This is a genomic window from Agrobacterium sp. GD03872, assembly GCF_029840625.1.
Lineage (GTDB): Bacteria > Pseudomonadota > Alphaproteobacteria > Rhizobiales > Rhizobiaceae > Agrobacterium > Agrobacterium fabrum_A.
On record NZ_JAOCCY010000010.1, the window covers coordinates 57,040 to 111,166 of the forward strand.

Sequence of the window (54,127 nt, forward strand, 5' to 3'; positions counted from 1 at the left end):
ACCTGTCGATTTTGTTGGCGTGTCGCGCCAGCTTCTCGCGGCGGGCTCCGTCGATGACGCTCTTGCCATCATCCAGGCGGCCTACCCTGTCAATTTCGTAACCTATCACCTTGTCTCGACGATCGTGAGCGACATCGATGCGCCGTTCGTCCGCACGACCTATCCCCAGCCATGGGTTTCGAGATATCTGCTTCGAGGATACGTCCGGATCGATCCTGTTGTCCAGGAAGGCTTTCTCCGGCAGCTCCCCTTTGATTGGCGCGAATTGCAGGTTTCGCCAGAAGCGCTCACATTCCTGGAAGACGCGCGCAATCATGGTGTCGGATCCCGGGGGCTCTCGATCCCTATAACCGACAAGGTGGGGCGACGCGCGATCCTGTCCCTCAATGCAGAAACGTCGCCCGGCAATTGGGACGATATCGTTAGATCCTGCCTGATCGATTGGACGGAACTTGCACACCTGGTCCATAAAACGGCGATATTCGAGATCCATGGCGAAAACGATCCCGTTCCCGCGCTCACTGCCCGTGAGCGCGATTGCCTTTACTGGAGCGCGCTCGGCAAGGACTACAAGGATATCGCCCTCATTCTGGGTCTCTCGCACCACACCACTCGAAGCTACATCAAGTCGGCGCGATCCAAGCTCGGCTGCGCAACAGTTTCGGCGGCAGCTGCGCTCGCCCTCAAACTTCGACTTATCGTCATCTGAGAATGGCCCGCAGACAGTCAATACCCGCATATGTGCGTGCCCATCTGCGGAATTTCGTCAAATGCACGCACAGAGCATCTTCCAGCTGCAAATCAACTGCTGGAGATAGCCATGTTCATTCTGGTTCAAGCCCACCAATACGAGCGGTACCGATCTCTCATCGACCAGTCATTTCGCCTGCGCAAGCGCGTGTTTCACGATCAGCTCGGATGGGCCGTGGAAATTCAGGGGGACCGTGAGCGCGATGCCTATGACATGCAGCGGCCGGCCTATCTAATGTGGTGCAATGAGCGCGCCGACAGGCTCTATGGCACGCTCCGCCTGATGCCAACCACCGGTCCGACACTGCTCTATGACGTCTTCCGCGACACTTTCCCGAATGCCGACTTGATGGCGCCCGGCATTTACGAGGGAACACGCATGTGCATCGACGAAGAGGTGCTGGCGAAGGATTTTCCGAGCCTCGATCCGGGACATGCCTTTTGCATGCTGCTACTAGCGCTCTGCGAATGCGGTTTGACCCACGGCATTCACACGCTCGTTTCCAACTACGAACCACAGCTCGCGCGGATTTACCGCCGGGCCGGTCTTGCGGTCGAGGAGGTCGGACGAGCAAATGGCTACGGTCGCTTCCCGGTTTGCTGCGGGATTTTTGAGGTGAGCGAGGCAGTGCATGCTCGTATGCAAAAGAGATTGGGCATTAGCTCACCCCTTTATGCGAGCTACCGCGCCCCACAATTGACTGAGGCGAGTGACCGTCTCACCGCATAGACACGGAAAGCCTTGCCGCGGTTGCCGGCGACAAGGTTTGCCTCAACCAGAATAGTTTCCGGGAAACACCATGTCCTGATCGACCAGCACGTTGAAACGATAACCTGGCCGAATACGGATGGTCGGCTGGACATTCAGGTTCTTCGAGATCGTCTGTTCGGCAACGCGGCCAAATGTTTCCGCGAAATTTCGTCGTGCGGCGTCGGATGCGGTATCCTGTGTTGCGAGCGTCGAACTTTGAGGAACCGCCATGTCGATACCCGTGCCGATGAGGGCGACGAGCACGGCCGAGCCGAAGGTTCGAAGATAATGATTGTCGACCTTGTCGGCAAAGCCGCCATAGCCTTCCGAGTCCGTCCCGGCCATTCCGCCGATCTGCAAGGTTGATCCGTTCGGAAAGATGATGTCTGTCCATACGACCAGAACGCGGCTCTGTCCGAACGAAACCTTGCTGTCATAGCGGCCAAGCAGCTTGGTGCCTTGCGGGATCAGAAGATAGTGTCCCGTCGCGCTGTCATAAACACTTTGGCTCACCTGCGCCGTGATCCGGCCGGGCAAATCGGAGTTGATGCCAGTGATCATCGTTGCGGGAATGACGGAGCCGCGCTTCAGCTCAAAACGGGACTGCTGCGGAACCACGCGGTTGGGCAGGTAACCGAGCTCCTTAATATCTGCATTGAAGAAATCCTCCTTCGAGGACTGGCCGTTCGGATCGACATTTTGCCCCATCAAACCGGACTTCATCGCGGCCGCATAAAGATCCGATGCAGTGCTGTTGGACGTCGCGGTGCTCTGCCGGTCAGTCGCCCGACTGTCGTTCGAGACCTTTTCCAGTTCGGAGATGCTGACCTTTAGCGGCGAATCCAGCGCGGTGGCGCGCGCCTGCATGCTGGCCATCCGCTGGCGTTGCTGCTCGCGAAGCAGTTGTTCCTTCTGTTCCCGCCGCAGTCGCGCCAGCCATTCTTCCTCAGATTCCATACGCGGAGGCCGCTCGTCCCGAACCTGCTCCTGCTTCTGCAATTCGACAGGCTTAGTCTCGATCTTCGTCGGTGTGACGGGCGTCGGCTGGTATACCGGTTGATCTTCCCGGTCTCCGATAATTCCGTCCGTCACCCCTCGTTTCATCTGTTCGGCGAAGTTCGATGCCGGGACGTTTGAGCCGGCTTCGTCGGGGTTCTGGCTACCGAAATGCAAGCCGCGAGACGAAAGGCCATAAACAAGGACTGCAAGAAACAGAACCGCAAGACCGATTCCGAAATAAAGCGGCAAGCGGTTGAGCCGCTTCATTCCTTTGTCTTCTGCGGACTGGTTGGAATTTCCAAGCTGTAGCGACTGGACCATGATCGCCTCCTCTCAGTTGCGCTTCATCAGCGAGAGCGGGCTCGCAGGCGTGGCGCCGGCCGACGAGATCGTATAGGCGCGACCGAGTTCCAGCGTTTCTGTAGAAAGCCGAGCCAGCACCTGGCCGTCGATGTCGATCAATGCATAGGCGAGCTCGACCGATTTGGCTGCTTCCTTCGCCGGACCTTCCTTTTCGGTGCTGATGACGGTGTAGCCCCACCCTTTCAAAGCCGCCTCGAGAGCTGCCGCGAACTCCGTGGAGTCCTTGTGAAGTTTGATCGGCGTTGTTGTCGAGCCGGATTGTTCGGCGAAGCGGCCGGCCATGTCTCCGGCAATCGCACTGGCGGCTGGACCGGATATGGTGGGCGGAGCGGCGCTGGCGGTAAGTGCGTCGGTGCCGGTTTGGCATCCGGCAAGAAGGATCGCCAGCAATGGAAAGGCGTAGAACAGGCGCATCACTCAACCTCCCCGCCGAATGGTGATTTTTTGCTGACGCCAACCGACGCCGGAAACGAGGATCGCCTTGTCGATATTGTAGTCGACGATCATCATCTCGTTCTTCATGCGGTAATTGACAATGCGGTTCTCACCACCCGAAACCACGAAGAGCACCGGTGCATCCTGTCCGGATAAGGACCGAGGGAACTGGATATAGGTCTTCTGCCCGTCGGAGTAGACCCGCTTTGGTTTCCACGGCGCACTGCCGCTTAGAGAATAGGAGAAGGCTAGCTGTTCAGGCGGGACACCTCCGTCAACATTCGTCATCGTCTGGAGCCGCGCGTTGATGTCAGAAAGTTTGGTCGCCGCATCCTCGGGGTATTCGAAGCCGACACGGGCCATATACTGGCTCGGATGCGATTTGAGCTGGATGTGGTAGGTCCGGCGCGATGTCGTGACCACCATGGAGGTCACCAGTCCAGGCTCGGAAGGTTTGACGATCAAATGAATGGCTTGTCCGCCGGCGGCACCCGAGGTCGCCGGTTCGACCTTCCAGCGCACCGTGTCGCCGACGAGCACATCACGGACGATTTCGCTACCCTGCAGTTCGATATCGCAGACCTGGAGAGGCGAGCAGACCACCGATGGCTGTGTTTCCCCGAACAGGAATATGACCTTGCCATCCGCGCCCGTCGTGACGAGCCCGCGCTGACCGCGCCACTTGCTCGACAGATTGGTAGCCTTCACCTCATTATTGGACAGGCTTTGCCCGGCCGCTGAAGTGGCGAGTGCAGCCAAAACCGCAAGCGCCGACATGCAGCCAAACGCTGCCTTGTGAATTCCTTTGTTCATCGAAGTTCCCTGCCCTTACAATTGCGCCGTCCAGTCGAAATCCTTGACATAGAGTCCGATTGGATTGAGCCTGATGGTCGCCTCGTCCTGCGGCGCCGTGATCGCGACCGTCGCAATGCCGCGAAAGCGCCGCGTCGCCACTTCCTTGCCCTTGCGATCACGTTCATATTCGGTCCAGTCGATCTGGTATGTCTGGTTCGACAGCGCCACGATATTGTTGACCTCGATGGCGACGGTGGCATTGACTGCCTTTTCGAAGGGCGAGTTTCCACGAAACCAGGAATTGATCTTCTGGGTCGACGGATCGCTTGTTCGCAGAAGCGCATAGGTCCGGTCGATATATTGCTTCTGGACCACCGCATCCGGCGTGATTGAACGGAAGCTTGTGACGAATGCACCAAGCGTTGCCCGGATCACACGCGCATCGGCATATTCGATCTGCTGCGGAAAGCCCCCGGAAACCGTGTTCCCGAGCTTGTCGACTTCGATGATGTAAGGCACCAGCTTGACCTGGGTGCTGAGGTAGAGCGAATAGCCAAAGCCGATCACTGCCATGCCGAGGCTGAGAATTCCGATGGTCCGCCAGGCAGAGGCCGCCTTGACGTAAGATCCGTATCGTTCCGACCATTCCTGCCGGGCGGCAAGATAGGGGTTATCAGGGGCGCGGTTCGCTGCCATGCGTTTCTTCCTGTTCCAGGTTCGTTAGGTATTCTGCCGCTCTGGCGGCGGTCCGCCGGAAGTGCCCTGCCCGCGCGCCTGATCGAGCTTGGCGTTCGCAAGGCCGAGCGTCGATCCTGCGTAGGCGCCAGGCGAACCGATCGCCTTTTCCTTCATCGCGGATCCTATGGCTTGACCGGCAGCGCCGATGCCCGCGCCGACACCGTGCATTGCCGCTCCCGCGACCGATGACCCCGCCGCGCGCGCGGATTGAGCAGCCGCGAAGCCGGCCCCGATCGCGCCGCCGGCCAAGAAGGCACCGCCGGCCGCGAAAGATGCGGCCTGGCTGCCGTGGCGGATGACTTCCATGCCGCCAGAGACGGAAGCGCCTTGCACCACGCCCTGCATGATGTTCGGCACATACATCGCGAGAATGAAGACGACGACGGCGATGCCCGCGATGGCGAGCGCCGTTTGGTATTGATCGCCGACAGATGCATCGCCCGCGAGCCCGATCAGCACGTCCGATCCGATTTTTGCGATCATCACCAGCGCCATTAGTTTCATGCCGACGGAGAAGGCGTAGACGAGATAGCGGATGGCGAAGTCCTTGGTGAAGGACGAGCCGCCAAGACCGAGCATGATCATGCCGGCAAGCAGGCCAACATACATCTCGACGAGTACGGCAAGGAAGATCGCGGCGACCAGCGAGAAGGCGATAACGCTGACAATCATCGCGAGCGATGCCGACAGAGCCAGCGCATTGTCCTGGAAGACGCCGAAGGAAATTTTCTCCGACATGGCCGCAGCAACGGTCAGACCGGCATTGAAGACATTCGCCGGCGAGGCTGATCCGGACCCGCCTCCGATCTGGTACAGACTGTCGACGACGGCTTTGGCAAAGCTCGGCCCCTCGCTCAGCACGAAGGCAAAAAAGCCGATAAACATGATGCGGCGAACGAGCTCGGCAAACCATGCTTCGATCGAAGCGGCCTGAATGGCGAGCCAGACAGCCGCTATCCCGATTTCGATGCCGGCAAGGATCCAGAAAAGTGACCTTGCCGCATCCGTTACGGTTGTTTCCCAACCTTTTGCCGCCGACACGACCTGGTTTTCGACCGTCGTCAGAACGCTTCCGTCTGCAGCGGCGGCTGGATGAATGGCGAGCAGCAGGACGCCCAGCGCTATCGAGACGGTAGCCAGGCCTTTTGCCGAACCAATATCAGGGGACGCGATTACCATCGTGGGCGCATCTCCTGACCGTTCGTCATGTCGTATTTCTGCGGCGTTCCGAAAAACGCCTCGTGCTCCGCCGATTGGCGCTGGAAGAACCAGTAGGCTGTGGCAGCCATTATGAAGACAGCGATGAGGGCAATAATGATCGAACGCTTTACCATCTCGGCTTCATCTCCTGACCACCAGTCATCGACGGTGCGGTGCCACTGAAGAACTCCTTGCGACGCGCCTGTGCGAGGTCCTTGTCGGTCTGCTCGCTCTGCAGCCAAGTCCCCATCATCGTCATCTGTTGGGAGACAAGGCCTCGCAGCTTCTGCATCTGTGCGACCTGCTGAGCGGCGATCTCGTGGCCAACCTGGAGCGCCTTCATCTGGCCATCGGCCGATTCCGACATCGAGCGGAGAGAGCTCATCGTGCTTTCCTCGCTGTCGAACTGATCCGCCGTGAGGCTCGCAGCTTTGAGCGTGCTGGCGATCGTCTCACGGTTGGTGTCGGACCAGCTGGCGTAGTTCGATGAAAGATCCTGGCCGTTGGCCGCCGCCGTCTGGAGATCGGCATAGGACTGAAAGCGTTGCTTCAAAATATCGTCGGCATTGGCCATGGAAAACGAGATGCTCTGTCCCTGATCGACAATGCTGCGAAGCTGATCGAGGTCACTTTCGACCTGCCCCCAGATATGGGCAGGCAGCTGCGCAGTGTTTTGCAGCATGTTCTCGTAGATTTTCAGCTGGTTCTGGATCTGCTCTGCCAGCTGACCAATCTGGGTGAGCTGGTTATCGACCTGAATGCCCGAGCTCTTCATGAGATCGACGAGCTGTGCATTATTGGCAAGCTGCGTCCACTCGGTCGCAGCTCCGGTTGCCGTCCCGGCATTGGCCTGGACCGGCACGGTTATTGCCGTCAGGACGATAGAGAAGACCAGCGACCTTGCGCGGCCGGATTGCACTTGATTACGCATAGCGGCTGACACCCCTTTCCATGAGCCATTCGGATGGCCAGTTTTTGCCGTGAGTGGAAATGAGCACGCGAATGCGTGCGAGATCCGCCTTGCCGGAGGCGCCGACGAACGAAAGTGTGACCGGTCCGAGCCCCATATCGAAGAGGCGGCGGCCATCGGGCGAGGTCACATAATATTCCCGCTTCGGAATTGCGGCCGCGACGATATCAATCTGGCGAGGATTGAAGCCGATACGCTCATAGAATTCGCGTGTCCCGGATTCTCTTGCCGCGCCGTTTGGCAGGCAAATCTTGGTCGGGCAGGATTCTTTCAGAACATCGATAATCCCGGATCGCTCCGCGTCCGATATCGATTGTGTGGCAAGCACGACGGCGCAATTGGCCTTTCGGAGCACCTTGAGCCACTCGCGAATCTTGTCACGGAAAACAGGATGGCCAAGCATTAGCCATGCTTCGTCGAGAATGATGAGACTCGGAGCGCCCGTCAGGCGCTTCTCGATCCGGCGAAAGAGATAGGTCAGGACAGGCACCAGATTGCGCTCGCCCATGTTCATAAGCTGCTCGATCTCAAAGCACTGAAAGAGACCCAGGCTGAGCGCGTCCTCTTCGGCGTCCAGCAACTGACCCATTGGGCCGTCGACCGTGTAATGGTGCAGCGCATCCTTGATCTCGCGCATCTGCACACCACTGACAAAGTCCGACAACGACCGGCCCGGTGCCTCCGCCATCAGACCGATTTGCCGGGAAATGGCGTTTCGGTGATCTGGCGTGACCCTTACGCCCTGCAGGGAAACGAGCGTCTCTATCCACTCGGAAGCCCAGGCACGGTCGGTATCGGTGGAGAGATCAGAGAGCGGGCAAAACGAAAGTTTGGTCCCCTCCCCTTCCTCGCCGCCAATCTCGTAGTGATTGCCGTCGACGGCGAGCGTCAACGGAAACATGGAACTACCCTTGTCGAAGGCAAAGACTTGAGCCCCTTCATAGCGGCGGAACTGCGCCGCGATCAGGGCCAAAAGCGTGGACTTGCCCGATCCCGTCGGCCCGAAGATGAGCGTATGGCCGACATCGTCGACATGGAGATTGAGGCGGAAGGGTGTCGAACCCGACGCAACTTGCATCAATGGCGGCGCCTCAGGCGGATAAAACGGGCAAGGTGCCGTGGGGTTGCCGGACCATACGGAGTTCAAAGGAACGAGGTCGGCGAGGTTGCGCGTGTTGATCAGCGGCTCACGGATATTGCAATACCAGTTTCCTGGCAGACTGCCGAGGAAGGCATCAGTCGCGTTCAACGTTTCGATCCGCGCGCCGAAGCCTTCCGCCTGTATCAGCCGGCGAACGGATTCCGCTTTTTCCTCGAGGCTTGAGCGGCTTTCGTCGAAGAGAACGATGACGGGAGTATAGTATCCGTAGGATACCAATTGCGACGAAGCCTCTGCAATGGCGTCCTCGGTTTCGGCCACCATAGCCAAGGCGTCCTGATCGACCGAGCGGCTTTGCGTCTGAAACAGCTGGTCGAAGAACGGCCGCACCTTTTGCTGCCATTTCTTGCGCGTGCGTTCGAGACGCTGCTTGGCCTCTTCGGCATCCAGAAAGATGAAACGCGAAGACCAGCGATAGGTGAGTGGCATGAGATCGAGGCTGTTGAGGATGCCGGGCCAGCTTTCCGCCGGCAGACCGTCGATCGCCACGATCGCGAGAAAACGGTTGTCGACCTTCGGTGTCAGCCCATGTTCGAGCTGCGCCGTCACCAGCCAGTCGAGATACATCGGGATGTCCGGGAGCCGGATCGGATGGTTTTCGCCGGTGATGCAGAAGCGGATGAACTGAAAGAGTTCATCATATCGCACCACACTGTTTCCATCCCCCGCTGGCACTTCGCGCGTCAGCATCCTCTGGATCGATAGTGCATTCCCGAAATACTGCTCGATTTCGCGGATCGAGCGGCGAAACGTCTCCAGCACCGTATCGGCATAGGTCGCACTGCGGCTCTCGGTATCCGAGTAGATGTAACGCGTGAGTCCGGATTTCCGGCGTTCGGGCGGCCGATAGGTGAGCAACAGCGCGTGCCGGCTTTCGAAATGTCCCCTCTCCCGCTCGAAATGCTGCCTCCGCTCATCATCTATCAGTCGCGTGATCGTATCGGGAAAGTGACTTCGACCGCTGGAAGGATAGTCGATCGTCGGCACGCGAACGGCCTCGACCTGGAGCATCCATCCGGAACCGAGCCGCGAGAGGATCGTGTTGATCTGGCGTGAGAGTTCGTTTCGCTCGAAGTCGGTGGCGCTTTCTGAATCAGGACCGGCAAAATACCAGCCGGCCATGAGGCTTCCGTCTTTGAGCAAGACGATGCCGTTGTCTACGAGCCCGGCATAGGGCACGAGGTCGGCAAATGAAGGTGCGCCGGAGCGGAAGGAGCGAAGTGCGACCATAATCGTCTCCTTAGAACCGGCGCCAGGGCGACGAGGTTGGGAGATAGTGGTGGCGGTAGCGCATATGCCGCGCATAGACCTTCCGCATCAACGGATCCGCCTTTGCCATCATCCTGAGAGCGCCCACAATCACGATCCAGATCAGCACACCAAACAGGGCAGAGTATGGGGTCAGCACCACGAAGATCAGGATCACTGCCGCGAGACCCGTCAGCAAGACGAGTTCGCGGTCAGCGCCCATGAGCAGGTTCGGTCTCGATAGTGCCCGATGAATGCGATTGCGCTGAAGGTTTGAGATGGGCTCAGTCACGAACCCCCTCCCCTTTTGTATCGGACGCCGACGGAATATCGACTCGCTCTGTTATAGCGGCGATGCCGATCGTGGCCCCCGTCGCTCCGAACAGCCCGACGATCGTCGTTGCTCCAAGCAGGATGCCGGCCACGAGCACAACATACATCAGTCGCCGCGCGAAATCGTTGAGTTCGCCCCCGAAGATCAGCATGCCGCCTGCGATCGCGACCGCCGCAAGTGCAATATATCCAGCGACCGGCCCGGTTATCGACTCCTGGATCTTCTCCAGAGGGCCTTCCCACGGAAGGCTTCCGCCCGAACTGGCCAGCGCAGGTGTAGCAATGATGACGCATAGGAGAGCAGCGGAGAGCGCCGAACGGAGAGTACGGTTATGCAGCATTGGTGTCCTCATCGATCTGAGCGTAGTGTTCTGTCTCGTAGCGGGTGCCGTTGAAGCCTTCGACATTGATGACTTCACGCACGCGTCGTCCTCTCCCTGCACGCTCGATCGAGATCACAAGGTCTACGGCTTCGCCGATCACAGCCTGCATAGGCTGCTGGCTCACTTCGGCCGTCAGCTGCTCGAGCCTTCGAAGTGCTGACATCGCCGTATTGGAGTGCACTGTTGTCACCCCGCCCGGATGTCCGGTGTTCCACGCCTTCAGCAAGGTCAGTGCCGCGCCGTCGCGAACCTCGCCAACGATGATGCGGTCTGGCCGCAAGCGCATGGTGCTCTTCAGCAGACGCGCCATGTCCACGGTATCGCTGGTATGGAGGCAGACGGCGTTTTCCGCCGCGCAACGGATTTCCGCCGTGTCCTCCAGGATTACCATTCGATCATCCGGAGCGGACTTGACGACTTCGGCGATAACCGCATTCGCAAGCGTCGTCTTGCCGGAACCTGTTCCGCCGGCGATGACGATATTCAACCTGTTTGCTATGGCGCTGCGAATGACAGCGGCTTGCGCTTCGGTCATGATTTTGTCGGCGACATAATCGTCGAGCGGAATCAATCGCGATGCCCGGCGTCTGATCGTAAAGGTCGGCGACGCGACGACTGGCGGAAGGAGCCCTTCAAAACGGTGCCCTCCAATCGGCAGTTCGCCCGAAATGATGGGACGCTCGTCGTCGGCCTCAGACTGAAGGGCATGTGCAACCGAACCTATAACGGTTTCGGCCGCAGCTGACGACAGCTCGCCGGCCGACGCAATGCCTTGCCCAAGGCGCTCGATGAACACTTTGCCGTCTGGATTGAGCATGATCTCCACGACTCCGGGATCGTCCAGAGCGACACACAATCGGTCGCCCAGGGCCTCCTGTAGTTTGCGGACAAGGCGTGAGTGCGATTGAAGCATTGCGGCACTGTCTCCTCGTTGGGTGCGTCGCGGAGGAGAGAAATCCGGATCGCGGCAACCTGTCGAGGTGCTAATTTGCACCTCGCGATTCCCGAGTGATTCCGTCAGTTTCGCCCGAAAGGCAGATGCAAAGGCGAAATCGAGGCGACCAGTCACAACTTTATTGTGTGGGCTGACTGCTAATTAGCAGTGAATGCGGAGTTGGTAAGGTTATGATAATGTTCAACGTTTTTCATTTTCTCTCCACGACGGCTTTTGATGCTAATTTTCTGTTAACCTTATTCTTCTTGCCAGTCGCATGGAATCGCCGATAATGACGGCACTTCGGCTGATTTCAGCCAAATACCGTCATTCGGGGGAACTTATGAGCAATGTCGCTTCTAGCGTGGCTAAGAAAGTAGGGTTTGACGATATCATCCTCGCCCAAGGGAAGGATATATCGAGAAAGCTGAACCAGCTTCGTCTGGAAAGTTTTCCTCCGGATGCACGAAAAACCTTGCGGCAGTTCTCCATGGCGGAAGCTGCCTATTTCCTCGGTGTATCGCCAAGTAATCTAAAAAAATTGCACCTTGAAGGAAAAGGTGTCGTGCCTACGGTTCATGCAGGTGGGCGTCGAACCTATAGCGGAGAGCAGATACGAGAGCTTCGACACTGGCTGGATCAAAATGGTCGATCCGATGTGAAGAAGTATGTTCCGTGCCGCAGGAACAACGAAAAGCTGCAGGTAATAGCTGTCGTAAATTTCAAAGGCGGTTCGGGGAAGACCACCACGGCAGCACACCTTGGACAGCATCTCGCTTTAACGGGACACCGAGTGTTGGCAATTGATCTCGACCCGCAAGCATCGCTATCTGCCCTTTACGGATTTCAGCCTGAGCTAGATGGATGCCCTTCTGTCTACGAAGCAATTCGCTATGACGACAAGCGTGCCTCTCTTAAAGACGTAATCAGGCCGACAAACTTTCCCGACCTTGATGTCGTGCCAGCTACTCTTGAACTTCAAGAGTACGAATATGACACACCGGTTGCTATGCAGTCTGGCATGGAAGGAAAACGATTCTGGAACAGGCTGCAGCGTGCTCTTGAAGATGTCGATTCCGACTATGATGTCGTTGTATTGGATTGCCCTCCGCAACTAGGGTATTTGACACTTACCGCGTTGGCTGCGTCCACTTCGGTTCTGATCACAGTCCATCCACAAATGCTCGATCTCATGTCGATGTCTCAATTTCTATTGATGTTGGGAGACATCATAAAAACCGTGAAGCAGGCAGGTGGTGATGTGGAACTCGACTGGTTTCGCTACCTCATCACTCGCTATGAGCCAACGGACCTGCCTCAGGCTCAGATGGTCGCATTCATGAAGTCAATGTTGATCCCTCATATGGCTCAGAATGAAATGCTCAAATCCACGGCTGTTTCAGATGCCGGCTTGACCAAGCAAACACTTTACGAAGTCGAACGATCCGCGATGAATAGAGCGACCTACGACCGAGCCATGGAAGCCATGGAGGCGGTGAACGGAGAAATCCGAGAGTTGATACACGAAGCTTGGGGCAGACGGAAATAGACTGCGGTCTAAATCAGAGTTTTTGACTGTTTTCCCAATAGCTTAGTTATGGAATAACGATATGGCGAGAAAAAACATATTCAATAGTGTCATGCGCGATGACGTCTTGGAAAACTCTACGGAGGAAGAAGACGTGCCTGTGACCAGGTTCGGCGCAGCAAAGTCACTGTCGTCATCGCTAGATGCCTTAGCGAAGCAAGCGGAGCGCATCAACGAGGGGGATGTTGTTCTGGAGCTTGATCCCGATCAGTTGGATGCGTCATTCGTCCGTGACAGGTTGGGAACATCTGCTGTCTTGGAGGATGAAGAATATAGAGAGTTGGTCAATGCCATTCGGGACCGCGGCCAAGATTCGCCTATACTTGTCCGCCCAGACCCTAAAAACTCTGATCGTTATATGATCGTTTTCGGTCATCGCCGAGCACAGGCAGCGAAGGATTTGGGCCGCAAAGTTCGAGCCGTCATACGACAGCTCGACGAGCAGGCGCATGTTATAAGTCAAGGCCAGGAGAATTCAGCGCGTTCAAACTTAAGTTTCATCGAACGTGCATTGTTCGCTGATCGCTTGGAACGACTGGGCTATTCTCGCGAAGTCATCCAGGCAGCGTTATCGATAGACTATCAGACGTTGTCGAAAATGCTCACGATTCCTTCCGCATTCGGTGAAGACCTTATTGAGGCGATTGGCCCAGCTAAGGGAGTCGGTCGAGATCGTTGGCTTCAATTGCGCAAACTTATTGACGTTCCGAAGAATAAGGCCCTTGCCGAGCAGTATGTGACGGAGACTGAGTTCCTTCAGCTTCCTCAGGCCAACCGTTTCGAGGCGATATTCAGTCGGCTCAAGACGAGCAAAGGAAAGTCCCCCGTCAAGAAGGCGGAGAATGTCCAACCCAGGCAAGTCTGGAGCGCCACGGATGACATGGTCACCGTTTCGAAGAAGGCAACTCCCAAAGCCGTTACGCTCGTTTTGTCGTCATCGAATGGTGTAGCTTTTGGGGATTGGATCACGAAGAATCTTGGAGGTCTCTATGAGACTTTCCAAAAACAGACAGAAACCAAGGAGTGAAACGAGCAAAAGAAAAAGGCCCCGAAACCTAATTCCGGAAGCCTCTCTCTAAGTGTGGTAGCTTGAGAATCGCATTTCCCGGAATCACAGTCAAGAGTTTTTGGCACCATTCGGTGAGCGGATTTCTTTTGCCTATTGAAAGGTGAATGGAAATGCAGATTGGAAGCTTGACGACGCCCTTTGGGCGGCGGGCGATGACTCTTGGCCAAATTTCAAGACAGCTTGAGGGCATGGCCGTCAAACCGGAGGCCGAAGTCAATAAGTGGCAGGTCTTTCAGAATATTCGCGAGTCCCGAGAACTTCTCGGTGCTACCGATCGCTCGCTTGCGATCCTGAACGCCTTGTTGTCCTTTCATCCCGAAACGACGCTTACTGGCGAAGCCAAGCTCGTTGTCTGGCCGTCAAACGAGCAGTTGTCGGCCCGCGCCAACGGTATGCCTCCCACGAGCCTGCGCCGGCATCTTGCCGTCCTCGTCGAGTGCGGCCTGGTTATCAGGCGAGATAGTCCCAACGGCAAGCGGTTCGCTCGCAAGGGAAGGGGTGGTGAGATTGAGCAAGCTTATGGCTTCGATCTCTCGCCCATCATCGCCCGCGCGGCCGAGTTCAAGGAGATGGCGGAAGCGGTCCAGGCTGAGAAGAAGGCGTTCCGGATTGCCAAGGAACGACTGACATTGCTCCGCCGCGATATTGTCAAGCTCATTGAGGCAGGGATTGAAGAGGGCGTTCCTGGCAGGTGGGGACGGGTGCAGCAGAGCTATCAAGCGATCATTGAGAAGCTTCCGCGATCAGCACCGCGGCAACTCGTCGAGGACATTTGCATCGATCTCCACGCCCTATACACGGAAATCCGTGAGGTCTTGGAATCTTTCGCAAAAACTCAAAAATCGGACGCCAATGAGTCCCCATTCGGGCGTCACATACAGAATTCAAAACCAGACTCAATTTCTGAATCTGAACATGGCTCTAGAAATAAAGAAAAAGCGGGCGGCACGGCTGAAGAAGACGACAACGTTCGGAATTTACCAAAACGAGAACTGCCGCTCGGAATCGTTTTGGACGCCTGCCCTGGCATACGTGAACTCGCCCAAGGTGGAGAAATTCGGCATTGGCGCGATTTCCTCGGCGCCGCCGAACTTGTTCGGCCGATGCTGGGGATCAGCGCCAGCGCGTGGCGCGAGGCCTGTGAGATCCTTGGGGAGCAACATGCAGCGATTACACTGGCAGCGATTTACCAGCGGTCCGATCAAATTGCTTCTGCCGGTGGATATTTGCGCAGTCTGACGGATCGGGCGAGGGAGGGCAAGTTCTCGACCTGGCCGATGATTATGGCGCTCTTGCGGTCAAAGCTCGATCGGAAAGCGAGCACCGTGGGCAAAGAGCCTGACCTGTCTGAAGAGAACGGGCGTCGCAGCTCGGGATTGACCGCCTCCGACGCGCTCCTCAGGACGCTGGGCAAGTCAGGGCCGCGATGAAAGATATTGGCTGCGGGAAGTCTCATGAAGTCTGGATTCAACCAATGAATTTCTAGGTTGAACGTTGCAAAGCCTCGGGATCAACTAACTTGGGACCCTTCAGCGATAGCGGAAGGCCTCCACAAATTTCGTAAAGGCGGGGGAGGCGTGCCGTCGGCTGGGATAATAAAGGTGATAGCCCTGAAAATGCGGGTTCCACTCGGGCAGCACCTCGATGAGGCGACCGGCGTCGATGTGCGGTCGGGCCAGTTCTTCTGGCAAATGTCCCAGCCCCTGGCCGTCGAGCGCCGCGTTCAGAACCGGGACGATGCTGTTGAATGTCAGCTGACCGCTGACCCGGGCATTCAACTCGCGGTCGCCTTTCTGAAGCTCCCAGGCGTAGATGCCGCCACCCGTCGTCAGACGCAGGGTGATGCAGTTATGATTAGTCAGGTCCTGCGGTGTCTCCGGCATGGCCCGCCGCTCGAAATAGCCTGGCGAGCCCACAATGGCAAAACGCCAGTCCGGACCGATGCGGGTGGCGATCATGTCCTTGCTCACCGCCTCGCCCAGCCGAACACCGGCATCGAAGCGTTGCTCTACGATGTCGGTAAAGCCGTAGTCGATGCAGAATTCGACCCGTATATCCGGATATTCGGCCAGGAATGCTGACAGCTTCGGACGGAAGATCGTGTCGATAACGTAGTCATTGCAAGTGATGCGAACGGTTCCGGCAGGCTTATCGCGTAGTTCGCTCAGGGCGGCGACTTCCGCGTCGATTTGCTCGAAGTGTGGGCCGACCGATTGGAGAAAACGCTCGCCCACCTCCGTTGGCGAGACGCTGCGTGTTGTGCGGGAGAGCAGGCGTATTCCGACGCGTTGCTCAAGGCCACGGATTTTGTGGCTGAGCGCAGACGGGGTTACGCCCAGCCTGGAGGCGGCCCTGGAGAAGCTTCGTTCGCGGGCAACGGCGATGAGCGCCTGGATATCGCTGAGGTCGGTGATCGGCATTTGTGAATGCTACTCACAAGCTCATGGATTTTCCAGCGCCTTATCGAAGGAATTGCGTGCCACTATCTTTAGACCATAGCAGCAAGGCTCGACATTCTCGTCAAGCAATCGAAAGGAAAAGCCATGGAGATCATCCGCGCAGGAACCGCGCCCTCAGGTAAGGGACCGACCGACTGGTTCACCGGAACGGTGCGCATCGACCCGTTGTTCAATCCGATCGACAAGGAGCGCGTCCAGGGCGGGCTGGTTACATTCGAACCCGGCGCCCGGACTGCCTGGCATACGCATCCTTTGGGTCAGACCTTGATCGTCACCTCCGGCCGTGGCTGCGTGCAGCGCTGGGGCGTGCCGATCGAGGAAATCCATCCCGGCGATGTCGTGTGGTTTGCGCCCGGGGAAAAGCACTGGCACGGCGCCTCGGCCCAAACCGCCATGACCCATATTGCCATCCACGAGGTCAAGGACGGCAAGGTCGTCGACTGGATGGAAAAGGTCAGCGACGAGCAATATGCCGGCTGATCGGCAGACGGCGCCTCGAAGCGACGAAACTCCATTTCTCAGAATAAGGAACAATCAAATGATCCTGGAAGAAACCCTCACACTCTCCAATGGCGTGCAGATCCCGAAACTCGGGCTTGGCACCTGGATGATCGATGACGGTAAGGCGGCGGCTGCCGTGCGCGCCACAACCGAGATCGGCTACCGCCATATCGACACCGCTCAGGCCTATGGCAATGAACGGGGCGTCGGCGAGGGCGTTCGCGCCAGCGGCATTGCCCGCGACAAACTCTTCGTCACCACCAAGCTCGATGCCGGCATCAAGGATTATGAAAAGGCGAAGGCGGCCATCGACGGCTCGCTGAAGACGCTCGGCCTTGATCATATCGATCTGATGATCATCCACAGCCCGCAGCCGTGGTCCGAGTTTCATGGCGAGAACCGCTACTTCGAAGGCAATGTCGAAGCCTGGCGCGCGCTGGAAGAAGCCTATGGTGCCGGCAAACTACGGTCGATCGGCGTCTCCAATTTCCAGAAGGTCGACATCGACAACCTCATCGAGCATGCCTCCGTCAAGCCAATGATCAACCAGATCCTGGCGCATGTCAGCAATACCCCGTTCGACCTGATCGCCTATCTTGAGAGCCAGAACATCGTGGTCGAGGCCTATTCACCCGTCGGTCACGGCAAGATCCTCGACAATCCCGAATTCCGGAAAATGGCCGAACGGTATGGCGTCAGCGTTCCGCAGCTCGCTATCCGTTACGTCCTCCAGCTCGGCCCCGTCGCCCTGCCCAAGACGGCAAACCCGGATCACATGCGCAACAATGCCGATGTCGACTTCGAAATCTCCAGCGCCGATATGGAGACGCTGAAGAAAGCCGAGCCGATCAAGGACTATGGCGACGCGAGCATGTTCCCGGTCTACAGCAAGCCGTAGGCCGCAGCCCTTCGGCGGCCCGGCACGTTCTCGGACTGTCCGCCTGCCACCGCCCAAGAGGATTATTGCCAAACAACCGCCGCCTCACATCCATTTCGGTGTGAGGCGGATACACAAATTGCGAGACCACCATGCCCCACATCATCGTCAAACTCTGGCCCGGCAAGAGCGAAGCGCAGAAGCAGTCGCTGGCCGACGCCATCACCGACAACGTTACCACCGTTCTCGGCTATGGACCGGAATCAGTTTCGGTTGGCTTCGAGGAAGTTGACGCCAACCATTGGCGTGACGCGGTCTACCGTCCGGACATCGTCGGCAAGGATGCTACGCTTTACAAAAAGCCAGGCTACAAGATGTGAGCTTGGCCTGAGCTGAGATAAATGCTCGGTTCGTCGCTTGGGCCAAAATCGTCCATGGCCTTCCATTGATTCTGGCATCAGTCCTTGCAGAGGGGAGCGTGTCAGAGCCCCGCCGCTTTTGTCAGGTTGACGCGGAAGCGATCCCGCCGGCGCTGATAGCGGCGCGTCATCTCGGCCGAGGCATGTCCAAGTTGCTTCTGGACGTAGCGTTCATCGACTTCGGCGGAAGAGGCAAGGCCGGCACGCAAGGAATGCCCTGCGAATTTGAAGGCGCGTTCGATTTCACTCAGATCGCCGCGAATGCCGGCTGACATCGCAGTACGCTTGACGAGCCGGGCGACTTCCCTGTCGTTCAGCCGGTCCGGCCCGATCGACTTCCCCTGACCGGTTACGCGCCGGAACAGTGGACCGTGGGCAAGCTTTGCGAACTTGATCCAGGTTTCGATCGCAGCAACGGGGCAGGTGGCGTCCGACGAGCCCCGGCCGATCTCGACTTCGCGCCAGCCGGTCTTGCCGCGCAGCGTGACGAGCAGGCCCTTGTCGAGAATTTCGATCCAGCCCCGGCCGTCCTCCGTCTGATCGGCCTTCACATCCAACCCGACGATTTCCGAGCGCCGGAGACCGCCGGCATAGCCAATCAGCAGCATGGCGCGATCCCGCAAGCCGCGTAGGGTTCCCCGGTCGAGCGTCTCCAGCATGGCAACGATATCCTCAGCCAGGACCGCCTCTTTCTGCAAAGGCGGGCGGGCGTGGCTGTTGCGGATCCCGGCCATCACGGTGGCGATGTGCCGATCCTTGCGATCAAGGGTTAGCCCGCGCTGGGCATAGTTCCACGACAGCGAGGACAGGCGACGCTCGATCGTCGAGACCGAATTCGCCTTGGCGCCGCGTTCGGCGGTCCCTGACGCGCAGGCGGTGATGTAGAGGCCGACGGTCTGCGAATGCGGGGGGAGGGGAGTGAGGCCCGAGCGCCGGCACCAGGCGGAGAAGTGTTTCCAGTCGGCGGCATAGGCGCGACGGGTGTTGGCGGAACTGGCGGCCTCGACATAACCCCGCGCTCGATCGGTGAGATCCTGCAGATGACCCGGCAGGTAAGACGCCGGTTGCGGGGTAGGCGAGGGCGCCGTCTCTGACAAATCTTCGCCAAGTATGATCTCGCCGCCGCTGTTCATGCCGCCTCGATATCCGTCTGCCTAAAATCGTTGCCCTTGAACAGGAGCGGTTCGCCGGTCAGACTGGCAAGTGCATAAGAGAAGCAGTCTCCGTAGTTCAGTGAGGCCGGATGGCGGCCCTTGCCATAGCGGCGCCAGGCGCGGCGTGCCTGATCGGCGTGCTCGGCGGTCACTGCAGCGACTTCAACCTTCGCCTTATGCAGCCACAGATCGAGCTCTGCGCCGCCAGGTTCGCCAAAGCGCCCTTCGACGACCATCCCGGCTTCGACGAGTGTTGCCGCCGAGATGAGCCTGATGGGATCGTCAGCGATGCGTTTACTATAGTCTGCGGCATCAGGCTCATTGAAAAAGATCGCGACGATGGCGGACGTATCGATCACCATCAGTTGGGAATCCCATTTTCGTCGTAGCCGATGATGTCATCGGGACTACGGTGATCGAGAACGGGCAAGGCGCTCAAGCGCCGCTGCATTGCTGCCATGTCTTCGAGAAGGGCATCCTTCCCCGCTTGCGAGCCCATCCGCTTCAGCCGATCCTCGAGGGCGCGTCGCGTCGCAATGGTTATGGTCTCGCCGGTGCGCGCGGCAAGCGCACGGGCGAGCTTTTCTGTTTCGGGATCTTTGATGCTCAGCGCCATTGAAGATTTCCAGGTTCCTTGATATATATATTCTACCTAAAGCCTGCACGGCGGCGGGGAGTCTAACCACGCAGCCGCCGCACTCTCTCGCGTCGCTCAGCCGGAAAAGCGGTTGTTAATGCGACTCAACGCCTCGAAAATGGCCATTCTCTATTTAAAGCACGATACGTCCGATAAGCCAAGATTATTGGACATTGTGGAGCCAACAAAGCTGCGGCGCTATAGGTGCATTTCTCTGGCAGAAAGCGCCGTCACAATATAAGCTGCCGACATGGGAAAACCGCGCGCCGAGCCTTTGGAAACCTTGCCGATGCTGCCCCCGCTGCCGGGCTGGATCGTCTCTGCGCCGTCCGAGCCGCCGGAGGCTGCGGCCTTCCGGTCCGGGGCCGCGCTGGCGCATCTGGGTCAGGCAATGGCGTCGGGGGATGTGCCTCTGGCGCTGTGGCGCGATCGTCTGGCCCTGACGGCGGCCGAGAACTGCGCTGCGATGGCGGGGCGAAGGGAAGGGCAGGGCGCCTTGCGCGATGCCCTGCACCTGACGGGACCGGGCGACGACCCCGGCCCGGCGGGGCGGATCGCACGGCAGTGGTCACGCGCGGCGGCGCGGCCGGTTTCGGTCGCGCATCTGGTCAATACGCTGGACGGGGTAACGGCAGAGCGGATCGCGCTTTGCCTTGATGCCACCGGACCGACCCCAGTGGACCGCGCGGCGCAGGTCGTCGAGGCGGTGCTGACCGATAGTCCGCGAGCCGAGGCCGCCGCCCTGATCCTGTCCGATGCCGCGTTGGCAAAAGCGTTGGGGGCAACGCATGTGCTGCCGCTTCTGGCGCTGACGCTCAAGCCCCGCGATATACGCTTGCGGGGCGATGAGCTGCGGCTGGCCTGTCACCGCGCCGTTGTCTCTGCCGTTCGGCAGGCGCTGCCGCTGGCCGGCGATCTGGCCCGCGCGGCGGCCCGCCTTCGGGCAGTGGCCCCGAAGCTGCGCGCCAAGGCGGCGGGCCGGGCGGTCGATCTGTTCCTGTCGCGCGATGCGCTGGTGCCGGGGGCATTGGCCTTCATGTCGGATCGGGCCGCGCGACGGCTCTGCGACCGACTGGTGGCGCTCGGCGCCGTGCGCGAACTGACAGGGCGGGACACGTTCCGACTTTACGGGGTCTGAGCATGGGGCGGCGCGAGGACACAGAACTTGACCGCGAATTGGCCGTTCTTCCCCCTGAGCTGCGCTGGCGGGAATGGATGCGTCGGATCGAGGCGGTGCTGTTCGCAAGCACGACCCCGGTGGCGCGCGAGGATCTGGCGCGGGTCGTGGGGCAGGGGGCCTCAGTCGATCTGTTGATCGAGGATCTGGCAGTGGATCTGGAAGGCCGACCCTATGAGGTGGCACAGGTGGGAAAGGCGTGGATGCTGCGCACGCGCGCGGCCTATGCCCCAGCGATCCGCGCCGCGGCGGATGTGGACGGCCAAGCGATGAACCTGTCGGAATACGATCTGGCCGTGCTGGCGGCGATTGCGTATCACCAGCCGATCAGCCGCGACGGGTTGAAGGACATCTTCGGAAAAGAGATCAGCCGTGACCTGATCGGCCGACTTGCCGAGCGGGACCTGATCGGCACCGGCCCTCGCGAACCCCGCCGTGGCGCGCCTCATACCTTCGTCACCACCGAGGCGTTCTTGGCTGCCTTCGGGATGGAGTCCTTGCGCGACCTGCCAGACCCCGAGCAATTGGACGATGCAGGCCTGGCAGGCCCATCGGGGGCCATGGAAGGTTAGGCGACCGGCCAGGCTTCAGCAGGAAATCAGCGACTTTGGTGAAGCCGGATTGCTGCCCGCAGCAAGGCGGCCAGATCAGGCTCTCTGGAGGAGGAGGCCGGCCCCGGCCCGGCAGTTTCGCCAAGCCGATCTCTGAGCGTCCCGACCAACCCCTTGTGGTCTTCGGAGGCGCGGGCCAGCCCGAGCCAGAAGGTCAGCGGGCCGCGTTCTGTGGGGTCTCTTACCTCGATCTGCCGCTCTGACAACCGCTGGAAGAAATTGTAGCGAACCCGATGCGACAAGAATGGGACCGTTGATGTCGCCGTTCTGACGGGCACTGGGTGTTTCATAAGCTGCACGGCGAGAGACTTCCGGTCGTCCTGCGCGCGCCCAGCGGAATCAAGGCGCAGCAGATCGTCGATCAGCCGCTCGAGGCGCCGGGCGCCCGTACTTGCCGGGCCAGTCGGTTTTACGAGAGGGGCGTCGCAGAAGGCGCAGTACTGTTGTGGCACGAGCCGAGCCTGACGAAATGGCGCAAGGCTCTGCCCACAAGACGGGCAACGGTCGCGCAAGCGGCAGCCATGGCGAAAGCAGGACACGCGGGTTGCCAAGGTCCAGCTCCGCCGGAAATAGGGCACCTCGTCTTCCCCCAGGCAGGAGGGACAGAACTGCAACCAACAGGACTGCGCCGTCGATGTCCCTGCATCTTGCGGCCGGGTCCGCAGCCGCAAGCGCAGGGTCGAGAGTGGACTGTTGGCCAGACAAAGACCGTCGATCTCGTCGGGGCAGATCGCCGTATGGTCGAGCAGCAAGCGACGAACAGAATCCGGCAGATGCCGGTCAAGTTGCGCCGACCATGTCTCGCCGGCCACCCCGAGCACCGCTCCAAAATAGCGCGGCGGCACACCATTGGCATGTGCAAGCCGATGCAGCCAGCTTGACAAAAGCTCCCCAGGAGCTGGCCGGACGTCCACCGGCCAGCGATGCCCCGCGGCCACTCTATAGCGGCGGGCCGGGGAGACGGTGATCCTCTGCGCACTGCTGGTCATGTCATTGAATGGCGCAAGGCCGAGTTCCGTCGCCGTGACAGCGGTACATAGCCGAGGGCCATGACGGTGCTGGACGTGATCCTTTCCTCACCGCTCTCAACAGCTGCCACCGCCGTCCGGGTGACGATGTCGACCACCTCGCCAATCAGCCCTTCCGACAGATCATGGATCATTTTGGCCAGGGGAGGTCGTGAGAGGTTTGAGGCATGCGCAAGCGGCATGCTGGCCTCGAGACTGTCGAGAAGCGTGGCGAAGTCTTCGTCGATTCCCCACCGTGACACTGCGACCGTATCGAACCGCGAGCCCATTTCTTCAGTGTCGTGCAATGCATCATAGACAGCGATTTCGCCGACAAGCACGGGCGAGATGTCATGCACGCGTGCGATCCGCCGCAGGAACGAGAAGATTGCCTTCACATCCTGTCGGCGTCCGCGCAGAACACTGTGGAATTCGTCGAAGATGAGCAGGCGCGGCTTGACGCTGTCGAGAAGATGATCGACCTGTTCGCTGGCGCGGGACAGGCTACGCCAGCCGGCAGCTTGCGGGGCGCGCAGTCCGGACAGAATGCTGGCGTAGAAATGCGACAGGCCTGCCCCCTCCCGGGTCTGGATCACCCAGACCCTTTGCCGGTCGGCACGGCGCAGATGTTCGACGGCGAAGCGTTCGGCGATCATGGTCTTGCCGTTGTGATAGGGACCAGCAATCAACAAGCCGCGTGGACGGAGTGATGGCGGGCGTTCCAACAGCAGCCGCATCGCATCATGTGCCGCAGAGGCACCGGGATGGCCTATCCAGCGTGGCGCCCGAATATGAGCAATGCGGGTGGCAGCATCCGCATCGAGCAACGCTGAGGTTGATGGTAGGAGATGGTCGGCCATGCTACCAGGTCTCCACAGGAAAGACGCGGCGGGGTCGGTCAGGTTCTGGTCCGGTATGGGTCGCCTCCGAAACCTGCCCGACATTTTGATACGCCTTCGGCGCGTCTGCGGCGTGTCGGGCCCTGGTCATTTCCCGCAGGTGAGCCTTCTTGGATTTGGCCCCGGCGACGGTCGCCGCGATTTCCCGGCGCAGAAGCGTCTTTTCCTGCGCCGGTCGTTGTTGGCTCTCTCGCGTGCGCGCTCGGTCGGCTTCATGCTGCCAAAGGGTGATTGGCATGGTCACCCCATCCCGCCGCTTTACCGGACGCCAGATCCGCGTGTCGGGATCGGCGATGTAGATCCGGCTGATGTCCCGGGGGTCGTAGCATAGATCCAGAGGTGGCAACCGGTCACGGCGGGCGACGAGAGGCCCAAGCCATTGCTCGAAGTAGTCGATGGCGAACAGGCTGACGCCCTGGGGAGAGATGCGGCGTGTTGTGCGGGGGAGAAAGTTGAGCAGGACTTGGTCAGGATCATCGATCGGCCGGTCCGTCGGTGGAAGTCGCAGCTCCCATTCGAGGCGAGGCACAGTCAGCTTGCGCGCGTTCTGGGTCTGGTTGTGATCGACGATTGCCAGGGCGATGCAACGCTCGAGGGCCGCGAAGGTCAGACTTGCCCTCTCATCGGACGAATAGTCGCCGCGATCCGCGATCGACCGTCCGGTCTTGCCAGGAAGAGAGCGAAGCACCGTGTTCACTTTTCCAAGGAGGCGTTCGACAACGCCACCCCGATGAACCGTTCCCTTGCTCCGGGTGCGGACGGTTATGCCGAAGTCGGCGCATCCCGTCGTGAAGGTGCTGCTTTGAAACTCGTTGGCGGAGTCGACAACGATCTGCTTCGGGCGGCCGCACATTTCCCATGGGTGCGCAATCCCGCGTTCGGCCAGCCAGTCATCCTTGCGGCACATCGCGTGTGCCAAGCACAATGCCACCGAGAGTCGGGACGGGCGTTCGAGGGTGAGGCAAAAGCCGATGATTGCACTAGTCGCCACATCGGCGGCGATGGTCAGATAGGGTCTGCCCACGAAAACGCCATGATCGTCGATCACCTCGACGAACTGGATATCGGCCGGTGTGTGATCGATCTGGACGACGTCAAGGGCGTGTGCTGCACGGATGTATCCCGGACGCGGTTTCAGGCGATGAAGATGTTTGCCACCGGAAAGCCGCCGCCGTGCGATCTCCTCAGGAGTGAAGATGATCGGAATCCGCTTGGCCACGGTGACATAGGCCGGGGGCTTGAAGCCTTGGCCGGAACAGCGCGCGCGGATCTCGTCGACGATTGGCGCGAGGTCGGGTTGCTCCGGCTGCAGCCACATCTCCCGCAACGTCTCGGAAATGATGGCTTCAACGCCGATCGATATCCTCGCACGCCGCGCACCGTTTGTTCGCGGCAGAACCGACGACACACGTCGCTCCCCACGATACCGGGCGAGGTGATTGTAGACCTGACGGGTCGACAGGCGCAGTTCCACCGCTGCCCGGCTGACAGCCTCCCGCATTGGCAAGTCCCCGTCCAGAACGCGGTCCAACTCGCGGACAATCCGAACCGCCTTCGACCAAGCTTCCTCTGAAGCGCGGGAAGCTGCCCGTTCCAAGGGCCGATCTTTGCTGAGCGTTGTCATTCCGCCGTGCCCTTCGAACCCTATTGAAGCCCTAAATGAAATTGAAATTGCAAAGCAAAAACTCTCGCCGCTTCCAGAGCTACCTTGTGGAAATCATGTGAAAACCAAGCAGTGAAATCATGAAGGAAAAGCGACAGTGGTTTCTGCCCGGTCCGATGGAAGAGGAACCGGATTATTTGCCGCCCGGACCAAGGGCCGAACCGTGTGAAACCGAAGCCCTCGACGATTGGCGGAAAGCAGAGGCGGGCCATGCCGCGCGTCTCGCCCGCGCCGCAGGCCGGCTTGGTGCGTTTGATGATAGGCTGCGGCGCGGGCCAGTGGGCTGGTGCCACAGGCTGGCCTTGATCGAGGCTGCCGATCTGAGTTGGTTTGCGGGCGACCGCATTGGACCGGATAGGTTGGCGCTCTGGATATCCATGCGCCTGTCAGGGGTACAGGACGATACTGCCGCGCTCGCGCGTGTCGGTTGGGCGGTACGGCGGCTATCGGGTGGGCCAAGGCCTGAGGTTGACCTTGCTGCATTCCTTGACCGCCGCGACCCCGAGAACCTTGCCGATGCGGCCGAACCGTTTGCGGATCGCGCAGGCGGTTGGTTGTACCTGACGGCGCAAGCCTCCGAGTTGCACCCAATCACCCGTGCTTGCATGGGCTTTCACCTCTGGAGCCTCGCGGGACTCGGGCAGCAAGGCGATCGAATGGAGGCGGCCGTCACAGCTGCGTGGATCGCGACCAGTGAGGGTAAGGGAGCAGTCTTTGCACCTCTAGCCATGGGCGGGGCAGGGGGGCTGCGCGCCGGTGGTCCACCCGCTGAACGTCTAGCCCGCTGGCTTGACGGAATGGAGACGGCGTGTCTGACCGCGATGCGGCACCTCGACGATATTGAAGCGTGGTCAGTGCGGGCGGAAGCCGAGATGACCTCACTTTCGGGAAAGACCCCTCGCGCCTTGCGCGCCGTGTTGACCGAATGGCCCCTTGTATCCGCCCCGATGGCCGAAGCTCTGATCGGCGCCAGTCGCGCCGCCGTCCAGCGCAACCTTGCCTAGATGGAATCGCGTGGTCTGATCCGTGAGGTGACCGGGCAAGGACGCTATCGGATGTGGCGGATTACGAACTGAAGACTGCACTAGGCTTCGCTGTTCACGTTGGTGGCAAAGGCGCCGAAGCCCTCATGCAGCAGAGGATCCCGAGAAACGCTGTTCACTTAATGCATTTGTTGCACTTATTTCATATATAGTGGTAGGCAGTACAAAACGCAGAGGAGACCACCATGAACATGTTGGCACACCGGCATCTTCCACCGACCCCGCAGGACGCGGCAATCGCGCGCGTCTCCGGACAGGCCCTGTCGCGCTTTGCGGCGACCCGAGGCCCCTTGAAGCTTCGCGTTACAGACGCGGAGCAGATGGAACCGATCGAACTTCCTGCGGGCGCTGTTGCGCTACTTATGGAGGTCCTCGAGGCGATGGCAGCCGGTCGCGGCGTCACCATCATTCCTGAGAACGCTGAACTCTCGACTGCCCAGGCGGCAGAGGTATTGAATGTATCGCGGCCGTTCCTGATCAAACTGCTCGAGGATGGCAGTATCCCGCATCGGAAGGTCGGCAAGCATCGCCGCGTCCGCATGGAAGACGTCATGTCGTACAAGGCAGCCATCGACAACGAGCGCGAAGCTGTCCTTGATCAACTGGCCGCCGACGCACAGGACCAGGACATGGGCTATGGCTCGAAATGAGCCAGTACACGGTCCTTTTCGACGCGAATGTCCTCTACCCTGCGCCCATGCGGGACGCGCTGATGCAATTGGCGGTCACGGATCTTTTCAAGGCCAAGTGGACGGCTGACATCCATCGGGAATGGATCGACGCGCTTCTGCGCAATGAACCTCATCGGGAGCGGGCGGCGCTGGAGCGAACCCGTGACTTGATGGACAGGGCGACACGCGACTGCCTGGTCACCGGCTATGAAGCATTGGTGCCCGCCCTCACGTTGCCGGACGAAGATGATCGGCACGTTCTGGCGGCCGCAATCGTTGGAAGGTGCGACGCCATCGTAACCCAGAACCTGAAGGACTTCCCGCCAGAGGTACTTGCACCGTTTGGCATTGAGACCCAGCACCCCGATGACTTTTTCCGGAACCAGCTGTCTCTCGCGCCAGGTTTGGTCTGCTCAACGCTGCGCAAAGTTCGCGCGCGCCTCAAGAACCCGCCCAAGAGCGTTGAAGAGTATCTGTCGATCCTGACGCAGCAGGGGCTGGTCGCAACGGTTGCCGATTTGGAGCAGTTCGCCGATCTGCTTTGATGGCGCCAACAACCCCAAGGGACTACACGAAATCAGCGCAACCTCATTGGCGTCAAGCGCGAAACCTGATCCGCGAGACGAGCAGTTGAGACCGATATCGGATGTCGCGAGTCGCAAGCCGAGGCTTGACGATTGCAACTTCCTAGGGGTCAGGACCCATTAATCGGCTTGAGGCCGGTCTGCCTGCGTGATTCAAGCTCCCGGACTGACGGGGGTGATGATGAGCAATCTTTTTTGGTTGACCGACGAGCAGATGGAGCGGTTGAGGCCGTTCTTTCCAAAGAGCCATGGCAAGCCGCGGGTCGATGACCGGAGGGTGCTGAGTGGCATAATTTTCATCAACCGCAATGGCTTGCGTTGGTGCGACGCCCCGCGTGAGTATGGCCCGCCAAAGACGCTCTACAATCGTTGGAAGCGGTGGGGCGACATGGGAGTTTTCGCCCGGATGATGGAGGGACTGGCCTCCGAGGGCACCGAGCAGAAGACCATCATGATCGATGCGACATATCTCAAGGCGCACCACACGGCTTCGAGCCTGCGGGCGAAAAAGGGGGGCCAGGCGATCAGCGCGGGCGTCTGACTCGCAGAACGAAGGGCGGACTGAACACCAAGTTGCATGCCGTCACCGACGCAAAAGGACGTCCCCTGAAGTTTTTCATGACCTTAGGGCAGGTCAGCGACTACACCGGAGCCGCCGCCCTGCTGGGCAGTCTGCCTGCTGCCGAGTGGATGATCGCGGACTGGGGTTACGACGCCGACTGGTTCCGAGATGCGTTGAAAGACAAGGGGATACGCCCCTGCATCCCCGGCCGGAAGTCGCGCGGCAAAGCTGTCCGCTATGACAAGCGGCGCTATCGCCGCCGCAACCGCATCGAGATCATGTTCGGTCGGCTGAAAGACTGGCGCAGGGTCGCAACACGCTATGACAGATGCGCCAAGACCTTCCTGTCTGCCGTCGCCCTCGCCGCAACCGTCATGTTCTGGCTTTGACGATCAATGAGATGCCGTAACGGGGCCTGCGCCGCGACCCACCCGTTACCGTTGCCAAACCGAAGGCAAGCTGGCGCCATTCCCGTATCGGATCCATAGGGAGGACTTCGGGATGATGCTGTTTGTCGGACTGGACGTGTCGCTGGAGAAGACCGCGATCTGCGTGGTCAGCGAGCATGGGAAGATCGAGAGGGAGGCGCAGGTTGCGAGCGAGCCGGAAGCGCTGACGCGCTGGATGGGGGACCTAGACGGCACGATCGCCGCCATCGGCCTGGAAGCCGGCCCCCTGTCGCAATGGCTGCACCGCGGGCTGACCGAGGCTGGACTTGACGTCGTGCTGATGGAAACCCGGCAGGTGAAGGGTGCGCTGAAGGCCATGCCGATCAAGACCGATCGCAGGGATGCCGAAGGGATCGCGCGCTTGCTTCATCTGGGATGGTTCCGGCCGGTCCACTGCAAGTCCGTCTCGGCACAGGAGGTCCGCGCTGTTCTGAACGCGCGCAAGGCGGTGCAACAGGGGTTCATCGCGCTGGAAATGTCTCTTCGCGGGCTGTTGCGGAACTTTGGCCTGAAGGTCGGCTCCATATCGCGCGGCAGGTTTGAACAGCGCATTCGCGAATTGGCCGCAGGCAATCAGATGCTCGAAGCGGCAACAGAGCCGATGCTGCGGGCGCGACTATCGCTCCGACAAGAGCTGGCCGGGCTGGAGCGCCGTGTCCGCCAGCTTGCCCAAGAGGATCCGGCCTGCCGTCGCATGATGTCCATGCCAGGGGTCGGCGCAGTGGTCGCACTGACCTATCGATCCGCGGTGGATGACCCCGGCCGCTTCACGTCCTCGAAGAAGGTCGGGCCTTGGGTTGGACTGACGCCCTCGCGAAACCAGTCGGGCGAGCGCGATGTCTCGGGCGGGATCACCAAGGCCGGCGACGTGAACTTGCGGCGCGCCCTGTGCCAGGCTGCGACGGTCATGATGCACCGCGGACGCGCGACATGGCTCAGGACCTGGGCTGCACAGGTTGCCCGCCGCCGAGGATCGAAGCGCGCGATGGTCGCGCTGGCGCGCCGTATCAGTGTCATCCTGCACCGCATGTGGGTCGAGGACAGCGACTTCCGTGCCGATGCTGCGGTGCCGAATGTCATTTGAGAACCACCGCCTGAGCCAGGCTGCCACCTGACGGCAGGCTTTCGAGGTCCCCCCAGGGACGCGGTTCCGATGATGCCGTGGTCCGGACTGTTGCCCGCGAAACGGAGCACGCCAACGAGATGGGCACATCGGAATTGCATTGAACCAGCATCATGTTGGCGGCCGCCGCGCCGACCACGGACCGAAGCATGCACCCGGGGTGATCTCAGACAAAGGCTGGCCCGAGATGGGCGACAAAGGACGATTGCCTCAACCCATCCGCTCCTCTGCGGGTGAAATCTCACGCCCAAAAGGGCTTGACCGGGACGTCCCCGTTACCGAAGTCTGGAGCCTACGACAGTTGCACTCTTATAGTCTTTTGCGCAGCAGCTTCCGCCCCGCCGCCGAGATTGCCACCCTGCATGGCTATCTGCGCCAGAGGGAAAGGCTGGTCGAATATGCCGCCGCCCATATTCAGCACATGCAGAAGGCTCTGATGGAGATGAACCTGCAGCTGCATCATGTCGTGTCGGATATCACCGGGGCGACGGGCATGCGGATTATCCGTGCCATCGTCTCAGGGGAGCGTGACCCCGAAGTGCTGGCCGTATTCCGTGACATCCGCTGCCATTCCTCCATTGAGGTGATCAAGGCAGCCCTCGTCGGCAATGACCGTGCTGAACATATCTTCGCCCTCACACAGGCACTCGATCTTTACGACTTCTACCAGACCAAGATCGAGGACTGTGACCGCAAGCTGGAGGCCGCCGTTGCCGCACTGACTGTCAGGGCCGATGGGGATGTTCCGGCACTGCCCAAAGCAAGGACCAAGCGCAAGCAGGTCAATGCGCCCTCCTTTGATGTGCGAGCCGCGCTCTATGGCGTTCTGGGCACAGACCTCACCCAGATCCATGGGCTTGGTCCTTCGCTCGCCCTGAAGCTGATCTCGGAATGCGGCACGGACCTGCGGGCCTGGAAGAGCGCCAAGCACTTCACCTCATGGCTCTGTCTGGGACCGGGCAACAAGATATCTGGCGGCAAGTTGCTGTCATCCCGCACACGGCGATCGTCCAGCCGAGCTGCCGCACTGTTGCGGCTGGCAGCGACGACCATCGGGCGCAGCGACACGGCTCTGGGGGCGTTCTACCGGCGGCTGTCGTCCCGGATCGGCAAGCAGAAGGCCGTGACTGCGACCGCGCGCAAGATCGCTGTCCTCTTCTACAACGCAGTTCGCTTCGGCATGACATATCACGATCCTGGCGCTGCGGCGTATGAAGAGCGCCATAGAACACGCGTCCTGGCCAACCTCCAGCGCCGCGCCAAGAGATTCGGCTTTGAATTGGCTCCGTTTCCTGCAACCGAGGCTGTTTCTTAGGAAGGCGGCCGCCTTCTTCGCGAAAGACGCAAGTCGATGACCTTTGCGTTCATCGAAGCGGAGAAGGCAAGCTCCCCCATCCACAGGATGTGCCGGACCCTGAACGTCAGCCAGGGGGGCTTCTTCGCCTGGCGCGACCGCCCGGCCTGCCAGCGTCAGCGACATGACATGATCCATCTCGCCCACATTCGAACAGTGTTCGCCCTGTCGAAGGGCACCCATGGCAGCCCGCGGATGCATCGCGATCTCGTCGATGAGGGCCATAAGATCGGACGTCACCGCACGGCGCGGCTGATGCGCGAGAACCAGTTGATCGCGCGGCAGAAGCGGCGCTTCAAACGCACGACCGACAGCGAACATGCCTTGCCCATCGCCCTGAACCTCATGGCGCAAGACTTCATGGCGGGTGGCCTGGACAGAAAGTGGGGGGCCGACATCTCATACATCTGGACGGCGGAGGGCTGGCTCTACCTCGCCATCGTTCTGGACCTCTTCTCGCGCCCCTCGCTATGGGCCTCGGACCCGTGGCGGCACCATGGCTCGACGTCAGTTGGGTCACGAGTGATCGCCTGAAGCGCAACCTGGCGGTCGAAACCCTGCGCCGTGCTCTGGTGGCTCTCAACCCCGCGCCGGGCCTGGTTCACCATTCCAATGGTGGATCGCAATACTGCTCTGTCGACTTTCAGGCCGACCTGTGAAAACGGGGCATCCTGATTTCCCTCTCGGCGATTGCAGGCAATCGCCTGCCGGCAACGGATGAGCGGGCGCGAGGACTGTTATGACAACTCGATGGTCTTGCGTCGGGAAAACATTCCACAGGACTGTTTCCTGATCCTCCTCACCACCTTCAAGACCATCAAGTCGGAGCTGATCTGGTCGGTCGCCTGGCAATCCCGCCAGCAGGCCGAAAACGCCGTGGCCAGATACATCGACGGTTTCTATAACCCCGTCAGACGGCATTCATCGCTCGGCTTCCAGAGCCCCATCACCTTCGAGCGAAAGGCCCGGGAATTGAGCTAAACGCTCTCCACGAAACCCGGGCAAGTCCAAGCGGGGCACTTGGAAAACCGTGCGTACTTGAAATCGATCACAACATTCTCCACCCTGGCAAGCTCGGGGGCATCGATTATGAAATCGGCTCACGGCACTGCAAGCCGGAAAACGTTGCGACAGAACCCCCACGACGTTTGAGTTTACACGGGAACTCGTTATGGACCTTAACCAAGTTACGTATTTCCTGAACCTCGCCCAAAGCCTGAACTTCACCGAAGCCGCGCGCCAAAGCGGTGTCTCGCAGCCCAGCCTGACACGGGCTATCCAACGGCTAGAAGATGAATTGGGTGGCCCGCTGCTCTATCGCGATGGCAAGGACACGCGGTTGACGGCCTTAGGGCGCGATGTGCAGGTGGAATTCATGCGGATTCAGTCAAGCCTGGACGCGGTGGCCGAGATCGCGGAAACCTCGGTCATCGGGCGTCGGCGACGGTTGACGATCGGGATAGCGACAACCATCGCGCCGGCGACCATGGCGGTGTTCTGGAGGCATGTGTTGGGTCAACTGCCCGCGGTTGAACTTCTGTTCCTGCCGATGCAGCCGGGCGAGACCGAGGCCGAGGTTCTGTCGGGGCGCTATGATCTGTGCGTGCTGACCGATGCGCCCAAACCCAGCGTGAAGCTGACGGTTCAGCCCCTTTACCGCGAACAATTGCGGCTGGCGATGGCGGCGGAACATCCGTTAGCAGCTAAGGCCGAGGTCTCGCTTTCCGAAATGTCGGAAGAGCCCTATCTGGACCGGCTGCACTGTGAGTTTCGTTCGGTTTTGATCAAACATTTCATGGATAGAAACATCGTGATGCGACCACGCCTGCAAAGTGAACGCGAGGACTGGGTGCAACAAATGGTCGCCGCCGGGGCCGGTGTATGTTCATTGCCCGAACGCTCGACTATTGTGGCGGGGATCACCCTTCGCCCGGTCGTCGGGTTGGATCTGTCCCGTCAGGTGTCGCTGGTGGCAGTGTCAGGATCGGGAAATCCGCGCGAGGTGCGGCAGATCCTGGCCCTTGCCGCGGCCCATGATTGGGGTACGCTGCGCCTCTCCTAACTTCGGGGCTATGACAACTATAGCTGCCGTGCACTGGCATTTTTTTCGTGCATCGCCCATCTTTCGGATCAGGAAATTGACCCGGGAGACCTGTGATGACCTACACAAAGTCCGACGACGCGCTGGCCCGGCTGACACCCGAGCAATACCGCGTGACGCAGCAAAACGGGACGGAACGCCCCTTTACCGGCGAATATGACCACCATTTCGAGCCGGGCATCTATGTCGACATCGTCTCGGGCGAGCCGCTCTTTGCCTCATCGGCGAAGTTTAATTCAGGCTGTGGCTGGCCCGCCTTTTCCAAGCCTATCGACAATGTGACCGAACATTCCGACACGTCCTTCGGGATGCGGCGGGTCGAGGTGCGGTCAAAACACGGCGATAGCCATCTGGGCCATGTGTTCAACGATGGCCCGCGCGAGAGGGGCGGCCTACGCTATTGCATCAACTCGGCCAGCCTTCGGTTCGTGCCGAAGGCAGACATGGAAGCCCAGGGGTATGGGCAATATCTCGATCAGGTGGAGGAGAAGAAATGACCGAACGTGCGGTTCTGGCCGGTGGCTGCTTTTGGGGCATGCAGGATCTGATCCGAAAGCTTCCCGGCGTGATTTCGACCCGTGTCGGGTATACCGGCGGTGACGTGAAATACGCGACCTATCGCAACCATGGCACCCATGCCGAGGGGATCGAGATCATCTTCGACCCCGCCAAGATCAGCTATCGGAAGCTTCTGGAATTTTTCTTCCAGATCCACGACCCGACCACTCTGAACCGTCAAGGCAATGATCGGGGGACTTCGTACCGCTCGGGCATCTACTATACGTCTGACGCACAGAAGAAGATCGCCGAGGACACGATCCTTGACGTTGAAGCTTCGGGTCTGTGGCCGGGTCCGGTGAAGACCGAACTGAAGGCGGCGGGTGATTTCTGGGAAGCCGAGCCAGAGCATCAGGATTATCTGGAGCGCATTCCCAACGGCTATACTTGTCACTTCGTCCGGCCGAACTGGGTTCTGCCCAAACGCGCTGCGGCCGAATGAACTCGAGCCCGCCCCGCCATCAGGCGATCATCGGTGACGGCGCCACGGCGGCGGCCTTTCTGGCCTCAGCCGACTTGCGGCCCGGTGACGCGCTGACGCTGATTGGCCCCGCACCGGGGCGTTTTGGTGCGGGGCGGGTCTATGCCGACCATGCCAGCCATCAGCCCTGGCGTTTTGCCTATCTTCTGGATAGGCAGAATACGACACTCGGGGCGGGCTTTGCCGGGTGGCTGGCCGTCAACTGGCCAGAGTTGCGGCAGGAAATCGCTGTCTATCAGCCGCAGCATCTTGACCGCTGGGCGGACAGCCTATCGTCGGGGGATTTCGGGGCCTTTGCCGCCCCCCGAGCCCTGTTCGGCCGCTATATGGCGGAACAGAGCCGTGCCTGGATGGCCAAGCTGGCCGATGCGGGAATCGAGGTGCAGCTGATCGCGGGCCTTGTCACCGACATCGGTCGCCAAAATGCAGAGTTCCGGGTCACCCTTGCCGGCGGAGAGGTGCTCCGGGCGGATCGGGTGGACGTGGCCACCGGAGGACCGGGGAACCAAAGATTTGGTTCGGATGCGGGCCCGACGGCGTTCACGACGCTTCACGGCAATGAAGAGGCGATTGCCAAGGTCCTTCAGCCGGGGTGGGATGTGACCTGCCTTGGAGCCTCAGACGACGTGTTGGATGTGATCCACTTCTTGCGCGCCGCTATGCCGGGCCGGATGCCGAACCTGCACATCATCGGTGATGTGGCGGCATCCGGTCTGGAGCGCGACCCCGTCTTCCGCGCCTTACAGGGGGACGACCGCCTAAAGGTTACGGAAGCCACGGTCGTTTGGGCCTATGCCGAAGCAGCGGGCAAGGTACGTTTGCGGCTGCGGCAGTCGGATGGCACGTCCCAAGAGATCACCGTGCCACTGGCGCTGAACACTGCGGGTCCGGGCGAACAGCTGAACCTTGACCTAATGGTCAGCGGGTTGATCGCGCGCGGCTGGCTGGAACTGGACGAAGAGCGCCGCGCCGTGTCCGTGGGGCCCGGGTTTTCTGCCCGTATCGACGGGTTGCGCTATGCCTCTGACGCGGTCGGCTGGCTGGACGGGGTGCCGTGGCGGCCACAAGAGAACGACTTTGAAAGCCGGGTGCGGCAGATGCGATGCGATCCGGCACAGATGAACTGATCGACACGCCCCTCTGACTGGGCAGAAAGGAAAAGACCATGGCTTTTGGTGGTTTGCGAGAAAAGGCCCGCGAATTACGGGTCAATGAATGGATCGACGGTCAAGGCAATCCGATCACGAAGCCGGTGCGGCTGTCCGACCTGGGCGAGGGATGGAAGATCATCTTTTGTTTTCAGGACTGGTGCCCCGGCTGCCATTCGCGCGGTTTTCCGACGCTGAAGGCGCTTTACAGCGCGCTAAAGGATAAGGGTTTCGGATTTGCCGTGATCCAGACCGTGTTCGAAGGCGCCGAAGTGAACACCGTCGACAAGCTGCGCCTGAACCAGCTGCGATATGAGCTCGATATCCCCTTCGGTCAGGATCAGCCGCCGGCTGGCGAACGCTATCCGACCTTCATGGAGGATTACCGTTCGGGCGGAACACCATGGTTCACGCTGATCGACCCCGAAGGCAACGTGGTTTTTGCCGACTTCCGGCTGAATGCCGGGCGGTTTCTGGCCGCGCTTGACGCCGATGATATCGACCTGAGCCGCACCTGACTGGTCGGTCGGGTCACCGCCCGATCCCGATAACACCTACACGTCTGCAGCCAAAGGCCTGCGCGGAGATCCGATGACTGAACTACCCACCATCACGTTCGACAACAGCTATGCCCAGAAGCTTGAGGGGTTTTATGTACCATGGGCCGGCAGTGTGGCACCCGCGCCCCGGGTATTGCGGCTGAACCGGGCGTTGGCAGCAGATCTGGGTCTGGATGCCGATGCGCTGAACACGGCGGGCGGCGCTGCGATGCTGAGTGGCGGGGTCGCGCCGGAAGGTGCGATGCCGCTCGCCATGGTCTATGCTGGGCATCAATTCGGGGGGTTTTCGCCTCAACTGGGCGATGGGCGCGCGTTGCTCTTGGGTGAGGTGAACGATCGGCATGGTCAGCGTCGCGACATCCACCTGAAGGGATCGGGTCGAACCCCATTTTCACGCGGCGGTGACGGCAAGGCGGTGCTGGGGCCAGTCCTGCGTGAATATCTGTTCGGCGAGGCAATGCACGGGCTTGGGATTCCCACCACGCGCGCGCTTGCTGTCACGCTGACCGGAGAAGAGGTAGAGCGTAACGGCTATGAGAAGGGCGCGGTTCTGGCGCGCGTCGCGGCTTCGCATCTCAGGGTCGGCACCTTCCAGTTCTTCGCCGCGCGGGGCGAGACCGACAAGGTCCGCCAGCTTGCCGATTATGCCATCGACCGCCATTACCCCGATATTGGCGAGCGACCGGACCGTTATCTGGAATTCTTTCGCCGCGTTCGCGACGCGCAGGCAACGCTGATCGCGAAATGGGTACTGGTGGGCTTTGTCCATGGCGTGATGAACACCGACAACACCACCATCTCCGGTGAGACGATCGATTACGGCCCCTGTGCCTTCATCGATGTCTATGAACCGAAGGCTGTGTTCAGCTCTATCGACCAGCACGGGCGTTATGCCTATGGCAACCAACCGCCAATCATGGTCTGGAACCTGTCGCGTTTTGCCGAAACGCTGATCGATCTGGTCAATCCTCAGGACAGCGACGATGCCATTCGCCAACTGACGAACGAAATCAACGCTTTTCCTGCGCATTATCAGGCAGAATGGCTGAGAGGAATGCGAGCCAAACTGGGCCTGTTCAAGGAATTGCCAGGCGATCTGGATCTGATCAATGACTTGATGGCGACGGCTGAGGGGCAACAGGTTGATTACACAGGGCTTTTCCGATCCCTGTCGGTCTTTGTGCGCGGCAACGTGGCCAGTGCCCGTGCGCTTTTTGCCGATCCGACGAAGTTCGACGCCTGGGTCGACCGCTATGTCCGTAGAATGGCGGCGGAGGATATTCCCGATCTGCGCCGTGCCAAGGCGATGGACCTTGTCAACCCGATCTACATTCCACGCAACCATCTGGTCGACGCGGCATTGAAGGCGGCGGCGGCGGGCGACATGGGACCGTTCGATCGGCTCTCTGATGTCCTCTCACGGCCATTCACGCAGCAGAAGGGCGCCGAGGCTTTCGCAGCGCCCGCACCTGCAGAGTTTGGCAAGTTCGTCACCTTTTGCGGCACTTGAAGCGCACAATAAGATCAACGGGAGATACAGACCATGCAATTGAACGCCACCGATGCCGTAACAGCCATCGCTGATCTGATTGAAGCGGGCTACATTCATGATTTCCGTATCCGCGATGGGCAGATTGTCGATGTCGGCGATGGCACGGTCATCGACCCGGCCGGGTTAACCGTCGAGGCACGTCTGCGTTATGCCACCGACGATACGCATGACGATGCCTCGAACGTTTATGTACTGTTGGCCGACGGCGGCGTGCGCAAGGGGTTTCTGATTGATGCCCATGATCTGGAAGGCGAGGGAGCGCCACAATCGCTCGTGTCGCAGCTGAGGGCCGCCGAGGGCGCGGTTCATAGCGAAGGTGCCGAAGAAAGCGACCTGCGCTATGGTGTGCGCAAGGTGCGGCGGCCCGAATTCAATGCCGACCCTGACCGTTATGTCTTGCGTATCGGATTTCCGGATTTCCCGCCGTGCCCCTTTGGTCAAGGTTTCTCGATGCTTGGCTATGATACCGCGCGCCAAGAGTATGTCTGGCTGGCGACCAAAATCATCCGGGATGACCGTCTGCAGCGCATTCCCTACAACGAAGCCGACCAGGGCAACGACAACTGATCCGCAATGCACGGAACGGCAACACAACAGGACGAGGGACCATGGACGAGTTCGACAGCATTATCATTGGGTCCGGTCAGGCCGCGCCCTCGCTTGCCGTGGCGCTGGCCAAACGCGGCGACCGGGTTGCCCTGATTGAGGGGGATCGGCTTGGCGGGACTTGCGTCAACACCGGTTGCACCCCAACCAAGACGTTGCGGAAATCGGCCCGAGTCGCGCATCTTGCGCGGCGCGCGGCGGACTTCGGCATAACGACCGGCCCGGTCGAGGTGGATTTCGCCGCAGCGATGGCCCGGATGCGGGCGCGCAGCGAAACGGCGCGCAAGGGGCTGACCGAGTGGTTGAACGGGGCCGAGAATCTGACCGTCGTTCTGGGCTGGGGAAGGTTCGACGGGCGCACCCAAGACGGGCGCTTCCGGGTCGCCGTGGGTGATCGTATCCTGCTGGGGCGCCAGATCTATCTGAATACCGGCACGCGGCCATTCCTGCCACCGGTTCCGGGAATTGAAACCATCTCGGCACTGGATAACGCTGGCCTTCTGGCCCTGACGGAACGCCCCGATCATCTGGTTGTTGTGGGCGGCTCTTACATCGGGTTGGAACTGGGCCAGATATTTGCGCGGCTCGGTTCGCGGGTCACCATCCTGCACCGGGCCGACCGGCTGGCTGAGCGCGAAGATGCAGATGTGTCCGGGATCATCGCGGACATCATGCGTGGGGACGGTATCGACCTGCGGCTGAATGCCCGTCTTGCATCGGTCGGCCGCAGTATGCGTGGGGTGCTGGTCACGCTTGAGGATGGCGCCGAGATCGCTGCCAGCCACATCCTATTCGCGACCGGTCGGGTTCCGAACACCGATAAGCTGAACCTTGGTTCGGTGGGGCTGACCACGGATGCGCGCGGCTATCTTGCGACAGATGCCCGGCTAAAGACGGCGGTGTCTGGCATCTGGGCGCTGGGTGACATCAACCGTCGCGGGGCTTTCACCCATACCGCCTATCACGACCATGAAATCGTACTGGCCGAACGCGACGGCTTGACCGGTCTGCATCAATGGGCGGGGGCCGATGCACGACCCACGACCTATGCCATGTTCACCGATCCGCCGCTGGGACGGGTCGGGATGACTCGTGCCGGAGCACAGGCCGAGGTGGCCAAGGGGCGGCGTATCCTGATTTCGGATATGCCGATGGAACGGGTCAGCCGGGCCAAGGAAGAGGGCGAGACGACGGGCCTGATCCGTCTGATCGTCGACGGTGACACCGGAGTTTTCCTGGGCGCAACCGTCTTTGGCTTTGCCGGGGATGAGATCATTGCAACGCTGTCGAACTATATGGCGACGGGCTCGAGTTACCAGATTATGCAGCAGGCACTGCCGGTACATCCGACGGTGGCCGAATACCTGCCCACCATCCTTGCCGGGCTGACCCCGCTAGAGACTGCAGATGGCTGACATCACCCTTTTTGGCGAGTTGCGCTGCCACAAGACGCGGTTCTATCAGGCCGCCCTCGAAGAGCGCGGTCTTGCATATGAACTGGCCGAGGTCGACAAGGACTCTGACGCGGCCCAACGGTTGATCGCCCTGACGGGCAGCGCCGACAAGTTTCCCACCTTTCAGATCAGGGGGCGGAAGGTCCGAAACCCAAAGCTGTCGGACCTCGACAAGGAATTGTCCCGCGCCGGCCTTTACGATCCGGGCCTTGTCCATGACGAGCCAAGCCGGCGTTTTGTCCGTCATATGGCGCCGTCGGATGCGTTTGTCAGCTATCACTGGCAAGGCGATCGCATGGTGATGAGCCATATCGAGGTGGACCCGGCCCTGCGCGGGACCGGCGCGGGCGGACGTTTTGCCACCGAGGTCTTCGAGGCGATACAGAGCCGTCCCCACGAAATTCGCCTCACTTGCCCGTTCCTGCGTCGCGTCGCGACGACCCGACCCGAGTGGCGGGAAAAATTCGGCATCGGAGGGTAAGCCATGGTCGCCTTTGAAAACACTCGGTTCGACCCTGATCTGATCGGCTTTCATGGCATCGCCCAGCAGATGGCGGCCTCGGTCGGCTATACCGCCGAACTCTCGGTGGATGCCGGTCTAGCACAGTTGCTGCGGTTGCGAGTTGCGCAATTGAACCCCTGTTCCTACTGCCTGATCCTCCACACCCAGGCGGCGCTTGATCGGGGCATCGGCGCGGCGAAGGTGGCACATCTGCCGTCATGGCGGGAAAGCACCATGTTCAGCGATGCCGAACGCTGCGCGCTTGCCTATACCGAGGCTTTGACCACCTATGACATGGCGACGTTCCCCGGGCGACACGCGGCGCTGACCTCGCATTTTGACGTGACCGCAATTGCCGAGATCGCCGCCATCGTCATCAACATGAACCTCTGGACACGGCTGAAGCTGGCCCAGGGCGCCGTGCCGGTGGAGGACGCGGAATGACCGGGCATGAGGCAGGTTTTGGCGGCGGCTGTCACTGGTGCACCGAAGCCGTGTTCCGGTCACTGTGCGGCGTGCAGACGGTCCGGCAGGGCTTTATCGCTTCGGACCCGCCGCAAGACAGTTATTCCGAAGCGGTTGTCGTCACATGGGACCCGGACGAGATCACCCTCGAGGACCTGATCGCGGTGCATCTTGCCACCCATGCCAGCACCTCGGCGCACAAGATGCGCGGCAAGTACCGCAGCGCGGTCTATGCCCAAAGCGATGCCATCGCCGATGATGCTCGCCAGATCCTTGCACGTTTGGAGGATGAGGCCGGCCAGAGTTTTGTAACGGCGGTCTTGCCATTTCGCACGTTCAAGGCATCCGATCCACGGTTTCACGACTATTACAGTCGCAACCGCCAAGGCCCCTTCTGCGAGTCCTATATCGAGCCGAAGCTTGCGCTGCTGCGCAAACGCTTTGCCCGGCTTCAAAAGGCAGAGTTGCTGAATGGCTGAGGCACTGGTCGTCCTGCTGGCCTTTGCGGCCTATTCGCTGTTCAGCAAGGCGCTAACGCGCACAGTTCTGACGCTGCCGATCCTTTTCACCGGACTTGGCCTGGCACTGAGCGGCCCGCTGCACGACGCTTTTCCGGGCGAGGTAATCCATTCCGGTAAGGTGTTTCTGGCCGAGGCCACGCTGATCCTTGTGCTGTTCGCAGATGCAAGCCACGTCCGCTTTCGACGGTTGATCCTGAGCTGGACCTTGCCAGCGCGGATGCTGGTGATCGGCATGCCGCTGACGATCGCAGTCGGCACCGTGGTGGCTTATTGGCTGAACCCTGCCTCGGGGCTGTCACTGGCGCTGTTGACGGCGGCGGTTCTGACGCCAACGGATGCGGCCCTTGGGCAGGCGGTTGTCGTCAACCCGGCAGTGCCCGAGCGATTGGGCCAGACAATCAACGTCGAAAGCGGGTTGAACGACGGGCTGGCGCTGCCCTTCGTACTCTTGGGCGCAACGCTGGCGTCAACGACGATGGGCCATGCGGTTTCAGGCGGCGATTTGGCGATGGAGGCCGTACGCGAGGTTGTCTTTGGCGCGTCGACAGGCATCGTGATCGGCTGGACGGCCGCGCGCGCCATGGACTGGGCGCAGGGCCGCGACCTGATGCAGGTCCCTGCGGGGGCGGTCCTGTTCCTGTTGTCGGCCTTTGCCGCCTATCTGGCGGCGACGCTGGTCGGGGGTAACGGTTTCATTGCGGCCTTTGTCGCGGGTATGGTGTTCGGCAACACCTATCGCCACGACATCCATTTCATCGGCGAATTCATGGAAGGTGCGGGCCAGCTTTTGACGATGGCAGCCTTCCTGGTCTTTGGCGCATTTCTGTTGCCGCAGGGCTTGGCCCATGCAGGGATTTCGACCGTTCTTTTGGCGGTCCTTTTTCTGACGGTGGTTCGCATGTTGCCGATTTTCCTCTCTCTCTTCGGCACTGGCCTGCCGGCGCGTGAAAAGCTGTTTCTTGGTTGGTTCGGCCCGCGTGGATTGGCCTCGATCCTTTTTACCCTGCTGATGATGGACGAGTTTGACTTCCCGAACGAGGCTGAACTCCTAGCTTGCGTCTCGCTTACCGTTTCGATGTCGATCCTGTTGCACGGCGTCAGCGCAAACCCCCTTGCCCGCCGGATCGGGCATGACCGCAACCCCACGCCCAAAGGATCGTGACCATGACCATGCATATCGAAGTTTTCCGCCATCGGATCGACCCTGACTTCAAGGGCGAGTTTGACGCGCTTTACGAACGGATGGTGACCATCGTGACGGGGCTGAAAGGCTACATCAGCCACAAGGTCTTTACGGCCGAAGACGGCGAGCGCGTCTTGGTTGGCTATTTCGAAAACTATGAGGCTGTCGAGGAATGGGATGTTCATCCCGAGCACAAATACGCCAAAGAGCGCGGCAAGACAGATATCTTCACCGAATATGACGTGATGGTCGCAAAGGTCGTTGAGCACCATTCCAAGATTTTCGGGGAGAAGAAGTAATGCGGGCATTACTGATTCTGGCCGTAAGCGTCTTCGCGACTTCAGCCATGGCGCAGGAAGTCGCTTGGTCTGGGTTTGCGACCATCGTCAACCCTGCGGGGAAGATCTCACTCTCTGGCCTCGACTACCGGCGCAGTTATGTTTTCATCGGCACCTGGGCCGTGGGGGATGCAGATGGAACGCATGAGCTGCATCAGGTCTACACTCAGCCCGAGGCGATTTCAGCTTATCTGGCGACCGGGCAGTTTCCCGATGGGACGGTGATTATTAAAGAGTTGCAAGAGGCCCAGACTGGCGACTTCACCACCGGTAGCGTCGGGCATTTCAGCGCGCCGCTGGGAGCCTTTGTCATGGTGCGCGATACCCAGAAACGATTTCCCGGCAATTCACTTTGGGGCGAGGGCTGGGGTTGGGCCCAGTTCAGGGCTGATGAGACTGCAGCACCCTTTACCGAGGATTTTCGCGCAGAATGTCTGGAATGTCATGAACCCGCCCGTCAGACCGGTTTGGTTTACGTCCAAGGCTATCCCATGCTTGCCGTCGACAGGGAGTGACCTTTGCCCGTTTGCGTTATCTCTCTAAAGCATCTTGTTCCAACGCAAGAGGCCGATCACTACGGCGACCAAACCTACGCATATGGCGAACAAGGCCCAAAAACCACTCGCCATCGTCTCCAAAGGAATACCCGGCAGGTTCACACCGAACATCCCAGAGACAAAGCCCAGTGGCAGAAAGATCGTCGCGACGGCAGCAAAGACATAGGACGACCGGCTCAAATGGCGGTCCTGAATACGCTCGACCTGATCGTTCAGGATCGCGATACGCTCGCGCAGGTTTTGCAGTGTTTCAAGAAATCGCAGCAGACGGTTCAGGGCATCGTCCAGCTGCGCCCTTTCGCGGTCACCAATCACCGGGTGGGGATGTGTGGACAGAGTTTCCAACACCGGGCGCTGCGGGTTCAGGTGGCGCAGAAAGCCGCTGATCCGGGTTTCGGTATCGGCCATATTCGGGCAGGCCTGTTCGGATTGATGAAGGTTGATCAGCCGGGCGATTTCGTCGGTCGCATCCTCAAGCATTTCAACCTGCTCTGCGATCTCGCGCAGATGTTCTTCGACAAGATCGGCCAGAAAGGCACCGGGTGTCTCTGGCCCTTCTCCGGCGATCAACCGAGAGGCGATTTCGATCACGGGATCGACATCGGCCTCGCGCGTGGTGATCACGTTGCCCGGGGTCAGCCACAGGCGGATCGAGACCATGTCTTCGGGCTTGGCCATCTCTTCGCCCTTGAGGTGCATCGCCTTGAGCAGAACCATGATGCCATCGTCGCGCAGCCGAACGCGGGATCGGGTGTCTTCCTCAAGCAGGGCATCCACGATCAGATCATCCAGCTCGGCCTCGTCCATAAGATAGGCAGCCGTCTCGGCATGGCGGATGCACATGTGCAGCCATGGACTGCCATCCTTCAGCCGAAGAAGGTGCAGGTGGCCGGGTTGATTTCGTGCTGTTTGCATGGTCGCTCAATGGGCGCTTCGGGTGATTGGTTGGCCGAAGGCGGTGGAAAACGCCATATGCGCCTCGACCGGGCCGGACAGGATCGCGCCTTGCCCGATGTCGAACGCGCCGAGCCAGCCATGGCGGATATGTCCATCCGCGACCCTGACTGCGATCGGCACCAGGGCCGAGGCCGCGCCCCAGTCTTTTGGATCGGAGGGTGGAACCCTGGCAAGCTTATGTTCGGCGATGGTGGCATCGTCGGCCAGCCGATACAAAAGCAGGAAGGGCATCCGTCCCATCCCCTGACGTTCCAGCCAGCGCGAGGCCACGCCACAGATCAAGCGATCTGCCCAAGGGGTAAGAAGGACAAAGCGCAGAAGCAGCAGGGCAGTCGCAATCGCGGCCACTTGGCCCGCCAGCCCGCTGGTTGTGTCGCTGACACCGAACGCCCCGACCACGACGGTCGCGATCAAAGAACCAAGCCCGATGCTGCCGGTGATCATCAGCGCGATCACCACTTTTCGCCGTTCAGGTGTCTGCAACAGCAATTCCGATTCACTCGTGGTGAATCCCGCCCCGGTCAGGGCCGATACCGCTTGAAACCGCGAAATCTGGCGGGGAACGCCGCTATGTTCAAGCACTACGCCCGCGATCCTCACGATCGTGCTTGTCACCGTGAAAAGGATCACGATCGAAAGCGCAGCACCCATCTAACCTCTCCTGCGTTCTGCACTGCGCCCGCCACATTGGCAGACCGCCCACACCATCCCACCAGCCTAAAGGAATGAACATGATCGACAAGTCCCACCTTCGCGCAACCATGCTGGCATTGACCGAAGCCGAATTGGCACAGGCCCACAAGACCTATGAACGGTTCTTGTCGGGCGCCCGGCTTGACCGCAGCGAGCCGATCGAGAACGACGAGCAGGCGCAGGCAGAAAGATCAGCCGATCTTGCCGAGGCTTTCGACGATCTGGAGCACGAAGCCTCGGCCAAGCTGGCGGCTATCGCCCAGCTGGATTTTGGCCCCCGCAACGAGGTGGCGCCTGGTGCTGCCGTCAAGATCGGAGACCGCTATCTGGTCATTGGCGTCTCGACCGGAGAGTTTACCTGCCAGGGGCAAAAGTTTGTCGGTATCTCGCAAGCAGCACCGATCTACGCGGCGCTTGAGGGCAAGACCAGCGGTGAAACCTGTGAGTTTCGCGGGCGCGTGCTGCGGATATCGGAAATCTATTGACAGGGACCAAGCCCGATGAGCCAACAGCGCAAGGACGGCCGGCCCCGCGTTCCGCCCAACCAGGTTGTCACAACCAAGTTTCCGGTAATGACTGCCGGAACGCCGGATACGGCAGATACCACTTCCTGGACACTGACGCTGGACGGAAACGTCGAGCAACCGGTGACTCTGGATTGGGCGGCGTTTCGCGACCTTCCCCATCAGGATTTCACGGTAGACGTACATTGCGTCACGCGCTGGTCAAAGCTCGATACCAAGTGGCGGGGTGTTTCCATCGCAACGCTCGCTGCATTGGTGCGGCCCGCAGAAGATGCGGCCTACGTCCAGGCGCGCGCCGACGGCGGCTATACCGCCAATCTGCGTTTGCCCGATCTGCTTGATGACAAGGCTTTTGTTGCAACGGAATATGACGGCAAACCTCTGACACCCGAACACGGCGGCCCGGCGCGATTGGTGGTGCCGGATCTTTACTTCTGGAAAAGTGCAAAATGGCTTCGTGGCCTGCATTTCAGCCCCTTCGACTACAAGGGCTATTGGGAGAGGCTGGGCTATCACAACTACGGCGACCCATGGCGTGAACAGAGGTACAGGGGATGACAACGACGTCCGTAGCCTCGGCACTGGTGGATGAGATCCGCGCATGCAGGCGCTGCGCCGAGGACTTTCTAAAGACGGCAACCCGGCATCAACCCAGGCCGGTCGTCTGGTTTCGCCCGGTCGCGCGTATCCTGATCGTCGGACAGGCGCCGGGCATGCGCGTGCACGAGTCGGGCGTGCCCTTCGATGACCGCTCCGGCGACCGGCTGCGTGACTGGATGGGTCTATCCCGCGACGAGTTCTATGACCGGGACCGCGTGGCGGTGGTCCCCATGGCGTTCTGCTTTCCGGGCTATGATGCCAAAGGCAGCGATCTGCCGCCCCAACCACGCTGTGCTGCGACGTGGCGCCAGAAGGTGATGGGCCAGTTGCCAGGGGTCAGCTTGACCATAGTCATTGGCAAATACGCCCAAGGCTGGCACCTGGGAGCCGCCCATCAAAAGGCCGGGGTCACCGCGACGGTCCAAGGCTGGCGAAACTTTGCCCCGGCGAGCTTTCCCCTTCCGCATCCGTCGTGGCGCAACAATGCATTTTTGCGGCGCAATCCCTGGTTCGAATCCGAACTTTTGCCCGCTTTGAAGGACCGTGTTCGGTCCGCCTATTCGCAGCCTTGAAGACAAACACCCCGCAACCCATCCCAGCAGAGGAGCAGCATCGATGGTACAGGCAGTTTGGAACGGCGAAGTCATCGCCGATAGCGACAGGACCGTCGTTGTCGAGGGCAACCATTATTTCCCGCGTGACTCGGTTCGCTCGGAATACCTGGTCGAAAGCACCAGACAATCGGTCTGCCCGTGGAAGGGAACCGCCAGCTATTATTCGCTGAACGTGAACGGCGAAACCAACGCCGATGCGGCGTGGTTCTACCCTGCACCGAAATCGGCCGCAGCCGAAATCAAGGACAGGATTGCATTCTGGCGGGGTGTGAAGGTCGCATAGCGCGTGTGAAAGAGTTTGAAGCGCAGCTTGATGGAGAATGTCTCGATGGAAATGGGATTCGTGGGGTTGGGCCGGATGGGCGCCAACATGGTGCGGCGGCTGCATAAAGGCGGGCATCGATGTCATATCTTCAGCCCGTCGGCAGGGACACGCGAGGGATTGGCCAAAGAAACCGGGGCCATTTCATTTGCTGACCTGACCGCTTTGGTTCGGTCGTTGCCGCAGCCGAGGGCAATTTGGGTCATGGTGCCCGAAGGGGAGGCGACCCAAAGCGTGCTGGCGGAATTGCGCCAATTGTGCGCGCCCGGTGACGTGATCGTCGATGGTGGCAACAGCCATTACAAGCACACAGTCGCAAGGGCAGGTGAAATGGCCGAAAGCGGAATCGATCTGGTCGATTCGGGCACAAGTGGCGGCGTCTTCGGCCTGACGCGCGGGTATTCCCTGATGATTGGCGGGCGTGTGGCAGCGGTTGATCGCCTGCGCCCAGTGCTGGATACGCTTGCCCCTGGGATTGAGGCGGCCCCCAGAACGCCCGAACGCGCGAATGGCCCTGTTGCCCCCGGCGAGCAGGGCTGGCTGCACTGCGGAAAATCCGGCGCCGGGCATTATGTGAAGATGGTCCACAACGGTGTCGAATACGGCATGATGCAGGCCTTCGCCGAGGGGTTCGCCCTGTTCGCTTCGGCGAAGTCGGAACAGGTTCCCGAGGAACACCGGTTCGAGTTCGACCTTCCGGCCATCGCCGAAGTCTGGCGCCGGGGCAGCGTTGTAAGTTCGTGGCTGCTGGACCTAGGGGCGGATGCTCTGGCCGAGGACCCCAGCCTGGCACGCTATTCTGCGCAAGTGTCCGATAGCGGCGAGGGGCGCTGGACTGTAGAAGCGGCGATAGACCAACGCACGTCTGTGCATGTCCTGGCCGCTGCGCTTTTTGCCCGGTTTGCATCGCGGGATCAGGATGAAGTCGGCAACCGGTTCCTATCCGCACTGCGCAACCGGTTTGGTGGCCACCCCAGCTTTGTTAAAAAGAGATAAACCCCAAAAAAGGTTGACAGCCACCGAAGCCCATACCGGATTTTCGGCGGCCATCGGCCAAACGATACTTCGCGAACCGCCCTAATGAAGCCTGCTGGCGCCCTTGCCGCTTCGCGCCGCATCGCCGGAGTGTTTGAGGAGCGCCTCAAGCTGACTCAAGAGCGCTGGATCTTCGGGCCTGAGGATAAGCTGATAGTCCAGACAATGCTGGGCAGCAGACAGTTCGCCGACGTTCAGGAAAGTGCGCTTTAGGTTCTCAAACATGCGAACCAGCATGTCATGCGGATGCGCGTTGGCAAGCCAGCCGTCGTCGAAGCCTCCGGCCGACTGGCGAATGGTTTTGACCAAACCCTCGATCTGCTGTTGTGACACCTTGCTGTGCGAAAACGGATCAACCAGCGTGCCCGAACCATCCGGCTCCGTAATGCGGATCAGATAATGACCCGGAAAGCCAACGCCATGAACGTCGATCCCAAGGCGTTGACCAACTGAGATGTAGATCGCCGCAAGCGAGATCGGAATACCAAGACGATTCTCGATCACGCTGTCGAACAGGCTGTTGTCGGCCGAGAAATATTCCAGCGTATCGCCACGATATCCCAGAACGCCGCCAACGACGTTTGTCAGGAAATCGCTGTTGCTTTGCGCCCTGTCAAAGGAGATTCCGCTTCTGGAAAGGAATGTGTTGACCTGTCGATCCAGCGCAAGGACCGACTCCCTGACGTTGGTGTCTGGCTTTATCTCGGCGGCAAATAGCAGCGCGCAGAGTTCAACGTTGATCTCCGCTGCCGGTTTCTGGACTTCTTCAATGAATTGCTCCTGAACGCTCATGCGGGGTTCCCACCACGTAGCTAGTGTGTCACGGATTGGAAGGTGTCGATTTCAGGCAATCGCGTCTTGGGGTAAGACGACGGCCTACGAACTTCTCAATAAGATGGGATCGGCTCAGTCAGATTCAAGATCGCTCTGCCTCGTGACCTCGTGCGCGTTCTTTCAAATATCGCACGATGTCAAGCGACTCTGGCATCCAGCGGTCCGAACCATCCGCGCCGGTGATGCGCAGCACTGGAACCGTGGTCCGACCGCGCGCTGCCTGAAGATCGAGGCGATGCTGCGGATGATTCCAGACATGGCGCAACTCGACCTCGGCCCCGGTTTCACGGATTGCGTGCAAGACACGCTGACAGAACGGGCATTCAGGATAATAGTAGAGCGACAGTTTCGTCACCTCTTCGGAATTCGGGGGCGTAAAGCGGGCAAGGAAATGATCGGCATAAGAGTCAGGCCAGGGGTGATCCGGCCCGTGCATCGCCAGCCTCTCGTCTTCGGCTATCATCAGGCAGACGGTTAGTTCGGCCACAGTGAAATCCCTGCCGAGCGCCTTTGACAACGGCCCTCGCAGAAAGTCCGCATACCAGATGGCCCAGTCATTATTCTCTCCGGCTTCCGCGTAAGCGAACGCATGGGCCTCGCCGGCTTTCTCGAAGATCCCAACCAGTGCCGACTTGTGGTCATTCATTTTTCAAACCTTCCGATGGAGTGATCACATTTTGACATCCGCGCGAAAACCGCGCCAGCGTAAATGAGCAGTACGGGCCTTCAATTGGCCATGAGGAATGCTTAAATTGGCGCGATGAAAGACACATCCTTCCGGGAATACCGTGAACTTGGCGAGATAACCTGGCTTCGAGACTTTGAAGTCGGCCAAGGTGAAGCCAAGACTTCGGGCAAACCAATTGTCTTGCTCTTTCAAGAGGTGCCAGGCTGTTCCACTTGCGTGAACTTCGGTCAGGATGTGCTGAGCCACCCCTTGCTGGTCGAACTGATCGAAGAGTGTTTTGTTCCGGTTGCCATTTTCAACAACCGTCCTGGAAAAGACGCAGTAGTACTACGCGCCTTCAGCGAACCCGCCTGGAACAATCCGGTGGTCTATCTGCTTGACGCAGAAGGAACCCCTATCGTTCCGAAGCTTTCAAATCGCTATGATCCCCTGGGGCTCCATGATCGGCTGGTCGGTGCACTTGTTGCCAAGGGCAAGGAAATTCCACCCTATGCTCAACTGTTGCGCAATGATCTGATGATCGAGAATGGGCTTGCCCAGCAAGCAATCTATGAAACCCCATGTTTCTGGTCAGGCGAAACGACACTCGCCGGGTTCAACGCGGTGCTCAGCACCGAAGCGGGCTGGATCGGGGGCGAAGAGGTCGTACGGGTGAATTTTGACCCAGCCTTGGCCGATGCAGAAGCTCTTGACCGCTTCGCGATGGGCGAGGGGTTTCGCCGCAGTAAGGGGAGAAGTTTTCGCACAGACGATGCCCCGCAATACTACCTCAGCAAGTCGCGTCTGGCTGAGCTGCCTATTAGCCTGTCGCAGCGCACTCGTATCAATCTTGCGATACCTTACAAGGACGCGCCTGAGCAATTTCTGAGCCCGCGACAGCGTCGTTGGTTGGAAAGGCAGCAAAAGGGATGGCTTGGCAACAGCAAGCTATACAAACAAGACTTCCGCCAAGCCTGGGCGAGTTTCACGGATAAGCCGAGCCCCGGATAGGCCCGCTGAAAGGTGGCCGGCACGGGCTTTGTTGCGCAAGTCGGCTGATGGCCGGAGCTTCCGCATCCTCGGACAGACTTGTCCTGTGACTTCCGTGATTCTCGTGACAAGTGCGGTGAAGCGTAAGCGTTGTTCCGCTCACACCGTGACGGCGTAATTCCACGGGAGCAGTTCACCGATCTGGCTCTGCCTGTGGCCTTGGACGATGGCGGTAAGGGTGGCTGACAGCCATGCGTGGGGATCGACGCCGTTCATTTTGCAGGTCTCGATGAGCGAAGCGATGACGGCCCAGTTTTCGGCTCCGGCGTCGTGGCCGGCGAAGAGGGCGTTCTTTCGGTTCAAGGCGATTGGGCGGATGGTGCGTTCGACGGTGTTGTTGTCGATCTCGACGCGGCCATCGGTAAGGAAGCGGCCAAGTCCGTCGCGGTATTTGGCGATATAGGCGAGCGCTTCGCCCAAGGGTGACTTTGCCGAGGCGCGGGTGCGATGGTGGACTAGCCAATCGTCGAGGCGGCCCAAGATTGGGGCGGAGCGGTCCTGCCGGATGGCCAGTCGGGTGGCGGGGTCGCTGCCACGGATCTCGGCTTCGATGGCGTAGAGATCGCGGATGAGGGCCACGCCTTCCTCGGCAATCGGCGCGGGTCCGCTGCGTATGATCTCGATCAGCTTGCGGCGCGCGTGCGCCCAACAATATGCGAGATGGATCCCCGGACCGATCCGGTCCGCTGCGATCAGGCGGTTGTATCCGGCATAGCCATCGACCTGCAGAATGCCGCCAAAGCCCTGCAAGATCCGCTCGGCATGTTGCCCGCCCCGACCAAAGGCATAGGTGAAGACCACGCCCGGTGGTGCGGTGCCGCCCCACGGTCGGTCGTCGCGGGCCAGCGCCCAGAAGTATCCTGTCTTGGTCTTTCGCGCCCCCGGATCGAGAACCGGGGCGCGGGTCTCGTCCATGAAGAGCTTGGTGGATCGCTTCAGGTCCGCCATCAGTGCATCATGGACGGGGCGGAGTTCGAAGGCGGCGCGGCCCACCCAGTCTGCAAGGGTGGAGCGATCGAGATCAACGCCTTGGCGGCTGTAGATCTGGGCCTGCCGGTAGAGCGGCAGGTGATCGGCGTATTTGCTGACCAGCACATGGGCGACCGTGGCTTCGGTCGGCATGCCGCCCGGGATCAGCCGCGCAGGGGCCGCCGCCTGTGCAACGCCATCGGTGCAGGAGCGGCAGGCATACTTTGGTCGGCGGCTGACGATGACGCGGAACTGGGCGGGCACGATGTCGAGCCGTTCCGAGACATCCTCGCCGATGCAGTGCAGGCAGCCGCCGCAGGCGCAGATCAGGCTGTCCGGTCCGATGACCTCCTCGATGCGCGGCAGGTGCTTGGGCAGCGATCCACGGTTGGCAGCACGCGGTTCGGCAGGGCGCTTGGCGGCCCGATCCTCGGCATCCTCTTCGGCATGGATCACGGCCATGGCCGTTTCCAGATCTTCCAGCGCCAGTTCGAACTGGTCCGGATCGCTCTTCTCCGATTTCCGGCCGAAGACCGCCTGCTTGAAGGCCGCGACTAGCTTTTACAGCCGCGCAATCCGCTCGTCCTTGCGCTTGTCGCGCGCATCCGCGGCGATCAGCATCGCCTTCAACGCAGCAATTTCTTCAAGCAGATCAGCGGTCTTCGGCATAGCGCGGGTCTACCATGGCGGCCCGTCCAATGCCCGCCGAAAGCACCGACCGAGTCATCCTGACGCAGGGCAGATCCCGTCACTCCACCGCTTCGGGGGCCTTCGCCCCGATGGCCCGAACCCTCCGCCAATCGAGCCCCGCAAACAGCGCCTCGAACTGCGCGTGGTTCACCAACATCAGCCCGTCCTTCACGGCTGGCCAGGTAAACGTATGCTCTTCCAGCCGCTTGTAGGCCATCACCAACCCGGTGCCGTCCCAGTAGAGCAGCTTCAACCGATCCGCCTTCCTGGCCCGGAACATGTTGATTTCCACTGAGAACTGACCCGGGTAGGCGGATAATTTCCATTGAGATTTGACCCATGTGACCCTCCCCCGAGCGAAGAGCGAGGGGGTCAAAGGAGTGATCGACATGGGACTACTCAACGTGATCCGGAAGCTGCGCCTACGTCAGGGTTTGGCGATCCGGGAGATCGAGCGCCGCACCGGAGTGTCGCGCAATACCATCAAGAAGTATCTGAAGGCTGATGTGATCGAGCCCAAGTTTGCGACGCCGGAACGGTCGAGCAAGCTTGATCCATTTGCCGAGACGCTGGCAGGCTGGCTTAAGACCAATGCGAAGAAGGGACGCAAAGATCGGCACACGCTGAAGAAGATGCATGCCGATCTCGTCGCTCTTGGCTTCACCGGCTCCTACAACCGGGTGGCGGCCTTTGCACGGCAGTGGCGTGCCGATCGTCAGCGCGACGAGCAAACAACGGGGCGCGGCACCTTCGTCCCGCTGGCTTTCCGCCCGGGCGAGGCGTTCCAGTTTGACTGGAGCGAGGACTTTGCGGTCATCGGCGGCGAGCGGATGAAGCTGCAGATGGCGCATATCAAGCTGTCTCACAGCCGGGCCTTCCTTCTGCGGGCCTATCCCTTGCAGACCCATGAGATGCTGTTCGACGCGCACTGGCATGCGTTCCGGGTGTTCGGCGGCGTGCCAGAACGCGGGATCTACGATAACATGAAGACGGCGGTGGATCTTGTGGGCCGCGGTAAGGCGCGGCAGGTCAATATCCGCTTTTTGGCCATGGCGAACCACTATGTCTTCGAGCCAGATTTCTGCAATCCGGCAGCAGGGTGGGAGAAAGGGCAGGTCGAGAAGAACGTCCGCGACTCCCGTCATCAGATGCTGCAAGGCATGCCGGACTTTCCCGATCTTGCCGCGCTGAATGACTGGCTGGAACAACGTTGCGTCGCGCTGTGGCACGAGACCGCACATGGCACGCTGTCTGGAACAATCGCCGATGTCTGGGCTGAGGAACGGGCAGCCTTGATGCCCCTGCCAGTGGCCTTCGACGGCTTCATCGAGATCAGCAAGCGCGTCTCGCCCACCTGCCTGATCAGCTTTGAACGCAACCGCTACAGTGTTCCAGCATCATTTGCGAACCGGCCAGTCAGCCTTCGCGTCTACCCCGACCGGCTGGTCGTGGCTGCGGAAGGCCATATCCTGTGCGAACATATCCGCATCATTCAGCGCAGTCATAAGCAGCCCGCGAAGACGGTCTACGACTGGCGGCATTATCTGGCGGTCGTGCAACGCAAGCCGGGCGCGCTCAGGAACGGGGCACCCTTTCTGGAATTGCCGCCTGCCTTCAGACAGTTGCAGGACCATATGCTCCGCAAGCCTGGTGGTGATCGCGAGATGGTCGATATCCTTGCGCTTGTCTTGCACCATGATGAGCAAGCCGTGCTGACCGCCGTGGAGCTGGCCTTGGCGGAGGGCGTGCCCACCAAGACCCACGTGTTGAACCTCCTGCACCGCCTGGTCGACGGCAAGGTCATCGATGGTCCGCCGCTGGATACCCCACAAGCGCTGACCCTGCGGCGTGAGCCCAAGGCCAATGTCGAGCGCTATGACGCCCTGCGCAGCCAAATTGCGGGAGGCCGCCATGCGTCATGACCCCGCCGCCGCGGCCATCGTCATCATGCTCCGCAGCCTGAAGATGTATGGCATGGCTCAAGCTGTCGAGGATCTCATCGAGCAAGGGGCTCCGGCTTTTGAAGCCGCCATCCCGATCCTGTCGCAACTTCTGAAGGCAGAATTGGCCGAACGCGAAGTGCGCTCGTGTCGCGTTGCCCTTAAAGGCGAGATGACAAACCCAACAAAATCAATGGTGATGCTTTGCTGTTAAAGGGGCTCTGTGGTCATTTCTACATTAATACACGCTAAGGGCATTTTGCAGGTGACGGGAAACACATGATTTCCGCTCACCGTGATC

60 protein-coding genes and 3 pseudogenes (1 of these 63 cut by a window edge) are annotated in these 54,127 nt (G+C 60.1%); 39 read left to right on the plus strand and 24 right to left on the minus strand.

Annotated features, from left to right (window positions below):
- Together N5D22_RS19360 and N5D22_RS19365 are read left to right on the plus strand one after the other, a co-directional pair.
- A protein-coding gene (locus N5D22_RS19360; protein ID WP_279657428.1) for a LuxR family transcriptional regulator crosses the window boundary here: on the plus strand, positions 1 to 709 show its 3' portion. It extends 11 nt beyond the left edge of the window; 709 of the gene's 720 nt are visible here — the last part of the coding sequence; its start codon lies off the left edge, out of view; its stop codon occupies positions 707 to 709.
- A gap of 111 nt (positions 710 to 820) precedes the next feature.
- Positions 821 to 1,480 (plus strand): acyl-homoserine-lactone synthase, encoded by a 660-nt coding sequence (locus tag N5D22_RS19365; protein WP_279657355.1) that lies wholly within the window; start codon positions 821 to 823, stop codon positions 1,478 to 1,480.
- Positions 1,481 to 1,522: 42 nt separating this feature from the next.
- Here the strand turns inward: N5D22_RS19365 and trbI are convergent, their stop codons facing one another.
- Genes trbI through trbB form a run of 11 tightly spaced genes read right to left on the minus strand, consistent with a single transcriptional unit; the run spans position 1,523 to position 11,037 of the window.
- The gene (trbI, locus tag N5D22_RS19370) at positions 1,523 to 2,821 is read right to left on the minus strand and encodes an IncP-type conjugal transfer protein TrbI (protein WP_279657356.1); all 1,299 of its coding nucleotides are present in this window, start codon (positions 2,819 to 2,821) and stop codon (positions 1,523 to 1,525) included.
- A 12-nt stretch (positions 2,822 to 2,833) separates the two neighbouring features.
- Positions 2,834 to 3,277, minus strand: a complete 444-nt coding sequence (gene trbH / locus N5D22_RS19375) for a conjugal transfer protein TrbH (RefSeq protein WP_279657429.1) — start codon at positions 3,275 to 3,277, stop codon at positions 2,834 to 2,836.
- A gap of 3 nt (positions 3,278 to 3,280) precedes the next feature.
- On the minus strand, positions 3,281 to 4,111 hold the full coding sequence (gene trbG / locus N5D22_RS19380; RefSeq protein ID WP_279657357.1) for a P-type conjugative transfer protein TrbG: 831 nt from the start codon (positions 4,109 to 4,111) through the stop codon (positions 3,281 to 3,283).
- 15 nt (positions 4,112 to 4,126) lie between these two features.
- Complete coding sequence (locus tag N5D22_RS19385; protein ID WP_279657358.1) at positions 4,127 to 4,789, minus strand: conjugal transfer protein TrbF; 663 nt, start codon at positions 4,787 to 4,789, stop codon at positions 4,127 to 4,129.
- Between the two features lie 24 nt (positions 4,790 to 4,813).
- Positions 4,814 to 6,010, minus strand: a complete 1,197-nt coding sequence (gene trbL, locus N5D22_RS19390) for a P-type conjugative transfer protein TrbL (protein WP_279659062.1) — start codon at positions 6,008 to 6,010, stop codon at positions 4,814 to 4,816.
- Positions 6,004 to 6,165 (minus strand): DUF2749 domain-containing protein, encoded by a 162-nt coding sequence (locus N5D22_RS19395; RefSeq protein ID WP_279657359.1) that lies wholly within the window; start codon positions 6,163 to 6,165, stop codon positions 6,004 to 6,006. Before N5D22_RS19395 ends, trbL begins: the two co-directional genes overlap by 7 nt.
- Positions 6,159 to 6,962 (minus strand): P-type conjugative transfer protein TrbJ, encoded by an 804-nt coding sequence (gene trbJ / locus N5D22_RS19400; RefSeq protein ID WP_279657360.1) that lies wholly within the window; start codon positions 6,960 to 6,962, stop codon positions 6,159 to 6,161. The genes N5D22_RS19395 and trbJ overlap by 7 nt, the downstream gene beginning before the upstream one ends.
- Positions 6,955 to 9,390: a conjugal transfer protein TrbE gene (locus tag N5D22_RS19405; protein ID WP_279657361.1), complete on the minus strand. Its 2,436-nt coding sequence runs from the start codon at positions 9,388 to 9,390 to the stop codon at positions 6,955 to 6,957. The genes trbJ and N5D22_RS19405 overlap by 8 nt, the downstream gene beginning before the upstream one ends.
- Before the next feature lie 10 nt (positions 9,391 to 9,400).
- Complete coding sequence (locus tag N5D22_RS19410) at positions 9,401 to 9,700, minus strand: conjugal transfer protein TrbD (protein ID WP_279657362.1); 300 nt, start codon at positions 9,698 to 9,700, stop codon at positions 9,401 to 9,403.
- Positions 9,693 to 10,082 carry a TrbC/VirB2 family protein gene (locus N5D22_RS19415; RefSeq protein ID WP_279657363.1) on the minus strand — a complete coding sequence of 130 codons (390 nt, stop codon included), beginning with the start codon at positions 10,080 to 10,082 and terminating at the stop codon, positions 9,693 to 9,695. Before N5D22_RS19415 ends, N5D22_RS19410 begins: the two co-directional genes overlap by 8 nt.
- A complete protein-coding gene (gene trbB, locus N5D22_RS19420; protein ID WP_279657364.1) occupies positions 10,072 to 11,037 on the minus strand; it encodes a P-type conjugative transfer ATPase TrbB in 966 nt (321 codons plus the stop codon). Before trbB ends, N5D22_RS19415 begins: the two co-directional genes overlap by 11 nt.
- Before the next feature lie 364 nt (positions 11,038 to 11,401).
- Here trbB and repA point away from each other — a divergent pair, with 364 nt between their 5' ends.
- From repA to repC, 3 genes are all read left to right on the plus strand, one after another.
- Positions 11,402 to 12,607 (plus strand): plasmid partitioning protein RepA, encoded by a 1,206-nt coding sequence (gene repA, locus N5D22_RS19425; protein WP_279657365.1) that lies wholly within the window; start codon positions 11,402 to 11,404, stop codon positions 12,605 to 12,607.
- A 61-nt stretch (positions 12,608 to 12,668) separates the two neighbouring features.
- On the plus strand, positions 12,669 to 13,673 hold the full coding sequence (gene repB, locus N5D22_RS19430; protein WP_279657366.1) for a plasmid partitioning protein RepB: 1,005 nt from the start codon (positions 12,669 to 12,671) through the stop codon (positions 13,671 to 13,673).
- A gap of 152 nt (positions 13,674 to 13,825) precedes the next feature.
- Positions 13,826 to 15,145: a plasmid replication protein RepC gene (repC, locus tag N5D22_RS19435; protein ID WP_279657430.1), complete on the plus strand. Its 1,320-nt coding sequence runs from the start codon at positions 13,826 to 13,828 to the stop codon at positions 15,143 to 15,145.
- Between the two features lie 99 nt (positions 15,146 to 15,244).
- Here repC and N5D22_RS19440 read toward each other — a convergent pair whose 3' ends face one another.
- A complete protein-coding gene (locus N5D22_RS19440) occupies positions 15,245 to 16,135 on the minus strand; it encodes a LysR family transcriptional regulator (RefSeq protein ID WP_279657367.1) in 891 nt (296 codons plus the stop codon).
- Positions 16,136 to 16,258: 123 nt separating this feature from the next.
- Between N5D22_RS19440 and N5D22_RS19445 the strand changes: the two genes are divergently transcribed.
- The 3 genes from N5D22_RS19445 (at position 16,259) to N5D22_RS19455 (ending at position 17,932) form a co-directional block, all read left to right on the plus strand.
- Positions 16,259 to 16,654 (plus strand): cupin domain-containing protein, encoded by a 396-nt coding sequence (locus N5D22_RS19445; RefSeq protein WP_279657368.1) that lies wholly within the window; start codon positions 16,259 to 16,261, stop codon positions 16,652 to 16,654.
- A 58-nt stretch (positions 16,655 to 16,712) separates the two neighbouring features.
- Positions 16,713 to 17,573 (plus strand): aldo/keto reductase, encoded by an 861-nt coding sequence (locus tag N5D22_RS19450; RefSeq protein ID WP_279657369.1) that lies wholly within the window; start codon positions 16,713 to 16,715, stop codon positions 17,571 to 17,573.
- Positions 17,574 to 17,704: 131 nt separating this feature from the next.
- Positions 17,705 to 17,932 carry a tautomerase family protein gene (locus tag N5D22_RS19455; protein WP_279657370.1) on the plus strand — a complete coding sequence of 76 codons (228 nt, stop codon included), beginning with the start codon at positions 17,705 to 17,707 and terminating at the stop codon, positions 17,930 to 17,932.
- Between the two features lie 101 nt (positions 17,933 to 18,033).
- On the opposite strand, the gene N5D22_RS19460 is transcribed toward N5D22_RS19455, so the two are convergent.
- The 3 genes from N5D22_RS19460 to N5D22_RS19470 are packed head-to-tail and all read right to left on the minus strand — an operon-like array spanning position 18,034 to position 19,741.
- Entirely contained in the window at positions 18,034 to 19,104 is a 1,071-nt protein-coding gene (locus N5D22_RS19460; protein ID WP_279657371.1) for a site-specific integrase, read from the minus strand.
- On the minus strand, positions 19,101 to 19,487 hold the full coding sequence (locus tag N5D22_RS19465; protein WP_279657372.1) for a type II toxin-antitoxin system VapC family toxin: 387 nt from the start codon (positions 19,485 to 19,487) through the stop codon (positions 19,101 to 19,103). Before N5D22_RS19465 ends, N5D22_RS19460 begins: the two co-directional genes overlap by 4 nt.
- Positions 19,487 to 19,741 (minus strand): type II toxin-antitoxin system VapB family antitoxin, encoded by a 255-nt coding sequence (locus N5D22_RS19470; protein WP_279657373.1) that lies wholly within the window; start codon positions 19,739 to 19,741, stop codon positions 19,487 to 19,489. The genes N5D22_RS19465 and N5D22_RS19470 overlap by 1 nt, the downstream gene beginning before the upstream one ends.
- A gap of 271 nt (positions 19,742 to 20,012) precedes the next feature.
- On the opposite strand from N5D22_RS19470, the gene N5D22_RS19475 reads away from it, so the two are divergent.
- Positions 20,013 to 20,900 (plus strand): DUF1403 family protein, encoded by an 888-nt coding sequence (locus N5D22_RS19475; RefSeq protein ID WP_279657375.1) that lies wholly within the window; start codon positions 20,013 to 20,015, stop codon positions 20,898 to 20,900.
- Positions 20,901 to 20,902: 2 nt separating this feature from the next.
- Positions 20,903 to 21,511, plus strand: coding sequence for an SMC-Scp complex subunit ScpB (locus tag N5D22_RS19480; protein ID WP_279657376.1), 609 nt, complete (start codon positions 20,903 to 20,905; stop codon positions 21,509 to 21,511).
- Positions 21,512 to 21,537: 26 nt separating this feature from the next.
- On the opposite strand, the gene N5D22_RS19485 is transcribed toward N5D22_RS19480, so the two are convergent.
- From N5D22_RS19485 to N5D22_RS19495, 3 genes are read right to left on the minus strand one after another with little or no spacing between them, the layout of a single operon-like run.
- Complete coding sequence (locus N5D22_RS19485; RefSeq protein WP_279657377.1) at positions 21,538 to 22,539, minus strand: TniQ family protein; 1,002 nt, start codon at positions 22,537 to 22,539, stop codon at positions 21,538 to 21,540.
- Complete coding sequence (locus tag N5D22_RS19490) at positions 22,536 to 23,417, minus strand: TniB family NTP-binding protein (RefSeq protein ID WP_279657378.1); 882 nt, start codon at positions 23,415 to 23,417, stop codon at positions 22,536 to 22,538. The genes N5D22_RS19485 and N5D22_RS19490 overlap by 4 nt, the downstream gene beginning before the upstream one ends.
- A 1-nt stretch (position 23,418) precedes the next feature.
- On the minus strand, positions 23,419 to 25,080 hold the full coding sequence (locus N5D22_RS19495; protein ID WP_279681068.1) for a transposase: 1,662 nt from the start codon (positions 25,078 to 25,080) through the stop codon (positions 23,419 to 23,421).
- A 119-nt stretch (positions 25,081 to 25,199) separates the two neighbouring features.
- Here N5D22_RS19495 and N5D22_RS19500 point away from each other — a divergent pair, with 119 nt between their 5' ends.
- The 21 genes and pseudogenes from N5D22_RS19500 (at position 25,200) to N5D22_RS19600 (ending at position 42,889) form a co-directional block, all read left to right on the plus strand.
- Positions 25,200 to 26,123, plus strand: a complete 924-nt coding sequence (locus N5D22_RS19500; protein WP_279657380.1) for a hypothetical protein — start codon at positions 25,200 to 25,202, stop codon at positions 26,121 to 26,123.
- A 224-nt stretch (positions 26,124 to 26,347) separates the two neighbouring features.
- Positions 26,348 to 26,812: a helix-turn-helix domain-containing protein gene (locus tag N5D22_RS19505; RefSeq protein WP_279657381.1), complete on the plus strand. Its 465-nt coding sequence runs from the start codon at positions 26,348 to 26,350 to the stop codon at positions 26,810 to 26,812.
- Positions 26,809 to 27,378 carry a PIN domain-containing protein gene (locus N5D22_RS19510; RefSeq protein ID WP_279657382.1) on the plus strand — a complete coding sequence of 190 codons (570 nt, stop codon included), beginning with the start codon at positions 26,809 to 26,811 and terminating at the stop codon, positions 27,376 to 27,378. The genes N5D22_RS19505 and N5D22_RS19510 overlap by 4 nt, the downstream gene beginning before the upstream one ends.
- A gap of 220 nt (positions 27,379 to 27,598) precedes the next feature.
- Positions 27,599 to 28,368, plus strand: a protein-coding gene (locus N5D22_RS19515) for an IS5 family transposase (protein WP_279657431.1) whose coding sequence is annotated in 2 segments (ribosomal slippage) — positions 27,599 to 27,935 and positions 27,935 to 28,368 — 771 coding nt in all. Because the reading frame shifts where the segments join, the coding sequence is not laid out codon by codon here.
- Between the two features lie 112 nt (positions 28,369 to 28,480).
- A complete protein-coding gene (locus N5D22_RS19520; RefSeq protein WP_279657383.1) occupies positions 28,481 to 29,512 on the plus strand; it encodes an IS110 family transposase in 1,032 nt (343 codons plus the stop codon).
- Positions 29,513 to 29,651: 139 nt separating this feature from the next.
- Positions 29,652 to 30,866 (plus strand): transposase, encoded by a 1,215-nt coding sequence (locus N5D22_RS19525; protein ID WP_279657384.1) that lies wholly within the window; start codon positions 29,652 to 29,654, stop codon positions 30,864 to 30,866.
- A pseudogene (locus N5D22_RS19530) lies at positions 30,862 to 31,886 on the plus strand (IS3 family transposase); the annotation flags it as partial. The gene N5D22_RS19525 and the pseudogene N5D22_RS19530, both read left to right, overlap by 5 nt.
- Before the next feature lie 190 nt (positions 31,887 to 32,076).
- Positions 32,077 to 32,967 (plus strand): LysR family transcriptional regulator, encoded by an 891-nt coding sequence (locus tag N5D22_RS19535; protein WP_279657385.1) that lies wholly within the window; start codon positions 32,077 to 32,079, stop codon positions 32,965 to 32,967.
- Positions 32,968 to 33,062: 95 nt separating this feature from the next.
- Positions 33,063 to 33,503 (plus strand): peptide-methionine (R)-S-oxide reductase MsrB, encoded by a 441-nt coding sequence (msrB, locus tag N5D22_RS19540; RefSeq protein ID WP_279657386.1) that lies wholly within the window; start codon positions 33,063 to 33,065, stop codon positions 33,501 to 33,503.
- Entirely contained in the window at positions 33,500 to 34,006 is a 507-nt protein-coding gene (gene msrA / locus N5D22_RS19545) for a peptide-methionine (S)-S-oxide reductase MsrA (protein WP_279657387.1), read from the plus strand. Before msrB ends, msrA begins: the two co-directional genes overlap by 4 nt.
- On the plus strand, positions 34,003 to 35,172 hold the full coding sequence (locus tag N5D22_RS19550) for an FAD/NAD(P)-binding protein (protein WP_279657388.1): 1,170 nt from the start codon (positions 34,003 to 34,005) through the stop codon (positions 35,170 to 35,172). The genes msrA and N5D22_RS19550 overlap by 4 nt, the downstream gene beginning before the upstream one ends.
- A 38-nt stretch (positions 35,173 to 35,210) precedes the next feature.
- Positions 35,211 to 35,711 carry a redoxin domain-containing protein gene (locus N5D22_RS19555; RefSeq protein ID WP_279657389.1) on the plus strand — a complete coding sequence of 167 codons (501 nt, stop codon included), beginning with the start codon at positions 35,211 to 35,213 and terminating at the stop codon, positions 35,709 to 35,711.
- 73 nt (positions 35,712 to 35,784) lie between these two features.
- Positions 35,785 to 37,263 (plus strand): protein adenylyltransferase SelO family protein, encoded by a 1,479-nt coding sequence (locus N5D22_RS19560; protein WP_279657390.1) that lies wholly within the window; start codon positions 35,785 to 35,787, stop codon positions 37,261 to 37,263.
- Between the two features lie 33 nt (positions 37,264 to 37,296).
- Positions 37,297 to 37,872: a hypothetical protein gene (locus tag N5D22_RS19565; RefSeq protein WP_279657391.1), complete on the plus strand. Its 576-nt coding sequence runs from the start codon at positions 37,297 to 37,299 to the stop codon at positions 37,870 to 37,872.
- Between the two features lie 41 nt (positions 37,873 to 37,913).
- The gene (locus N5D22_RS19570; protein WP_279657392.1) at positions 37,914 to 39,326 is read left to right on the plus strand and encodes a mercuric reductase; all 1,413 of its coding nucleotides are present in this window, start codon (positions 37,914 to 37,916) and stop codon (positions 39,324 to 39,326) included.
- Positions 39,319 to 39,846: an N-acetyltransferase gene (locus tag N5D22_RS19575; protein WP_279657393.1), complete on the plus strand. Its 528-nt coding sequence runs from the start codon at positions 39,319 to 39,321 to the stop codon at positions 39,844 to 39,846. Before N5D22_RS19570 ends, N5D22_RS19575 begins: the two co-directional genes overlap by 8 nt.
- A 3-nt stretch (positions 39,847 to 39,849) precedes the next feature.
- Positions 39,850 to 40,311: a carboxymuconolactone decarboxylase family protein gene (locus N5D22_RS19580; protein ID WP_279657394.1), complete on the plus strand. Its 462-nt coding sequence runs from the start codon at positions 39,850 to 39,852 to the stop codon at positions 40,309 to 40,311.
- On the plus strand, positions 40,308 to 40,811 hold the full coding sequence (locus tag N5D22_RS19585; protein ID WP_279657396.1) for a peptide-methionine (S)-S-oxide reductase: 504 nt from the start codon (positions 40,308 to 40,310) through the stop codon (positions 40,809 to 40,811). The genes N5D22_RS19580 and N5D22_RS19585 overlap by 4 nt, the downstream gene beginning before the upstream one ends.
- Positions 40,804 to 42,015 carry a sodium:proton antiporter gene (locus N5D22_RS19590; protein WP_279657397.1) on the plus strand — a complete coding sequence of 404 codons (1,212 nt, stop codon included), beginning with the start codon at positions 40,804 to 40,806 and terminating at the stop codon, positions 42,013 to 42,015. The genes N5D22_RS19585 and N5D22_RS19590 overlap by 8 nt, the downstream gene beginning before the upstream one ends.
- A 2-nt stretch (positions 42,016 to 42,017) precedes the next feature.
- The gene (locus N5D22_RS19595) at positions 42,018 to 42,335 is read left to right on the plus strand and encodes an antibiotic biosynthesis monooxygenase (RefSeq protein WP_279657398.1); all 318 of its coding nucleotides are present in this window, start codon (positions 42,018 to 42,020) and stop codon (positions 42,333 to 42,335) included.
- Positions 42,335 to 42,889, plus strand: a complete 555-nt coding sequence (locus N5D22_RS19600) for a cytochrome P460 family protein (RefSeq protein WP_279657399.1) — start codon at positions 42,335 to 42,337, stop codon at positions 42,887 to 42,889. Before N5D22_RS19595 ends, N5D22_RS19600 begins: the two co-directional genes overlap by 1 nt.
- Before the next feature lie 24 nt (positions 42,890 to 42,913).
- On the opposite strand, the gene N5D22_RS19605 is transcribed toward N5D22_RS19600, so the two are convergent.
- The gene (locus N5D22_RS19605) at positions 42,914 to 43,846 is read right to left on the minus strand and encodes a CorA family divalent cation transporter (RefSeq protein ID WP_279657400.1); all 933 of its coding nucleotides are present in this window, start codon (positions 43,844 to 43,846) and stop codon (positions 42,914 to 42,916) included.
- 6 nt (positions 43,847 to 43,852) lie between these two features.
- The gene (locus N5D22_RS19610; protein WP_279657401.1) at positions 43,853 to 44,539 is read right to left on the minus strand and encodes a hypothetical protein; all 687 of its coding nucleotides are present in this window, start codon (positions 44,537 to 44,539) and stop codon (positions 43,853 to 43,855) included.
- 74 nt (positions 44,540 to 44,613) lie between these two features.
- Here N5D22_RS19610 and N5D22_RS19615 point away from each other — a divergent pair, with 74 nt between their 5' ends.
- Genes N5D22_RS19615 through gnd form a run of 5 tightly spaced genes read left to right on the plus strand, consistent with a single transcriptional unit; the run spans position 44,614 to position 47,637 of the window.
- Positions 44,614 to 45,066: a hypothetical protein gene (locus N5D22_RS19615; RefSeq protein ID WP_279703369.1), complete on the plus strand. Its 453-nt coding sequence runs from the start codon at positions 44,614 to 44,616 to the stop codon at positions 45,064 to 45,066.
- A 15-nt stretch (positions 45,067 to 45,081) separates the two neighbouring features.
- Positions 45,082 to 45,663 (plus strand): sulfite oxidase-like oxidoreductase, encoded by a 582-nt coding sequence (locus N5D22_RS19620; protein ID WP_279657403.1) that lies wholly within the window; start codon positions 45,082 to 45,084, stop codon positions 45,661 to 45,663.
- Positions 45,660 to 46,277 (plus strand): uracil-DNA glycosylase family protein, encoded by a 618-nt coding sequence (locus N5D22_RS19625; protein WP_279657404.1) that lies wholly within the window; start codon positions 45,660 to 45,662, stop codon positions 46,275 to 46,277. The genes N5D22_RS19620 and N5D22_RS19625 overlap by 4 nt, the downstream gene beginning before the upstream one ends.
- A 43-nt stretch (positions 46,278 to 46,320) precedes the next feature.
- Positions 46,321 to 46,602, plus strand: a complete 282-nt coding sequence (locus N5D22_RS19630; RefSeq protein ID WP_279657405.1) for a DUF427 domain-containing protein — start codon at positions 46,321 to 46,323, stop codon at positions 46,600 to 46,602.
- A 45-nt stretch (positions 46,603 to 46,647) separates the two neighbouring features.
- Positions 46,648 to 47,637, plus strand: a complete 990-nt coding sequence (gene gnd, locus N5D22_RS19635) for a phosphogluconate dehydrogenase (NAD(+)-dependent, decarboxylating) (RefSeq protein WP_279657406.1) — start codon at positions 46,648 to 46,650, stop codon at positions 47,635 to 47,637.
- 81 nt (positions 47,638 to 47,718) lie between these two features.
- On the opposite strand, the gene N5D22_RS19640 is transcribed toward gnd, so the two are convergent.
- Together N5D22_RS19640 and N5D22_RS19645 are read right to left on the minus strand one after the other, a co-directional pair.
- Complete coding sequence (locus N5D22_RS19640; RefSeq protein ID WP_279657407.1) at positions 47,719 to 48,468, minus strand: transglutaminase-like domain-containing protein; 750 nt, start codon at positions 48,466 to 48,468, stop codon at positions 47,719 to 47,721.
- A 124-nt stretch (positions 48,469 to 48,592) separates the two neighbouring features.
- Positions 48,593 to 49,156: a glutathione S-transferase N-terminal domain-containing protein gene (locus N5D22_RS19645; RefSeq protein ID WP_279657408.1), complete on the minus strand. Its 564-nt coding sequence runs from the start codon at positions 49,154 to 49,156 to the stop codon at positions 48,593 to 48,595.
- Positions 49,157 to 49,270: 114 nt separating this feature from the next.
- Between N5D22_RS19645 and N5D22_RS19650 the strand changes: the two genes are divergently transcribed.
- The gene (locus N5D22_RS19650; protein WP_279657409.1) at positions 49,271 to 50,188 is read left to right on the plus strand and encodes a VPGUxxT family thioredoxin-like (seleno)protein, type 2; all 918 of its coding nucleotides are present in this window, start codon (positions 49,271 to 49,273) and stop codon (positions 50,186 to 50,188) included.
- A 138-nt stretch (positions 50,189 to 50,326) separates the two neighbouring features.
- On the opposite strand, the pseudogene N5D22_RS19655 reads toward N5D22_RS19650, so the two are convergent.
- Both N5D22_RS19655 and tnpB read right to left on the minus strand, forming a co-directional pair.
- Positions 50,327 to 51,865: pseudogene (locus N5D22_RS19655) on the minus strand (IS66 family transposase).
- Positions 51,866 to 51,944: 79 nt separating this feature from the next.
- The gene (gene tnpB / locus N5D22_RS19660) at positions 51,945 to 52,277 is read right to left on the minus strand and encodes an IS66 family insertion sequence element accessory protein TnpB (protein WP_279657410.1); all 333 of its coding nucleotides are present in this window, start codon (positions 52,275 to 52,277) and stop codon (positions 51,945 to 51,947) included.
- Here tnpB and istA point away from each other — a divergent pair.
- Positions 52,276 to 53,808 carry an IS21 family transposase gene (gene istA, locus N5D22_RS19665; protein WP_279657411.1) on the plus strand — a complete coding sequence of 511 codons (1,533 nt, stop codon included), beginning with the start codon at positions 52,276 to 52,278 and terminating at the stop codon, positions 53,806 to 53,808. The two genes, tnpB and istA, sit on opposite strands and share 2 nt — an antisense overlap.
- Positions 53,798 to 53,974: pseudogene (locus N5D22_RS19670) on the plus strand (ATP-binding protein); the annotation flags it as partial. The gene istA and the pseudogene N5D22_RS19670, both read left to right, overlap by 11 nt.
- Positions 53,975 to 54,127 lie beyond the last annotated feature (153 nt).

Bases quoted from the DNA above. Each gene is read 5' to 3' on its own strand.
- N5D22_RS19365 (WP_279657355.1), top strand. From the start codon at position 821: ATGTTCATTCTGGTTCAAGCCCACCAATACGAGCGGTACCGATCTCTC.
- trbI (WP_279657356.1), bottom strand. From the start codon at position 2,821: ATGGTCCAGTCGCTACAGCTTGGAAATTCCAACCAGTCCGCAGAAGAC.
- trbH (WP_279657429.1), bottom strand. From the start codon at position 3,277: ATGCGCCTGTTCTACGCCTTTCCATTGCTGGCGATCCTTCTTGCCGGA.
- trbG (WP_279657357.1), bottom strand. From the start codon at position 4,111: ATGAACAAAGGAATTCACAAGGCAGCGTTTGGCTGCATGTCGGCGCTT.
- N5D22_RS19385 (WP_279657358.1), bottom strand. From the start codon at position 4,789: ATGGCAGCGAACCGCGCCCCTGATAACCCCTATCTTGCCGCCCGGCAG.
- trbL (WP_279659062.1), bottom strand. From the start codon at position 6,010: ATGGTAATCGCGTCCCCTGATATTGGTTCGGCAAAAGGCCTGGCTACC.
- N5D22_RS19395 (WP_279657359.1), bottom strand. From the start codon at position 6,165: ATGGTAAAGCGTTCGATCATTATTGCCCTCATCGCTGTCTTCATAATG.
- trbJ (WP_279657360.1), bottom strand. From the start codon at position 6,962: ATGCGTAATCAAGTGCAATCCGGCCGCGCAAGGTCGCTGGTCTTCTCT.
- N5D22_RS19405 (WP_279657361.1), bottom strand. From the start codon at position 9,390: ATGGTCGCACTTCGCTCCTTCCGCTCCGGCGCACCTTCATTTGCCGAC.
- N5D22_RS19415 (WP_279657363.1), bottom strand. From the start codon at position 10,082: ATGCTGCATAACCGTACTCTCCGTTCGGCGCTCTCCGCTGCTCTCCTA.
- trbB (WP_279657364.1), bottom strand. From the start codon at position 11,037: ATGCTTCAATCGCACTCACGCCTTGTCCGCAAACTACAGGAGGCCCTG.
- repA (WP_279657365.1), top strand. From the start codon at position 11,402: ATGAGCAATGTCGCTTCTAGCGTGGCTAAGAAAGTAGGGTTTGACGAT.
- repB (WP_279657366.1), top strand. From the start codon at position 12,669: ATGGCGAGAAAAAACATATTCAATAGTGTCATGCGCGATGACGTCTTG.
- repC (WP_279657430.1), top strand. From the start codon at position 13,826: ATGCAGATTGGAAGCTTGACGACGCCCTTTGGGCGGCGGGCGATGACT.
- N5D22_RS19440 (WP_279657367.1), bottom strand. From the start codon at position 16,135: ATGCCGATCACCGACCTCAGCGATATCCAGGCGCTCATCGCCGTTGCC.
- N5D22_RS19445 (WP_279657368.1), top strand. From the start codon at position 16,259: ATGGAGATCATCCGCGCAGGAACCGCGCCCTCAGGTAAGGGACCGACC.
- N5D22_RS19450 (WP_279657369.1), top strand. From the start codon at position 16,713: ATGATCCTGGAAGAAACCCTCACACTCTCCAATGGCGTGCAGATCCCG.
- N5D22_RS19455 (WP_279657370.1), top strand. From the start codon at position 17,705: ATGCCCCACATCATCGTCAAACTCTGGCCCGGCAAGAGCGAAGCGCAG.
- N5D22_RS19460 (WP_279657371.1), bottom strand. From the start codon at position 19,104: ATGAACAGCGGCGGCGAGATCATACTTGGCGAAGATTTGTCAGAGACG.
- N5D22_RS19465 (WP_279657372.1), bottom strand. From the start codon at position 19,487: ATGGTGATCGATACGTCCGCCATCGTCGCGATCTTTTTCAATGAGCCT.
- N5D22_RS19470 (WP_279657373.1), bottom strand. From the start codon at position 19,741: ATGGCGCTGAGCATCAAAGATCCCGAAACAGAAAAGCTCGCCCGTGCG.
- N5D22_RS19475 (WP_279657375.1), top strand. From the start codon at position 20,013: ATGGGAAAACCGCGCGCCGAGCCTTTGGAAACCTTGCCGATGCTGCCC.
- N5D22_RS19480 (WP_279657376.1), top strand. From the start codon at position 20,903: ATGGGGCGGCGCGAGGACACAGAACTTGACCGCGAATTGGCCGTTCTT.
- N5D22_RS19485 (WP_279657377.1), bottom strand. From the start codon at position 22,539: ATGACCAGCAGTGCGCAGAGGATCACCGTCTCCCCGGCCCGCCGCTAT.
- N5D22_RS19490 (WP_279657378.1), bottom strand. From the start codon at position 23,417: ATGGCCGACCATCTCCTACCATCAACCTCAGCGTTGCTCGATGCGGAT.
- N5D22_RS19495 (WP_279681068.1), bottom strand. From the start codon at position 25,080: ATGACAACGCTCAGCAAAGATCGGCCCTTGGAACGGGCAGCTTCCCGC.
- N5D22_RS19500 (WP_279657380.1), top strand. From the start codon at position 25,200: ATGAAGGAAAAGCGACAGTGGTTTCTGCCCGGTCCGATGGAAGAGGAA.
- N5D22_RS19505 (WP_279657381.1), top strand. From the start codon at position 26,348: ATGAACATGTTGGCACACCGGCATCTTCCACCGACCCCGCAGGACGCG.
- N5D22_RS19510 (WP_279657382.1), top strand. From the start codon at position 26,809: ATGAGCCAGTACACGGTCCTTTTCGACGCGAATGTCCTCTACCCTGCG.
- N5D22_RS19520 (WP_279657383.1), top strand. From the start codon at position 28,481: ATGATGCTGTTTGTCGGACTGGACGTGTCGCTGGAGAAGACCGCGATC.
- N5D22_RS19535 (WP_279657385.1), top strand. From the start codon at position 32,077: ATGGACCTTAACCAAGTTACGTATTTCCTGAACCTCGCCCAAAGCCTG.
- msrB (WP_279657386.1), top strand. From the start codon at position 33,063: ATGACCTACACAAAGTCCGACGACGCGCTGGCCCGGCTGACACCCGAG.
- msrA (WP_279657387.1), top strand. From the start codon at position 33,500: ATGACCGAACGTGCGGTTCTGGCCGGTGGCTGCTTTTGGGGCATGCAG.
- N5D22_RS19550 (WP_279657388.1), top strand. From the start codon at position 34,003: ATGAACTCGAGCCCGCCCCGCCATCAGGCGATCATCGGTGACGGCGCC.
- N5D22_RS19555 (WP_279657389.1), top strand. From the start codon at position 35,211: ATGGCTTTTGGTGGTTTGCGAGAAAAGGCCCGCGAATTACGGGTCAAT.
- N5D22_RS19560 (WP_279657390.1), top strand. From the start codon at position 35,785: ATGACTGAACTACCCACCATCACGTTCGACAACAGCTATGCCCAGAAG.
- N5D22_RS19565 (WP_279657391.1), top strand. From the start codon at position 37,297: ATGCAATTGAACGCCACCGATGCCGTAACAGCCATCGCTGATCTGATT.
- N5D22_RS19570 (WP_279657392.1), top strand. From the start codon at position 37,914: ATGGACGAGTTCGACAGCATTATCATTGGGTCCGGTCAGGCCGCGCCC.
- N5D22_RS19575 (WP_279657393.1), top strand. From the start codon at position 39,319: ATGGCTGACATCACCCTTTTTGGCGAGTTGCGCTGCCACAAGACGCGG.
- N5D22_RS19580 (WP_279657394.1), top strand. From the start codon at position 39,850: ATGGTCGCCTTTGAAAACACTCGGTTCGACCCTGATCTGATCGGCTTT.
- N5D22_RS19585 (WP_279657396.1), top strand. From the start codon at position 40,308: ATGACCGGGCATGAGGCAGGTTTTGGCGGCGGCTGTCACTGGTGCACC.
- N5D22_RS19590 (WP_279657397.1), top strand. From the start codon at position 40,804: ATGGCTGAGGCACTGGTCGTCCTGCTGGCCTTTGCGGCCTATTCGCTG.
- N5D22_RS19595 (WP_279657398.1), top strand. From the start codon at position 42,018: ATGACCATGCATATCGAAGTTTTCCGCCATCGGATCGACCCTGACTTC.
- N5D22_RS19600 (WP_279657399.1), top strand. From the start codon at position 42,335: ATGCGGGCATTACTGATTCTGGCCGTAAGCGTCTTCGCGACTTCAGCC.
- N5D22_RS19605 (WP_279657400.1), bottom strand. From the start codon at position 43,846: ATGCAAACAGCACGAAATCAACCCGGCCACCTGCACCTTCTTCGGCTG.
- N5D22_RS19610 (WP_279657401.1), bottom strand. From the start codon at position 44,539: ATGGGTGCTGCGCTTTCGATCGTGATCCTTTTCACGGTGACAAGCACG.
- N5D22_RS19615 (WP_279703369.1), top strand. From the start codon at position 44,614: ATGAACATGATCGACAAGTCCCACCTTCGCGCAACCATGCTGGCATTG.
- N5D22_RS19620 (WP_279657403.1), top strand. From the start codon at position 45,082: ATGAGCCAACAGCGCAAGGACGGCCGGCCCCGCGTTCCGCCCAACCAG.
- N5D22_RS19625 (WP_279657404.1), top strand. From the start codon at position 45,660: ATGACAACGACGTCCGTAGCCTCGGCACTGGTGGATGAGATCCGCGCA.
- N5D22_RS19630 (WP_279657405.1), top strand. From the start codon at position 46,321: ATGGTACAGGCAGTTTGGAACGGCGAAGTCATCGCCGATAGCGACAGG.
- gnd (WP_279657406.1), top strand. From the start codon at position 46,648: ATGGAAATGGGATTCGTGGGGTTGGGCCGGATGGGCGCCAACATGGTG.
- N5D22_RS19640 (WP_279657407.1), bottom strand. From the start codon at position 48,468: ATGAGCGTTCAGGAGCAATTCATTGAAGAAGTCCAGAAACCGGCAGCG.
- N5D22_RS19645 (WP_279657408.1), bottom strand. From the start codon at position 49,156: ATGAATGACCACAAGTCGGCACTGGTTGGGATCTTCGAGAAAGCCGGC.
- N5D22_RS19650 (WP_279657409.1), top strand. From the start codon at position 49,271: ATGAAAGACACATCCTTCCGGGAATACCGTGAACTTGGCGAGATAACC.
- istA (WP_279657411.1), top strand. From the start codon at position 52,276: ATGGGACTACTCAACGTGATCCGGAAGCTGCGCCTACGTCAGGGTTTG.
- tnpB (WP_279657410.1), bottom strand. From the start codon at position 52,277: ATGTCGATCACTCCTTTGACCCCCTCGCTCTTCGCTCGGGGGAGGGTC.